The sequence below is a fragment of the Pusillimonas minor genome (assembly GCF_014237865.1).
In the GTDB taxonomy this organism is placed as follows: Bacteria; Pseudomonadota; Gammaproteobacteria; order Burkholderiales; family Burkholderiaceae_B; genus Neopusillimonas; species Neopusillimonas minor.
This window is the reverse complement of the sequence record NZ_JACJUU010000011.1, coordinates 1-55,764: the sequence shown is the minus strand read 5'-3', so window position 1 is coordinate 55,764 and position 55,764 is coordinate 1. Positions and strand designations below refer to the sequence as shown.

General features: G+C 59.1%; 59 protein-coding genes (1 of these 59 only partly in view). 31 read left to right on the top strand and 28 right to left on the bottom strand.

The annotated features are described in order from the left end of the window. The 4 genes from GTU67_RS12430 to GTU67_RS12415 all read left to right on the top strand — a co-directional run. Positions 1-570, top strand: partial view of a thiazole synthase gene (locus GTU67_RS12430; RefSeq protein WP_185780385.1) — the 3' portion only. 234 nt of this gene lie to the left of the window's left edge; the window shows 570 of its 804 coding nt (coding positions 235-804); the start codon falls outside the window, past its left edge; it ends in the stop codon at positions 568-570. After that, the gene (gene thiD / locus GTU67_RS12425; RefSeq protein ID WP_185780384.1) at positions 567-1,376 is read left to right on the top strand and encodes a bifunctional hydroxymethylpyrimidine kinase/phosphomethylpyrimidine kinase; all 810 of its coding nucleotides are present in this window, start codon (positions 567-569) and stop codon (positions 1,374-1,376) included. Before GTU67_RS12430 ends, thiD begins: the two co-directional genes overlap by 4 nt. 70 nt (positions 1,377-1,446) lie before the next feature. Next, positions 1,447-2,127, top strand: a complete 681-nt coding sequence (locus GTU67_RS12420; RefSeq protein WP_185780383.1) for a protein-L-isoaspartate O-methyltransferase family protein — start codon at positions 1,447-1,449, stop codon at positions 2,125-2,127. Beyond that, entirely contained in the window at positions 2,128-3,465 is a 1,338-nt protein-coding gene (locus GTU67_RS12415) for a TolC family outer membrane protein (protein ID WP_185780382.1), read from the top strand. Positions 3,466-3,494: 29 nt separating this feature from the next. Here the strand turns inward: GTU67_RS12415 and rfaE2 are convergent, their stop codons facing one another. From rfaE2 to ubiE, 6 genes are all read right to left on the bottom strand, one after another. After that, on the bottom strand, positions 3,495-3,980 hold the full coding sequence (gene rfaE2 / locus GTU67_RS12410; protein ID WP_185780381.1) for a D-glycero-beta-D-manno-heptose 1-phosphate adenylyltransferase: 486 nt from the start codon (positions 3,978-3,980) through the stop codon (positions 3,495-3,497). A gap of 17 nt (positions 3,981-3,997) precedes the next feature. Beyond that, entirely contained in the window at positions 3,998-4,852 is an 855-nt protein-coding gene (locus GTU67_RS12405) for a ferritin family protein (RefSeq protein WP_185780380.1), read from the bottom strand. 120 nt (positions 4,853-4,972) lie between these two features. Next, positions 4,973-6,529 (bottom strand): ubiquinone biosynthesis regulatory protein kinase UbiB, encoded by a 1,557-nt coding sequence (gene ubiB / locus GTU67_RS12400; RefSeq protein WP_185780379.1) that lies wholly within the window; start codon positions 6,527-6,529, stop codon positions 4,973-4,975. Beyond that, positions 6,529-7,164, bottom strand: a complete 636-nt coding sequence (locus tag GTU67_RS12395; protein WP_185780378.1) for a ubiquinone biosynthesis accessory factor UbiJ — start codon at positions 7,162-7,164, stop codon at positions 6,529-6,531. Before GTU67_RS12395 ends, ubiB begins: the two co-directional genes overlap by 1 nt. Positions 7,165-7,329: 165 nt before the next feature. Beyond that, entirely contained in the window at positions 7,330-8,295 is a 966-nt protein-coding gene (locus tag GTU67_RS12390) for a Tim44 domain-containing protein (protein WP_185780377.1), read from the bottom strand. A gap of 79 nt (positions 8,296-8,374) precedes the next feature. Next, on the bottom strand, positions 8,375-9,151 hold the full coding sequence (gene ubiE / locus GTU67_RS12385) for a bifunctional demethylmenaquinone methyltransferase/2-methoxy-6-polyprenyl-1,4-benzoquinol methylase UbiE (protein WP_185780376.1): 777 nt from the start codon (positions 9,149-9,151) through the stop codon (positions 8,375-8,377). A gap of 135 nt (positions 9,152-9,286) precedes the next feature. Here ubiE and phoB point away from each other — a divergent pair, with 135 nt between their 5' ends. Together phoB and phoR are read left to right on the top strand one after the other, a co-directional pair. Further along, positions 9,287-10,006 carry a phosphate regulon transcriptional regulator PhoB gene (gene phoB / locus GTU67_RS12380; protein ID WP_185780375.1) on the top strand — a complete coding sequence of 240 codons (720 nt, stop codon included), beginning with the start codon at positions 9,287-9,289 and terminating at the stop codon, positions 10,004-10,006. Between the two features lie 2 nt (positions 10,007-10,008). Continuing rightward, positions 10,009-11,313: a phosphate regulon sensor histidine kinase PhoR gene (gene phoR, locus GTU67_RS12375; RefSeq protein ID WP_185780374.1), complete on the top strand. Its 1,305-nt coding sequence runs from the start codon at positions 10,009-10,011 to the stop codon at positions 11,311-11,313. A gap of 25 nt (positions 11,314-11,338) precedes the next feature. Here the strand turns inward: phoR and GTU67_RS12370 are convergent, their stop codons facing one another. Both GTU67_RS12370 and GTU67_RS12365 read right to left on the bottom strand, forming a co-directional pair. Continuing rightward, positions 11,339-15,283 carry a DUF3683 domain-containing protein gene (locus GTU67_RS12370; protein WP_185780373.1) on the bottom strand — a complete coding sequence of 1,315 codons (3,945 nt, stop codon included), beginning with the start codon at positions 15,281-15,283 and terminating at the stop codon, positions 11,339-11,341. A 71-nt stretch (positions 15,284-15,354) separates the two neighbouring features. Beyond that, positions 15,355-15,837 (bottom strand): YqaA family protein, encoded by a 483-nt coding sequence (locus GTU67_RS12365; RefSeq protein WP_249417706.1) that lies wholly within the window; start codon positions 15,835-15,837, stop codon positions 15,355-15,357. A gap of 92 nt (positions 15,838-15,929) precedes the next feature. Between GTU67_RS12365 and ilvA the strand changes: the two genes are divergently transcribed. Then, positions 15,930-17,438, top strand: a complete 1,509-nt coding sequence (gene ilvA / locus GTU67_RS12360; RefSeq protein WP_185780371.1) for a threonine ammonia-lyase, biosynthetic — start codon at positions 15,930-15,932, stop codon at positions 17,436-17,438. A gap of 97 nt (positions 17,439-17,535) precedes the next feature. Here ilvA and GTU67_RS12355 read toward each other — a convergent pair whose 3' ends face one another. Further along, entirely contained in the window at positions 17,536-18,072 is a 537-nt protein-coding gene (locus tag GTU67_RS12355; protein ID WP_093969507.1) for an adenine phosphoribosyltransferase, read from the bottom strand. A gap of 65 nt (positions 18,073-18,137) precedes the next feature. On the opposite strand from GTU67_RS12355, the gene GTU67_RS12350 reads away from it, so the two are divergent. From GTU67_RS12350 to GTU67_RS12305, 10 genes are all read left to right on the top strand, one after another. Then, a complete protein-coding gene (locus GTU67_RS12350) occupies positions 18,138-19,124 on the top strand; it encodes a KpsF/GutQ family sugar-phosphate isomerase (RefSeq protein ID WP_185780370.1) in 987 nt (328 codons plus the stop codon). Positions 19,125-19,127: 3 nt separating this feature from the next. Then, positions 19,128-19,727 (top strand): KdsC family phosphatase, encoded by a 600-nt coding sequence (locus GTU67_RS12345; protein WP_185780369.1) that lies wholly within the window; start codon positions 19,128-19,130, stop codon positions 19,725-19,727. Continuing rightward, positions 19,727-20,356: an LPS export ABC transporter periplasmic protein LptC gene (gene lptC, locus GTU67_RS12340; protein WP_185780368.1), complete on the top strand. Its 630-nt coding sequence runs from the start codon at positions 19,727-19,729 to the stop codon at positions 20,354-20,356. Before GTU67_RS12345 ends, lptC begins: the two co-directional genes overlap by 1 nt. Next, a complete protein-coding gene (gene lptA, locus GTU67_RS12335) occupies positions 20,353-20,952 on the top strand; it encodes a lipopolysaccharide transport periplasmic protein LptA (protein ID WP_185780367.1) in 600 nt (199 codons plus the stop codon). The genes lptC and lptA overlap by 4 nt, the downstream gene beginning before the upstream one ends. Before the next feature lie 10 nt (positions 20,953-20,962). Continuing rightward, a complete protein-coding gene (gene lptB, locus GTU67_RS12330; protein ID WP_093969512.1) occupies positions 20,963-21,754 on the top strand; it encodes an LPS export ABC transporter ATP-binding protein in 792 nt (263 codons plus the stop codon). 186 nt (positions 21,755-21,940) lie between these two features. Beyond that, positions 21,941-22,267, top strand: a complete 327-nt coding sequence (gene hpf / locus GTU67_RS12325; RefSeq protein ID WP_185780366.1) for a ribosome hibernation-promoting factor, HPF/YfiA family — start codon at positions 21,941-21,943, stop codon at positions 22,265-22,267. 159 nt (positions 22,268-22,426) lie between these two features. Further along, positions 22,427-22,882 carry a PTS sugar transporter subunit IIA gene (locus tag GTU67_RS12320; RefSeq protein WP_185780365.1) on the top strand — a complete coding sequence of 152 codons (456 nt, stop codon included), beginning with the start codon at positions 22,427-22,429 and terminating at the stop codon, positions 22,880-22,882. 7 nt (positions 22,883-22,889) lie between these two features. Continuing rightward, a complete protein-coding gene (gene hprK / locus GTU67_RS12315; RefSeq protein ID WP_185780364.1) occupies positions 22,890-23,819 on the top strand; it encodes an HPr(Ser) kinase/phosphatase in 930 nt (309 codons plus the stop codon). Between the two features lie 2 nt (positions 23,820-23,821). Next, positions 23,822-24,685, top strand: a complete 864-nt coding sequence (gene rapZ / locus GTU67_RS12310; RefSeq protein ID WP_185780363.1) for an RNase adapter RapZ — start codon at positions 23,822-23,824, stop codon at positions 24,683-24,685. 10 nt (positions 24,686-24,695) lie between these two features. Further along, positions 24,696-25,724, top strand: coding sequence for a septal ring lytic transglycosylase RlpA family protein (locus GTU67_RS12305; RefSeq protein ID WP_185780362.1), 1,029 nt, complete (start codon positions 24,696-24,698; stop codon positions 25,722-25,724). Here the strand turns inward: GTU67_RS12305 and rsmI are convergent. Beyond that, positions 25,721-26,650 carry a 16S rRNA (cytidine(1402)-2'-O)-methyltransferase gene (gene rsmI, locus GTU67_RS12300; RefSeq protein ID WP_185780361.1) on the bottom strand — a complete coding sequence of 310 codons (930 nt, stop codon included), beginning with the start codon at positions 26,648-26,650 and terminating at the stop codon, positions 25,721-25,723. The two genes, GTU67_RS12305 and rsmI, sit on opposite strands and share 4 nt — an antisense overlap. Positions 26,651-26,690: 40 nt before the next feature. Between rsmI and GTU67_RS12295 the strand changes: the two genes are divergently transcribed. The 6 genes from GTU67_RS12295 (at position 26,691) to GTU67_RS12270 (ending at position 30,714) form a co-directional block, all read left to right on the top strand. Next, positions 26,691-27,170 (top strand): YraN family protein, encoded by a 480-nt coding sequence (locus GTU67_RS12295; RefSeq protein ID WP_185780360.1) that lies wholly within the window; start codon positions 26,691-26,693, stop codon positions 27,168-27,170. 81 nt (positions 27,171-27,251) lie between these two features. Next, a complete protein-coding gene (locus GTU67_RS12290; protein WP_173862499.1) occupies positions 27,252-27,845 on the top strand; it encodes a phosphoheptose isomerase in 594 nt (197 codons plus the stop codon). Between the two features lie 11 nt (positions 27,846-27,856). Beyond that, on the top strand, positions 27,857-28,558 hold the full coding sequence (locus GTU67_RS12285) for a BON domain-containing protein (RefSeq protein WP_249417705.1): 702 nt from the start codon (positions 27,857-27,859) through the stop codon (positions 28,556-28,558). Further along, positions 28,555-29,049 (top strand): TlpA disulfide reductase family protein, encoded by a 495-nt coding sequence (locus GTU67_RS12280; RefSeq protein WP_185780359.1) that lies wholly within the window; start codon positions 28,555-28,557, stop codon positions 29,047-29,049. Before GTU67_RS12285 ends, GTU67_RS12280 begins: the two co-directional genes overlap by 4 nt. Positions 29,050-29,076: 27 nt before the next feature. After that, a complete protein-coding gene (gene argB, locus GTU67_RS12275; RefSeq protein WP_093969520.1) occupies positions 29,077-29,979 on the top strand; it encodes an acetylglutamate kinase in 903 nt (300 codons plus the stop codon). 3 nt (positions 29,980-29,982) lie between these two features. Beyond that, a complete protein-coding gene (locus GTU67_RS12270) occupies positions 29,983-30,714 on the top strand; it encodes a pyrimidine 5'-nucleotidase (protein WP_185780358.1) in 732 nt (243 codons plus the stop codon). A 94-nt stretch (positions 30,715-30,808) separates the two neighbouring features. On the opposite strand, the gene GTU67_RS12265 is transcribed toward GTU67_RS12270, so the two are convergent. Genes GTU67_RS12265 through gpmA form a run of 4 tightly spaced genes read right to left on the bottom strand, consistent with a single transcriptional unit; the run spans position 30,809 to position 35,335 of the window. Then, positions 30,809-31,561: a HesA/MoeB/ThiF family protein gene (locus GTU67_RS12265; RefSeq protein ID WP_185780357.1), complete on the bottom strand. Its 753-nt coding sequence runs from the start codon at positions 31,559-31,561 to the stop codon at positions 30,809-30,811. Beyond that, positions 31,561-33,075, bottom strand: a complete 1,515-nt coding sequence (locus GTU67_RS12260; RefSeq protein WP_185780356.1) for a S41 family peptidase — start codon at positions 33,073-33,075, stop codon at positions 31,561-31,563. Before GTU67_RS12260 ends, GTU67_RS12265 begins: the two co-directional genes overlap by 1 nt. A 23-nt stretch (positions 33,076-33,098) precedes the next feature. After that, positions 33,099-34,577 carry a murein hydrolase activator EnvC family protein gene (locus GTU67_RS12255; protein ID WP_185780355.1) on the bottom strand — a complete coding sequence of 493 codons (1,479 nt, stop codon included), beginning with the start codon at positions 34,575-34,577 and terminating at the stop codon, positions 33,099-33,101. A gap of 5 nt (positions 34,578-34,582) precedes the next feature. Then, positions 34,583-35,335 carry a 2,3-diphosphoglycerate-dependent phosphoglycerate mutase gene (gpmA, locus tag GTU67_RS12250; RefSeq protein ID WP_185780354.1) on the bottom strand — a complete coding sequence of 251 codons (753 nt, stop codon included), beginning with the start codon at positions 35,333-35,335 and terminating at the stop codon, positions 34,583-34,585. An 89-nt stretch (positions 35,336-35,424) separates the two neighbouring features. Here gpmA and GTU67_RS12245 point away from each other — a divergent pair, with 89 nt between their 5' ends. Genes GTU67_RS12245 through GTU67_RS12230 form a run of 4 tightly spaced genes read left to right on the top strand, consistent with a single transcriptional unit; the run spans position 35,425 to position 37,746 of the window. Beyond that, complete coding sequence (locus tag GTU67_RS12245) at positions 35,425-35,838, top strand: rhodanese-like domain-containing protein (RefSeq protein WP_346727023.1); 414 nt, start codon at positions 35,425-35,427, stop codon at positions 35,836-35,838. Positions 35,839-35,868: 30 nt separating this feature from the next. Continuing rightward, positions 35,869-36,126 (top strand): glutaredoxin 3, encoded by a 258-nt coding sequence (gene grxC / locus GTU67_RS12240; RefSeq protein WP_185780353.1) that lies wholly within the window; start codon positions 35,869-35,871, stop codon positions 36,124-36,126. Positions 36,127-36,179: 53 nt separating this feature from the next. Then, complete coding sequence (secB, locus tag GTU67_RS12235) at positions 36,180-36,683, top strand: protein-export chaperone SecB (protein ID WP_185780352.1); 504 nt, start codon at positions 36,180-36,182, stop codon at positions 36,681-36,683. Between the two features lies 1 nt (position 36,684). Further along, positions 36,685-37,746 carry an NAD(P)H-dependent glycerol-3-phosphate dehydrogenase gene (locus GTU67_RS12230; RefSeq protein ID WP_185780351.1) on the top strand — a complete coding sequence of 354 codons (1,062 nt, stop codon included), beginning with the start codon at positions 36,685-36,687 and terminating at the stop codon, positions 37,744-37,746. Here the strand turns inward: GTU67_RS12230 and GTU67_RS12225 are convergent. Then, positions 37,743-38,213 (bottom strand): tRNA (cytidine(34)-2'-O)-methyltransferase, encoded by a 471-nt coding sequence (locus tag GTU67_RS12225; RefSeq protein WP_185780350.1) that lies wholly within the window; start codon positions 38,211-38,213, stop codon positions 37,743-37,745. The two genes, GTU67_RS12230 and GTU67_RS12225, sit on opposite strands and share 4 nt — an antisense overlap. A 2-nt stretch (positions 38,214-38,215) precedes the next feature. Beyond that, the gene (locus GTU67_RS12220) at positions 38,216-38,971 is read right to left on the bottom strand and encodes a ComFC family protein (RefSeq protein ID WP_185780349.1); all 756 of its coding nucleotides are present in this window, start codon (positions 38,969-38,971) and stop codon (positions 38,216-38,218) included. Positions 38,972-39,045: 74 nt separating this feature from the next. Between GTU67_RS12220 and GTU67_RS12215 the strand changes: the two genes are divergently transcribed. Continuing rightward, positions 39,046-39,954, top strand: a complete 909-nt coding sequence (locus tag GTU67_RS12215; protein ID WP_185780348.1) for a methyltransferase domain-containing protein — start codon at positions 39,046-39,048, stop codon at positions 39,952-39,954. Positions 39,955-39,971: 17 nt separating this feature from the next. Here GTU67_RS12215 and GTU67_RS12210 read toward each other — a convergent pair whose 3' ends face one another. The 4 genes from GTU67_RS12210 to rsmB are packed head-to-tail and all read right to left on the bottom strand — an operon-like array spanning position 39,972 to position 45,010. After that, entirely contained in the window at positions 39,972-40,679 is a 708-nt protein-coding gene (locus GTU67_RS12210) for a response regulator (protein ID WP_185780347.1), read from the bottom strand. A 10-nt stretch (positions 40,680-40,689) separates the two neighbouring features. Continuing rightward, complete coding sequence (locus tag GTU67_RS12205; protein WP_185780412.1) at positions 40,690-43,029, bottom strand: sensor histidine kinase; 2,340 nt, start codon at positions 43,027-43,029, stop codon at positions 40,690-40,692. Continuing rightward, positions 43,026-43,613 (bottom strand): DUF4390 domain-containing protein, encoded by a 588-nt coding sequence (locus tag GTU67_RS12200; RefSeq protein ID WP_185780346.1) that lies wholly within the window; start codon positions 43,611-43,613, stop codon positions 43,026-43,028. Before GTU67_RS12200 ends, GTU67_RS12205 begins: the two co-directional genes overlap by 4 nt. Continuing rightward, positions 43,610-45,010 carry a 16S rRNA (cytosine(967)-C(5))-methyltransferase RsmB gene (gene rsmB, locus GTU67_RS12195; protein ID WP_346727022.1) on the bottom strand — a complete coding sequence of 467 codons (1,401 nt, stop codon included), beginning with the start codon at positions 45,008-45,010 and terminating at the stop codon, positions 43,610-43,612. The genes GTU67_RS12200 and rsmB overlap by 4 nt, the downstream gene beginning before the upstream one ends. Positions 45,011-45,144: 134 nt before the next feature. Between rsmB and rimO the strand changes: the two genes are divergently transcribed. Beyond that, positions 45,145-46,461: a 30S ribosomal protein S12 methylthiotransferase RimO gene (gene rimO / locus GTU67_RS12190; protein ID WP_185780345.1), complete on the top strand. Its 1,317-nt coding sequence runs from the start codon at positions 45,145-45,147 to the stop codon at positions 46,459-46,461. Here rimO and fmt read toward each other — a convergent pair. Together fmt and def are read right to left on the bottom strand one after the other, a co-directional pair. Then, positions 46,443-47,393 (bottom strand): methionyl-tRNA formyltransferase, encoded by a 951-nt coding sequence (gene fmt / locus GTU67_RS12185; RefSeq protein ID WP_185780344.1) that lies wholly within the window; start codon positions 47,391-47,393, stop codon positions 46,443-46,445. The two genes, rimO and fmt, sit on opposite strands and share 19 nt — an antisense overlap. A 6-nt stretch (positions 47,394-47,399) precedes the next feature. After that, entirely contained in the window at positions 47,400-47,912 is a 513-nt protein-coding gene (def, locus tag GTU67_RS12180) for a peptide deformylase (RefSeq protein ID WP_185780343.1), read from the bottom strand. 121 nt (positions 47,913-48,033) lie between these two features. On the opposite strand from def, the gene dprA reads away from it, so the two are divergent. Together dprA and GTU67_RS12170 are read left to right on the top strand one after the other, a co-directional pair. Next, on the top strand, positions 48,034-49,206 hold the full coding sequence (gene dprA / locus GTU67_RS12175; protein ID WP_185780342.1) for a DNA-processing protein DprA: 1,173 nt from the start codon (positions 48,034-48,036) through the stop codon (positions 49,204-49,206). Between the two features lie 27 nt (positions 49,207-49,233). After that, positions 49,234-49,704 (top strand): hypothetical protein, encoded by a 471-nt coding sequence (locus GTU67_RS12170; protein WP_185780341.1) that lies wholly within the window; start codon positions 49,234-49,236, stop codon positions 49,702-49,704. A gap of 32 nt (positions 49,705-49,736) precedes the next feature. On the opposite strand, the gene GTU67_RS12165 is transcribed toward GTU67_RS12170, so the two are convergent. From GTU67_RS12165 to GTU67_RS12140, 6 genes are all read right to left on the bottom strand, one after another. After that, the gene (locus GTU67_RS12165; protein WP_185780340.1) at positions 49,737-50,753 is read right to left on the bottom strand and encodes an amino acid ABC transporter substrate-binding protein; all 1,017 of its coding nucleotides are present in this window, start codon (positions 50,751-50,753) and stop codon (positions 49,737-49,739) included. A gap of 20 nt (positions 50,754-50,773) precedes the next feature. Next, complete coding sequence (locus GTU67_RS12160) at positions 50,774-51,475, bottom strand: YggS family pyridoxal phosphate-dependent enzyme (RefSeq protein WP_185780339.1); 702 nt, start codon at positions 51,473-51,475, stop codon at positions 50,774-50,776. 43 nt (positions 51,476-51,518) lie between these two features. Then, positions 51,519-52,817, bottom strand: a complete 1,299-nt coding sequence (locus GTU67_RS12155; protein WP_185780338.1) for a sulfate adenylyltransferase subunit 1 — start codon at positions 52,815-52,817, stop codon at positions 51,519-51,521. Further along, positions 52,817-53,725, bottom strand: a complete 909-nt coding sequence (cysD, locus tag GTU67_RS12150) for a sulfate adenylyltransferase subunit CysD (RefSeq protein ID WP_185780337.1) — start codon at positions 53,723-53,725, stop codon at positions 52,817-52,819. The genes GTU67_RS12155 and cysD overlap by 1 nt, the downstream gene beginning before the upstream one ends. Then, on the bottom strand, positions 53,722-54,456 hold the full coding sequence (locus GTU67_RS12145; protein ID WP_185780410.1) for a phosphoadenylyl-sulfate reductase: 735 nt from the start codon (positions 54,454-54,456) through the stop codon (positions 53,722-53,724). Before GTU67_RS12145 ends, cysD begins: the two co-directional genes overlap by 4 nt. A gap of 128 nt (positions 54,457-54,584) precedes the next feature. Continuing rightward, the gene (locus tag GTU67_RS12140) at positions 54,585-55,523 is read right to left on the bottom strand and encodes a pseudouridine synthase (RefSeq protein ID WP_185780336.1); all 939 of its coding nucleotides are present in this window, start codon (positions 55,521-55,523) and stop codon (positions 54,585-54,587) included. Positions 55,524-55,764: the final 241 nt, after the last annotated feature.

Below are 55,764 nucleotides of genomic sequence, written 5' to 3'. Positions count from 1 at the left end.
TGCTTTACCGCCGACGACGCGGTGCGCACGTTGCGGCTGGCTCGCGAGCTGCTCGACGGCCATGCCCTCGTCAAACTCGAGGTATTGGGTAGCGCCGACAACCTCTTCCCCAACATGCCCGAAACCCTGAAGGCGGCCAAAACCCTGGTCGACGACGGCTTTGACGTCATGGTTTATTGCACCGACGACCCGATCCAGTGCCGCATGCTCGAAGATATCGGTTGTGTGGCCGTCATGCCACTGGCCTCGCTTATCGGGTCTGGCATGGGCATTCTTAACCCCTGGAACCTGCGCCTCATCATCGACCAGGCCAGCGTCCCCGTGCTGGTCGACGCCGGCGTGGGCACGGCCTCCGACGCGGCCATCGCCATGGAACTGGGCTGCGACGGGGTACTGATGAACACAGCCATTGCCGGTGCCCAAAACCCCGTCCTCATGGCCAGCGCCATGAAAAAAGCCGTTGAGGCTGGCCGTGAAGCGTTTCTTGCCGGTCGCATGCCGCGCAAATTTTATGCGGCCAGCCCCAGCTCGCCCACCGAAGGTTTAATTCAGTCCAAAACCAAGTCATGACCCCCAATACGCTCACCATCGCAAGCGTCGACCCCTCCGGCGGCGCCGGTATTCTTGCCGACATCAAAGCCATGAGTGCACTGGGCGCCTATGGCACCGCGGTCGTGGCAGCGCTTACTGCGCAAAACACCCTGGGCGTCACCGGCATCGCGCCGGTACCGCCCGACTTTGTCGCGCAACAAATCGACACCTTGTTCAGCGATGTACGCATTGACGCTGTAAAAATCGGCATGCTGGGCCAACAGCCGGTAACGCGCACCGTGGCCGAACGTCTTGCCCACTGGAAGCCGGCGCACATTGTGCTTGACCCGGTCATGATCGCGAAAAGCGGCGATGCCTTGCTCGAAAAACCAGCGATTGCCGAGCTGCGGGAAAGCTTGCTGCCTCTGGCAACAGTCATGACACCCAATTTGCCCGAAGCGGGGGTATTGCTCGAAACCAGCCCGGTCGAGACCCTGAAAGAAATGCGCCGCATGGCCGAACGCCTGCGCCGGCTCATGAACGACAATGGTCACCGATGGGTGTTCCTGAAAGGGGGCCATCTGCCCGGCAACGACACCATCGATGTCCTGTACGATGGCGACAAGCTCATCGAGTTACCGGGTCAGCGCATTGCCACGCGCAACACGCACGGCACGGGCTGCACGTTGTCTGCTGCACTGGCTGCACTGCTGCCGCAAACCGACAGCTTCCCCGAAGCAGCACAGCGCGCCAAAGACTATCTGGTGTCGGCCATCTTGCGTGCCGACGATCTTGCCGTTGGGCATGGCCACGGCCCGGTCCATCATTTCCACCAATGGTGGTGAACGGCTCGGGGCGCCGCCGGCGCCCACGAATGGGTACAATAGGTTCATCTTTATTTTTGCATCGAATGTTATGAACGCCACCGGTCTCTCCGACACCGAACAAGCCCGTTTCAATATGGTCGAACAGCAAATTCGACCCTGGAACGTCTTCGACAAAAAAGTGCTCCAGGCCCTTTTCGACGTCCCTCGCGAGCGCTTTGTGCCGCAAGGCATGCAAGCCATGGCGTTCTCCGATGTCGAGCTGCCGCTCATCATCAATGCCATCGATTCGCACGAAACCATGCTGACGCCCAAAGTCGAGGCCCGGCTGGCGCAAGATCTCTTGCTCGAACCCACCGACTGCGTCCTCGAAATCGGCACCGGTTCGGGTTACCAGGCCGCCTTGCTCGGTCGTCTGGCCCAACAAGTCACCACCGTCGAAATCGACAGCCGTATCGCGGCCTTTGCTACCGAACACCTGCAGCGCGAGCACATCAATAATGTCAACGTCGAGGTGGGCGACGGCCATGCAGGCTGGGGAACCGCCGAATACGACGCCATTTTGCTGACCGGCTCGGTACCCGTCATTCCCGATGCACTCAAGTACCAATTGTGTGTGGGCGGTCGTATGGTGGTGGTGGTGGGCAACCAGCCCGTAATGACGGCCTACCGCATTACACGCACCAGCGCCGCCAGCTTCGAAACCCAGTCGCTATTCGACACCGTCATCAAGCCGCTGCGTGGCACGGCGCAACCTCAGTTCAAATTCTGAATGCGCGGGCGTCGGTGGCATCTCTTTGCAAGCGCCACACTGGCGCTGTGGGCAGGGTCGGTATCGGCCCAAACACAAAACCTGCTCGACATCTGGGGCAAGGCGCTTGAGCGCGACCCGGTATTTGCCTCGGCCAAAGCCAACCGCAACGCCATCCTCGAGAAAGTCCCTCAGGCGCGCGCCCAGCTACTGCCCTTTTTAACCGGCAGCACAGGCGCCGAACTCGACGACGTCCGCCGCACCAACCTCGACCGCGACAGCACCGAAAAAAGAGGCCTCTGGGCCGTCACCCTGACCCAGCCCATTATCGACATCGCCGCCTGGGAACAGCTCAAGCAATCACAGCTCGAAGCCGAATCAGCCGACCTGGCCGTACAACAGGCCTGGCAAGACCTGCTGCTACGCGTTGCCCAGGCCTATTTCGGGGTACTGGCCGCGCAAGACACCCTGGTCACACTCGATGCGCAAAAGCAGGCGATTACCAACCAGCTTGAAGCCGCAAAAAAAGGGTTCGAGCTGGGCAGCGCCACCATCGCCGACACCTACGAAGCCCAGGCCCGTCTCGACCTGATCAACGCCAGCGAAATCGAAGCCCGGAACGCGCTACAGGTCAGCCAAGACCAGCTTCAGAAAATCATCAACGAACGGCCACAAGCGTTGGCCGGGCTGTCGGGCAATATCAACCTGCCCCCGCCGCAGCCGGCGCGCATTACCGACTGGACATCACAAGCCGGGCAAGCCAGCCTTGAAGTTGCCCGGGCCGTATTGTCTACCCGCATTGCCGAAAAACAAATCAACATCGCAAAAAGCGGCCATTACCCCACACTCGACTTCTACGCGCAGTCGGGTAGCGCCTCCGATCGCGGCATATATGGCCCGCAGGCCGGCCCACGATCGGTCGACAGCACCGTCGGGGTGCAATTGTCTATCCCTATTTTTGCAGGTGGCGGCATTTCGTCGCGGGTCCGCGAGCAAACATCGGTGTTGCAACGCACCCGCTACGACCTCGAATCCACACGCCGTCAGGCCGTGCAACTCACACAGCAGTATTTTTCGGGTGTCGTTTCGGGTCTGGCTCAGGTCAGTGCGCTGCAGGCGGCCGAGAAATCAAGCAAAGCCTCGCTCGATGCCAACCAAACCGGCTACGAGGTGGGCGTGCGGGTTAATATCGACGTCTTGAATGCGCAGCAACAGCTGTACGAAACCCAACGCGCTCTGGCCAATGCGCGCTATAACACGTTGCTTAATGGGCTGCGCCTCAAAGCCGTCGCCGGCACCCTCACCGAAGCCGACCTGCGCGCCGTAAACGCCCTGTTAACAAGCCAAAATAACAATTAAGGCGGGTGCTACGGGTCAACCAGGGCCTGCTACGGCTGCCTGACTTTTTTCAGTAACGATGTCGTCGATCGATTAAACCGGAACGGTATCGCCACGGCATCGCCGCCCCATTGCCTGACCGCTGCGGTCTCGGGCAGTGTTTCCATGTTGTAATCGCCGCCCTTCACAATCAGGTCGGGCTTTAACGCCTCGATCAGGGCCTGGGGCGTGTCTTCGTCAAAAACGGTCACGGCACTGACGCATTCGAGTGCAGCCAGCAAGGCCTGGCGATCTTCTTGCGTGTTGATGGGGCGGTCGTCGCCCTTGCCCAGGCGCTTGACCGAGGCATCGGTGTTGACAGCAACGATCAGACTGGCCCCCAGCTGAGCGGCCTCGTCGAGATAGCTGACATGGCCCCGATGCAAGATGTCGAACACCCCGTTGGTAAACACCAGCGGCCGGGGAAATTGACCTTCTCGTACTGCGGCCTCGCACTCGGCGCGCGAAAGGATTTTTTTTTCGAAACGAACAGCCATTACGATGCTGCCCCGCCTTAAACGGCCGGAGAGGTTTCGCGTGTGAGGCTCTTTCGGTAGCGATTGAGGTCTTGTACGGTTTTAAAACTGCTGTCGAGCAGCAACGACAGATTATGCAAAATACGCGAACTGACCTTGCCTTCCCAGTCTTTGTCGAAATGGATTTGCTGATCAAGCCAGGTTTCGAGCCAACCGGGTGAAGGCAGTTTCGATTGCACGGTGTCGTCGGGGAACATGTTTTTATTGACGTGCAAATTGGTGGGGTGCAGCGCCTGCGGCGTACGGTGCGCCGAGGCCATGAGCACGCCAATTTTAGAAAACGCCATGCGGGCCTGCTGACCGATGAGGTCGCCACGCTGGGCCAACGCACGCTTCATGTAACGCAAATAGGCGCCGGCATGACGGGCTTCGTCGTGGGCAATGGTTTGATAAATAGCCTTGATGACAGGCTCGGTGTGCCATTCGGCAGCCCGGCGGTACCAGTGGTTAAGACGAATCTCGCCGCAGAAATGCAGCATCAGGGTCTCGAGCGCCGGTGCCGGGTCGAACTCGAAGCGCACCTTGTGCAATTCTTCTTCGGTGGGCACGAGTTCGGGGCGGAAGCGACGCAGGTACTCGATAAGGACCAGCGAGTGCTTTTGCTCTTCGAAAAACCACACCGACATGAAGGCCGAAAAGTCGCTGTCGTCTTGATTGTCTCGAAGAAACATTTCGGTTGCCGGCAACGCCGCCCACTCGGTGATCGCATTCATCTTGATCGTGTAGGCTTGCTCATCGGAGAGTTTGCTGCCATCAAAATCATCCCATGGAATATCAGTCGCCATATTCCAGCGTACTGCCTCCATTGATTTGAACAATTCAGGGTAAAGCATATTAAATCTCTCTTTAAACGACACTTGACGAACAAAAAACCGCATATTTGCCAAACATACTACGCGAAGAACATCGCAATAATATGTCAGCGGAAAAACGGGCTAACAACAACACAAATTTTAGCGACCGGCAATGACCCAAATGGCTACCCCGATTGCGACTGCAACAACGGCTGCAAACACCATGACCAAACGGTTATTAAACTCTTGCGCCTTGCGCAAGCGGTGCAGCTCTTGCTGCATGCCCGGCAAGGTATCGGGGCGCGACAAGCTGGCGTGAACCAGGCGCGGCAATTGCGGGAGCATCTGCGCCCATTGCCCGGCCTCCTGGTCAAGGCGCTTTTTCAAGCCCTTAAGGCCAATCCGTTCGTGCATCCAGTTTTCCAGATACGGCTTGGCGGTTTTCCATAAGTCGAGGTCGGGGTCGAGATCGCGACCCATGCCCTCGACGTTAAGCAAGGTTTTTTGCAACAACACCAGCTGCGGCTGAATCTCTACATTAAAACGACGCGACGTCTGGAACAAGCGCAGCAATACCTGCCCCAGCGATATTTGCGCCAGCGGCCGGTCGAAATAGGGTTCGCACACAGCGCGCACAGCGCCCTCAAGGGCCTCTTCGCGCGTGGTGGACGGCACCCACCCGGACTCGATGTGAAGCTGGGCCACCCGGCGGTAATCGCGGCGGAAAAAAGCCAGAAAATTCTGCGCCAGATAATTTTTGTCGTGCTCGGACAGCGACCCCACAATGCCAAAATCGAGGGCAATATAGCGCCCCAATGTTTCGGGCGCATCAGATACATAAATATTACCCGGATGCATGTCGGCATGGAAGAACCCGTCGGTGAAGACCTGGGTAAAGAAAATTTCGACCCCCATGCGGGCAAGGTCTTTAATATTGACACCGGCATCTTGCAGACGTTCAATCTGGCTGACGGGTATACCTCGCATCCGCTCCATGGTGAATACCGTGGTTGTGGTGTATTCCCATATCACTTCGGGCACCATCAGCAGGTTTTGCCGACCGGTTTCGGGGCCAAAGTTACGACGCAACTGACTGCAGTTTGCGGCCTCGCGCACCAGGTCAAGTTCGTCGTGCAGGTAAATGTCGAACTCGGCCACGACCTCGCGCGGTTTGAGGCGACGGCTGTCGGGCACCAGACGCTCGATCACACCGGCCAAAATACGCATCAGGGCCAGGTCTTTTTCGATAATCGACAACATGCCCGGCCGCAGCACCTTGACTGCAACGTCGCGCCCGTCGTGCATAACGGCAAAGTGCACTTGCGCAATAGACGCCGACGCCACCGGGTCTTTGTCGAAATGGCGAAACAGCGTCGAGGGCGGCGCGCCCAAGGCCGCTTCAACGCATTGGGCGGCCTTGTCGGACGGAAACGGCGGCACGCGGTCTTGCAACTTGGCCAGTTCAAGGGCCAGATCGGGCGGAATCAGGTCGCGACGTGTTGACAACACTTGCCCAAACTTTACAAATATGGGGCCTAAAGACTCGAGGGCCAGGCGCAACCGGACACCCCGATCGTCGCGCGGCGGGCGACCGAAACGAACAATGCGCAGCAACGAATACGCCACCGGGTGCTTGATGCTGGACAATACCAGCTCGTCGAGCCGGTAACGCAGGGCAATAAAAACAATGCCGACCAGGCGGAAAAGTGTCAGCATCAGTGCCCCCTGCCCGACGCAGCGCGCTGTTCAAGCTGCGCCACGCGACGATCGATTTGATCAAGCTGTTGCAACAGCCGGGCCGTGCGTTCTTGATGAGCCGGCAGATGGGCTTTTGCCATAAGTGTTGGAGACTCTTCGGTAAGGTATTCGGCAACATTACCCGCAAAACGCTGGCTGGCCGCCGCAAAGCCGCGCGAAATGGCACGCGCTCCGGCCATAATGCGTGTCGCGGGGATATCACCGACCACGCGCGCCAGGTCATCCTCAACATCCCATCGCAAGTGGCGCGCCAGGTCAGCCACCACATTAGCCAGGCCGGCATCGCCCTGGATGTGCAAGGCATCAACAATGTGCTCAGGGTCTTGATGACGAATGACGTCGAACAAACGTCCGGTTTGCGTTTCGGGCAATGTCAGCGTGACATCGGGCACGACAGCCGCATCGGCCAGTTGCAATGTGCCTTGACTGCCAATGACCAGCGACACTTCGGCACGCCCCAGGACAAACCTGACGGTTTTACCGGCATGACGTGACAACCGTTCGGCTGCCCAGGGCTCGCGGCGCAGCAGCCGGTTGAAGGCGCTGATGCCTGCCGAGGCAACAAAAGGTGGCGGTGGAAAAAAAGGCAGCATGAATCAATACGCGCGGGCCGCGCGCACTATGACAAGAAAAATGACAGGCCCAAGTTTAACGGTTTTAGCCGCACAACGGTCTACAGACAAAGGGCCGGTGGCCGCACGTGGTGCGACACCGGCCCAAACCACGCCCAGGGGGGCAGGCGCGGACTCACGGGGATTTTAGTTACCGTCGACAGGAATTTGCTGGATACCGGCCAACAACCAGCCCTGGCCATCGGCTTTGTAAAGATTCCAGACCTCTTCAAAGCGGAAGGCTTCGGCACCAGGTGCTTCGCGCAGCATGCCCGAGTACCGGACGCTGGCCAGGTGACCGCCGCTGACGGTTTCAATGCCCAACAGTTCGGCGGTAAGCAACACAATTTCGGTGTGCTCGGCCTTGCCGCCCCGCGCTTCGATTTGCGGCTTGATTTCGGCGATCAGGTCGTCGGTAAGGTAGTCGGACAATTGCGATACGTCGCCGCTGTCCCAGATACGCTGAATTTGGGCAAACTGCTTTTTGGCATTAGCCAGGAAGGCGGGGGTATCGAAGTCGCCGGGGATGAACCAGGACTCGTCAACAGGTGAAGCCACGTCAGCTTCGGGAGCCGCCGATGCACCCTGTGCAGCCACAGGTTGCGCTGATGCACCCGAAGCCGGCTGCCAGACCTCGGCGCTACGCTGCATACCGCCGGCACCCGCTGCCTGGGCGGCCGGGCGCGCTGCACCACCGCGCAAACGACGAACAATGAACAACACGGCAAAAACCAGCAACCCGATCAGCAAGAGGCTGGACATCATTTCGAGGAAAGCGCCCGAGAGCCCCATGTGCGACAACAGGGCCGCAATACCCAGACCCGCAGCTATACCAGCGATAGGCCCCAGAAAACGGGACATGCCGGTTTTAGCCGCTGTACCTGCCGCCGCAGCGCCTGCGGCAGGCGCTGCCGATGTCGCACTGCGCTGCGTGGTGGTTGCCGCCGGCGGTGTAGTTGCCTGACGCTGCTGGGTAACGTTGGTAGACTGACGGCCAAAACTTGAGCCACCGCCCATGCGGCGCGCTTCGGCGTCGAAAGAGACCGCCACCATACCGACAGTGGAAACTGCCAGCAATGCTACGGCCAGAAAACGGGTGATGCGTCGAGACATGTGTTGGCTCCGAACCAAAAAAGGGCAAAAAACTTGTGAATGCACAAGAATCTTACTGGAACCTGAATAATATCTCAAGTCACCCTAAATTAACACCCTCGTGCAGCGCCACCAGGCCAGCCGTAAGATTGAAATAGCGCACACGATCAAGGCCCGCTTCTTTCATCATTGCAGCCAGGGTATCCTGGTCGGGGTGCATGCGAATGGATTCAGCCAGATAACGATAGCTTTCTTCGTCGCCCGCTACTTTTTTACCCAACCAGGGCAAAATATTGAAGGAATACCAGTCGTAGGCTGGCGCCAGCGGTTTGGCCACATGCGAAAATTCGAGCACCAGCAGCTTGCCGCCTGGTTTAAGGACCCGGCGCATTTCAGCCAAGGCAACGTCTTTATGCGTCATGTTGCGCAACCCGAAGGCAACACTAACACGGTCGAAGTAGTGGTCGGGGAACGGCAGCTTTTCGGCATCGCAAACGGCCGTGGGCACCACGAGCCCTTTGTCGATCAGGCGATCGCGGCCCACCCGCAACATAGAATCGTTGATATCGGTTAGCCACACCTGCCCGCTGGGCCCGGCCTTGCGTGCAAACGCCTTGGCCAGGTCGCCGGTGCCGCCCGCAATATCCAGCACCTTCATGCCAGGGCGAACATCGGCGCGCGCAATGGTAAACGCCTTCCAGGCACGGTGCAGGCCCGCCGACATCAGGTCGTTCATCAGGTCGTAGCGCTGTGCAACAGAATGAAAAACCTCGGCAACCTTGGCGGCCTTTTCGGCCTCGGCAACGGTTTTATAACCAAAGTGTGTTGTTGGCCCGGCGTTAGTTTCGTTCTGGCCCGAAGAGGATGTATTTTGCATAGCGCGTATGGTATCCCAAGTATGGCGGGTTCGCGGCTTTTGAACCGCGCCTGACCCGAACATGACAGTTTTCACAAACCTGAAACATTCAAGCCATAATATTGAAGCTTCTTCGGTTATTTTATCCTGCACACCATGAGCACAACCATACTGGTCATTGAAGACGAACCCGCCATCCAGGAGCTGATCTCCGTCAACCTGTCATTTGCGGGGCACAAAGTATTGCGGGCCTTCGACGCCGAGCAGGCGCAAACCCTGATACGCGCCGAGCTTCCCGACCTGATCTTGCTTGACTGGATGCTGCCCGGCGCATCGGGCATTACGCTGGCCAAAAAGCTGCGCGCCGACGAGCGCACCCGGCAGGTGCCCGTCATTATGCTGACGGCCAAGGGCGCCGAAAGCGACAAAATCGAAGGCCTGGAAGCCGGCGCCGATGACTACATCACCAAGCCGTTTTCGCCCAAAGAACTGATGGCCCGCATCAAGGCCGTGCTGCGCCGCCGCGCGCCGCAACTAACCGACGACCTGATTCAAATTGGCACGCTCAAGCTCGACCCGGCCACGCACCGCGTTACCGGTAATGGCCTGTCGCTAACGGTCGGTCCCACCGAATTTCGCCTGCTGCACTTTTTCATGACCCACACCGAACGCGTTTTTTCGCGCGCACAGTTGCTTGATCAGGTCTGGGGCGACCACGTTTTTGTCGAAGAGCGTACAGTCGACGTACATATCCGGCGCCTGCGCAAAGCCCTTGAACCCAGCGGACACGAAAACCACATTGAAACCGTCCGGGGTGCGGGTTACCGCTTTGCCGTGCAGCTACCACAAACACCAGCCAGCGCCGCCGGCGCCTGAACATGCGCAAAACCCTCGCCTCTATCACAACATGGATGGTGCTTGCCTGGGCGGTGGGCTACTGGACAACCCCCACCGCAGGGTGGGTTCTGCTGGCCATCGGGCTGTCGGCCATGGTGCTGATCAGCGGGATGCAGTTAACGCAAATTCGCAGATGGGTGGGCGACCTGTCGTCCCCCCCGCCCCCATCGGTTGGCCCCTGGGACGAAATCATTGCCCCCATTTACCGCGAAATTCGCCGCAACAACTTGCTGGTCAAAGAACTTAACCAGCACATCGACAGCATCATGCTGGCCGCCGAGGCCCTGCCCGATGGCGCCATTACGCTGAACGAAGAAATGATGGTGACCTGGTGCAACCAGACGGCCCGCACACATACCGGGCTTGACCTGCACAAAGACCGCGGTCACAGCATTTTCAATATTTTGCGCTCGCCAGAGTTCAACAAATATGCCCGTCAGTCGACCTGGCCCGAACCCATGCTGTTGCATCACACGGCACAAGACAATGTCGACAGGTCGCTGCTGATCCAGTTAACGCGATACGGCATTGACCAGTACCTGGTGGTCACGCGCGATGTTACCCAGGTCGAAAGGCTCGAAACCACGCGCAAAGACTTCGTGGCCAACGTATCCCACGAACTGCGCACGCCGCTCACGGTGCTGTCCGGGTTTCTGGAAACCCTGCACGACATCCCCCGCGAAGAAATTTCGGACGAGCAACGCATGCATTATCTTGACCTGATGATGCAACAAGCCAGCCGCATGCAGGCCATTGTGGCCGACTTGCTGACGCTGTCCACGCTAGAATCGTCGCCCACCCAGGCGGGTGAGCCGGTTCACATGAAAGAAGTCATTGACCGGGCCCTGGAGCAAGCCAAACTGCTGTCAGCCGGCCAACACGTTTTTGTTGAAAACATCGCCGACAATCTGTACATAAAAGGCATTGAAACCGAACTGGCATCGGCGGTCAGCAATTTGCTGACCAATGCCATCAGGTATACGCCCAAAGACGGCACCATCACCACCAGCTGGTACCTGACCGAATCGGGGCAGGCGTGCTATTCGGTGCAAGACACCGGTATAGGCATTGCCGCACAAGATATCCCTCGTCTGACCGAGCGCTTTTACCGGGTAGACCGCGGCCGGTCACGCGCCACGGGCGGCACCGGCCTGGGCCTGGCCATTACCAAACACGTTGCCATGCGCCACAATGCCGAGCTGCACATACAGAGCCGTGTCGGCGCCGGCAGTATATTTTCGCTGGAATTTGCAGCGTCACGCGTGGTGACGCCGCCCAGCCCATAACAACTTACCCGCCCGGGTGGGTGCCTTAAACCAGCACCCGCTCGATGCCGCCTGCGTTGGCCGACTTCACGTAGTCTTCCATCCACGACTCGCCCAAAACATGACGGGCCATTTCAACCACGATGTAGTCAGCCTGCATGCCGGTATCGCCCTCGTAGCGCGATAAGCCCTGCAAACACGACGGGCACGAGGTCAGGATTTTGACCTGGCCGTCGTAACCATCGGCCCGAACTTGCGCCGTATTCTTGACCAGCTCTTCTTGCTTGCGGAAACGCACCTGGGTTGAGACGTCGGGGCGGCTGACGGCCAACGTACCCGACTCGCCGCAGCAGCGGTCTGTTTTGACCGCACTGTCGCCCACCAGCGCCTTGACCGTTTTCATCGGGTCTTGCAGCTTCATGGGGGTATGGCAAGGGTCGTGGTACATGTACCGGCTACCCGTTACGCCCTCAAGCTTCATCCCCTTTTCAAGCAGGTACTCATGAATATCAATAAGGCGGCAGCCGGGGAAAATCTTTTCAAACTCGTAGCCGGCCAACTGGTCGTAACAGGTACCGCAACTGACCACGACGGTTTTGATGTCGAGGTAATTTAACGTGTTGGCCACCCGATGGAACAGCACCCGGTTGTCGGTGATGATTTTCTCGGCCTTGTCGGTCATGCCATTGCCGCGCTGCGGGTAACCACAACACAAATAGCCCGGCGGCAATACCGTTTGTACCCCGGCATGCCACAACATGGCCTGTGTCGCCAACCCCACTTGCGAGAACAGGCGCTCGGACCCACAGCCCGGGAAATAGAAGACGGCTTCGGTGTCGGCTGTCGTCGAGGACGGATTACGGATGATGGGCACGTAATTGGCGTCTTCGATGTCGAGCAACTTGCGCGCCGTTTGCTTGGGCAAGCCCCCCGGCATTTTCTTATTGATGAAATGCACGACCTGTTCGCGGATAGGCGCTTTGCCTATCGTGGCCGGCGGCTGCTCGACCTGCTTGCGCGCAGGCGCCGCCAACAAATCGTGGGCAAACCTTTGTGCCTTGTAGCCCAGGTCGACCATGGCCGTGCGGGTTGCCTTGATAACGCGCGGATCTTTGGCATTAAGGAAGAACATGGCGGCCGTCGTGCCCGGGTTGAACGATTTTTTACCCATGCGGCGCAACAAAGCACGCATTTCCATGGAGACATCGCCAAAGTCGATATCGACAGGACAGGGGTTATAGCACTTGTGACACACCGTACAGTGATCGGCCACATCTTCAAACTCGGACCAATGCTGCAAACTGATGCCGCGCCGGGTCTGCTCTTCGTACAAGAAGGCTTCGATAAGCAGTGACGTTGCCAGAATTTTATTGCGTGGCGAATACAGCAAATTGGCACGTGGCACATGCGTTGCGCAAACCGGCTTGCACTTGCCGCAACGCAAGCAGTCTTTGATGGCCGTGGAAATGGCGCCGATTTCGCTTTGCTGCATGATGAGCGACTCGTGCCCCAGCAAGTTGAAGCTGGGCGTCCAGGCATGGCGCAAGTCGGCGCCGGGCATCAGTTTGCCGGCGTTAAACCGGCCCTGCGGGTCGATGCGACGCTTGTAGTCCTGGAAGGGTTGCAGCTCTTCCTGGGTCAGAAACTCGAACTTGGTCAAACCAATGCCGTGCTCGCCCGAAATGACGCCATCAAGGTCGCGGGCGATTTGCATGATGCGGGCCACGGCCTCGTTGGCCTCGCGCAGCATCTCGTAGTTGTCGGAATTGACGGGAATATTGGTGTGAACGTTGCCATCGCCGGCGTGCATGTGCAACGCCACAAAAACCCGGCCTTTAAGCACCCGGTCGTGGATAGCCTGGATTTCGGCCAGAACCGCCGCACAGGCCGCCCCTGCAAAGTAGCGCTCCATCAGGGCACGGACTTCGGTCTTCCAGGAAATTCGGAGGGTATGATCTTGCACTACATCGAAAACACGCACACCCGGCTGTTGCGTGACGCGCTCGGCAAGCACCTGCACGGCATCAGACATGCCAATGGACGGCAGCACGGCAAGCGCCTGGTCAAGCGGCATATCGAGATTCTCGAGCAGCCATGTCCAGCGCTTGCGTACATCGCGCAGGGTATCGAGCGCGTCTTGTGTGCGGTCATGCAGGATGTCGGCGCGAGTTTGCTCGGCGTCGTCGGCATCTTCCGATTTGCCCACTGGCAAATCGCCACTGCCCAAAAAGATTTCAAGGGCATCGAGCAGGCGCAACTTGTTGCGGGTAGACAGTTCGATGTTGATCCGTTCGATGGCGTCGGTGTATTCGCCCATACGGTCCAGCGGAATCACGACGTCTTCGTTGATTTTGAACGCGTTGGTATGACGCGCGATGGCTGCGGTACGTGCGCGATCGAGCCAGAATTTTTTACGGGCCTCGGCACTGACGGCCACGAACCCTTCGCCGTGGCGGGTATTGGACAAGCGCACCACTTCGCTGGCAGCCGTGGCAACAGCATCGGCATCGTCACCGACGATATCGCCGATAAGCACCATTTTGGGCAAGCCGCCGCGCTTGCTTTTTGTGGCGTAACCCACGGCACGCAGATAGCGTTCGTCGAGGTGTTCGAGCCCGGCCAGAATGGCCCCTTTTTGGCGTCCGGTGCTGTCGAGGTAGTCTTTAATTTCGACAATCGACGGAATGGCATCGCGCGCCTGGCCGAAGAACTCGAGACAGACCGTGCGCGTATGGGCCGGCATGCGATGCAACACCCAGCGCGCCGAGGTAATCAGGCCATCGCAGCCCTCTTTCTGGATACCCGGCAAGCCCGCCAGGAATTTGTCGGTCACGTCTTTGCCCAACCCGGCTTTGCGGAACCGGCGACCCTCGATCACCAGGGTTTCGGTGCGCAACAAACGCTCGCCCGGTGCAGCGCTGCCATCAAACCACTTGACCTCGAATGTCGCTTCGGCAACGTCGTGAATCTTGCCCATATTGTGACCAATACGGGTTACCTCGAGCCAGTTGCCGTCGGGGTCGACCATACGCCACCAGGCCAGGTTGTCGAGCGCCGTACCCCACAGCACGGCTTTCTTGCCCCCGGCGTTCATGGCCACGTTACCGCCCACACACGACGCCTCGGCCGAGGTGGGGTCGACGGCGAACACAAAGCCTGCTGCTTCGGCCGCTTCGGTAACCCGCTTGGTTACCACACCTGCGCCCGACCACACGGTGGCCACAGGCTGCTCGACCCCGGGCAGGGTTGTCGTTTCAACCGCCCCCAACTGGTCGAGCTTTTCGGTGTTGATGACGACTGAGCGCCAGGTAAGCGGGATAGCGCCCCCGGTGTACCCGGTGCCGCCGCCCCGTGGAATGATTGTGAGTTCGAGCTCGATACAGGCGCGCACCAAGGCAGCCATTTCGCGCTCGGTGTCGGGCGTTAAAACAACAAAGGGGTACTCAACACGCCAGTCGGTCGCGTCGGTAACGTGCGATACCCGCGACAAACCGTCAAATTTGATGTTGTCTTTGGCCGTGACCTTGGCCAGACGACGCTGCACTTTCTTGCGCAGCTCGCGGGTTTGCTCGAACTCGTATTCAAACGCGCTGAGCGCCCCACGGGCTGCTTGCAGCAGCAATACGACCTTGTTATCTCGATCGGGATCGCTGGGGTCGCGACGACGATCGATTTCCGAGAGTCGGTGCTGCAGCGCCTCGATCAGCATGGCCAGGCGCTTCGGGTTCTCGAGGAGATCGTCTTGCAAGTATGGGTTGCGACGCACCACCCAGATATCGCCCAGCACCTCGAACAGCATGCGAGCCGAACGCCCCGTACGCCGCTCTGTACGCAAATCGGAAAGCCAATGCCAGGCTTCTTCGCCCAACAACCGGGACACGATCTCGCGATCGGAGAACGATGTGTAGTTGTAGGGGATCTCGCGCAAACGCGGCACGTCTGGCGAAGGCGATTTAGAGGCAAGCAGCTGACTGGCTAGAGGGGCGTTCATGAAGTCGCATTCAAAAGGGTGACATGGTTAACCCTCAGTTTACTTCATCAGTCAAGCCGGCGACGAGACCATCACGACCCAAAAAACCATGAAACCGAGAGGGCCAAAGCCACGTAACGCAAGCATTTGCCCACGGCAATGTAAAAGACCGATGTCCAAAATGGCAGCTTCAGCCAGCCGGCCACGGCGCATAACGGGTCACCAATGACGGGCAGCCACGACAACAAAAGCACCGGAGCACCCCAGCGGCGTGTCCAGGCGTGCGCTTTCAGCGTCCAGCGGCCGGCTTGCGACGGGTTTGCATAGTGCTCGTAGACTGCTTCGGCGCCCCGGCCCATGCCATAGGTGATCACGCCCCCCAGCGTATTGCCCAACGTTGCGACAGCAATCGCCGCCCACAACATATCCGGGGCAACATTCAAATACGCCAGCAACACGGCCTCTGACCCCATGGGCAACAGCGTGGCCGAAACCAGACTGGCCAGAAAAATGGCCGTCAACCCGGCCTGCGGCAGCGCCAGGGCCCGGAAAAGCCCGTCAAACAAGTCCATCATTGCAATTTCCATGGCGTGCAGTGTAGCGTCAAGCCGCCATTTTGCTGTGGTAATCTAGTTCTTTACGTGCACCCTTTGCGCCCCAACCCATCATGTCCACCGACTACCTCAAACGCATCCTTACCTCAAAAGTCTACGACGTCGCCATCGAATCCCCGCTCGAGTTTGCACCGCAAATTTCTGCACGTACCAACAACAATTTTTTCCTCAAGCGCGAAGACACGCAAGCCGTCTTCAGCTTCAAACTGCGCGGTGCCTACAACAAAATGGCCAACCTCAGCCAGGCCGAGCTCAAGCGCGGGGTCATTGCCGCCTCGGCCGGCAACCATGCGCAGGGCGTTGCCCTGTCGGCGCGCAAGCTGGGCTGCCGGGCGGTTATCGTCATGCCCACCACCACCCCCAAGGTCAAGGTCAATGCCGTACAGGCCCTGGGCGGCGAAACAGTTCTGGTGGGCAACAGCTATTCCGACGCCTACCTGCACGCCAAAGAGCTCGAGAAAAAAGAAAAACTCACCTTTGTTCACCCATTCGATGACCCCGACGTTATCGCCGGGCAAGGCACCATCGGCATGGAAATCCTGCGTCAGCACCCCGGCCCTATCGACGCGGTTTTCGCGGCAATCGGCGGTGGCGGGCTAATTGCCGGCGTCGCCAGCTACATTAAGCAACTGCGCCCCGACATCAAAATCATCGGTGTACAAACCGAAGACTCCAACGCCATGATTCGCAGCGTCAAGGCAGGCCGTCGCATCGAACTGCACGACGTGGGGCTGTTTTCCGACGGCACGGCCGTCAAGCAGGTCGGCCTCGAAACGTTCCGGCTCACCCGCGAGTACGTCGACGACTTCATTACCGTCGATACCGACGCCATCTGCGGCGCTATCAAAGACGTCTTCCAAGACACCCGCAGCGTGCTCGAACCCTCGGGCGCCCTGGCCATTGCCGGCGCCAAACGCTATGCCGCGCTGCACAAGCTAAAAAACAAAAACCTGGTCGCCATCGCCAGTGGCGCCAACATGAACTTCGACCGGCTGCGCTTTGTGGCCGATCGGGCCGACGTGGGCGAAGCCCGCGAAGCGCTGTTTGCACTCACCATCCCCGAACAACGCGGCAGCTTTCTCAAGTTGTGCGAAACCATCGGCTCACGCAGCGTCACCGAATTCAATTACCGTATTTCCGACGCATCCAGTGCGCATGTGTTTGTCGGCGTACAAATCAGCGCCGCGAGCGAGCCCGAAAAAATTGCTGCTTCCCTGCGTAAAAAAGGCTTCGAAACCCTCGACCTGACGCATAACGAGATGGCAAAAACGCATTTGCGTTTTATGGTGGGGGGTCGGTCGTCGCTGGCCGAACACGAAATGCTGTTCCGCTTCGAGTTTCCCGAGCGCCCCGGCGCCCTGATGAAGTTTTTAAGCGCCATGAGCCCCGACTGGAACATCAGCCTGTTCCACTATCGCAATCAGGGCGACGACTACGGCCGGATTCTGGTCGGCTTGCAGGTCCCCCCGTCCGACAAAAAAGACTTCAAGGCCTTTTTAGACGGCTTGGGCTACCCCTACTGGAACGAAACCGAAAACCCGGCGTACCGGCTGTTTCTTTAAGCCGCTCATCACTCCGCACGGCACGCGCGGCCGTATGGCAAAAAAAATGCCGGCCCTGACAAGGCCGGCAATTTTTTATACAAAACCGCTAAAACGTTTAAAAGCTGCAAACGGTATAAATAGGCAAACCGGTTTCTTTCAAGATGTCGGACCCGCCCAGTTCGGGCAAATCGATAATTGCGGCGGCCTCGACCACATTGGCCCCCAAACGCTGCAACAGCTTTGCAGCCGCCACCATGGTGCCGCCCGTGGCGATCAGGTCGTCGATCAGCAAAACCCGCTGACCCGGCTTGACCGCATCGGTATGCATTTCGACTGTCGCGTTACCGTACTCAAGGGTGTACTCTTCGGCCAGCGTCTGGTATGGCAGCTTGCCCTTTTTGCGCACCGGCACAAAACCCAGGTTAAGTTCGTAGGCCAGCACCGAGCCCAAAATAAAACCACGGGCATCGACCCCGGCAACCAGATCGAGGCGCTGACGCATGTACCGGTAAACGAACAGGTCGACCAAAACGCGGAACGAACGGGGATCTTGTAATATCGGGGTAATGTCTCGAAACGTTACACCCGGGCTTGGCCAGTCGGGGACGCTGCGAATGGCATTGCGAATGTACTCTGCTGGGTCGGTATGCATTTAAATTGCCGTAAGACATAAAGTTGGACTTAGGGTTAACTATAACCTTAATTTAAAATGACAAGATGACTTCATCACCGCTTTCCCCCACCGAAACACTGGCTTCGGCGCGCCGTACGCTGCGCACCGAAATCAGTGCGCTGCAAGCGCTTGACGACCGCCTCGACGCGTCGTTTCACTCGGCCGTTCAAAAGATACTGTCGTGCCAGGGCAAAGTCGTTGTGACGGGCATCGGCAAGTCGGGGCATATCGGCCGAAAAATCGCGGCCACCCTCGCCTCTACCGGTACCCCGGCTTTTTTCATGCACGGCGTCGAAGCCATACACGGCGACCTGGGCATGCTCACGGCACAAGACGTCGTCATGGCCATCTCGTATTCGGGTGCCGCCCAGGAACTCATGACCGTCCTGTCGGTCTGTAAACGTATGGCCATTCCCATCATTGCCATCACAGGCCACCCCGGCTCCGAACTTGCCGCCAACGCCGACATCCACCTTAACGTGCATGTCGACCACGAAGCCTGCCCGCTTAACCTGGCCCCCACCGCCAGCACAACGGCCACCATGGCGCTGGGCGACGCCATTGCCGTCGCCTGCCTCGAGGCCCGTGGTTTTCAGGCCGAAGACTTCGCCTTGTCGCACCCCGGCGGCGCGCTGGGGCGCCGGCTGCTTACCCACGTGCGCGATGTCATGCGTTCGGGCGAGGCCCTGCCCGTCGTGCGCGAATCCACGCCAATACCCCAGGCGCTGCAAGAAATGTCGCGCAAGGGCATGGGCATGACCATCGTCATCAACGAAACGCGCGCTCCGGTCGGCATTTTCACCGACGGCGACCTGCGCCGCCTGATCAGCCGCGAAGGCGATATCCGCCAGCTCACGGTTGCCGACGGCATGTCGCACAACCCCAAACACGTATCGGCCAACGCTCTGGCCGTCGAAGCCGCCACCCTGATGGACACCAACCATCTGACCCAGGTCGTCGTTGTTGACGACCACGGCTTGCTTATCGGCGCCCTGCACATGCACGACCTGATGGCCGCAAAGGTAATTTAATTCATGAAACCCATTTCAATTCCTCACCCCGCCGAAGCCCTTATTCTGGCCAAGGTTAACAGCGCTGTCGTCGACCGCGCCCGCGAGGTTCGCCTGATGGCCTTCGACATCGACGGCATCCTCACCGACGGCGGCCTGTGGTACGGCGAGAACGGCGAGCTGGTCAAGCGATTCAACTCGCTCGACGGCTACGGTTTGCGCATGCTGCGCGAAAGCGGCATTGCCGTCTCGTTTATTACCGGGCGCAAAGGCCCCATCGTGGCCCGTCGTGCGGCCGAGCTGGGCATCGAAATGGTGCAACAAGGCGTACGCGACAAGGTCCAGGGGCTGACAGCCATGGCTCAAGAACTGGGCTGTACGCTTGACCAGGTCGGCTTCATGGGCGACGACATCATGGATCTGGCCGCACTCCAGCGCGTCGGGTTTTCTGCCAGTGTCCCCAATGCACCAGCCTATATTTCGCAAGCCGTGCATTGGGTGTCGTCGGTAAACGGCGGGCACGGTGCGGCGCGCGAATGCTGCGACCTCATCCTTGCCGCGCAAGGCCGGCTTAGCGCCTTCTTGCAACCCAACACCGTCATTTTGGGCGACGTCACCCAATAATGAAAGAACGCCTTCCTTCACTCGTAGCGCTCCTGCTGCTCGTTTCACTGGTTTTTTTAAGCTGGTGGGCTGCCGACTACACCTTGCGTTCGGTCTTGCTCGACGAACCCCGCCGTCTTACGCACGAACCCGACGCCTGGTCGCAAAAGTTCGTCATGATCCGCACCAACGAGGCCGGCGTTGCCATCAACCGCCTCGAAGGCGACTACATGTTGCACTACCCCGACGACGACTCTTACGAAGTCGACGAGGCCCGGGCCGTGGGGCAGCGCGTAGGCTCTCCGGTAACCGTTGCCACCGGCAACAAGGCCATCATGGACAACGACGGCAGCCGTATCACCCTGACCGGCGATGCGCATTTGCATCGCGTCCCCTACGACGACCGGCCGGCCCTTGACGTCACCAGCGAACAGCTTATTTTGCTGCCCGACGAAGATGTCGCGTACACCGACCTCCCCGCTTTGGTGGTCAATGGCAAATCGCGCATCAACGGAAAAGGCATGCGCTACGACAACGACTCTCGTACACTTGAGGTTTTCTCCGCCAGCGACGTAAAAATTTCCGGCGAAGAATCCCGTAAACGCTCCGATAGCCAGAACAGCAACGGGCCCGACACGCAAACACCATGACTTCAAACCGCCCCTCTCTTTTTACGTCTTTACTGGCCTGTACATTGCTGTGTTTCGGCTTTACAGCCAATGCACAGCAGGCGCAGGGCAACACCCCCGCCGAAGAGCCCGACACCCTCATTTTGTCTGACACGCTCAACTACGACGATGCCAAAAAAGAAAGTACCTTCACCGGCAATGTCGTCATGACGCGCGGTCAAATGACGCTCAACTCCGACGTTCTCGTCATGCGCGAAGATGCCGAAGGCTTCCAGTACGGTACCGCCACGGCCGACAAGGGCAAGCTGGTCTTCATTCGCCAAGAAACCCCTGAAAAATTCGAGGTTGTCGAAGCTCGAGGGCTTCGTGCCGAATACGACGGCAAAACCGAAACCATCGAAATGATCGGACAGGCCATCGTGACCAAATTTGTGTGCGGCAAAGCCTTTGACACCATCAGCGGCGAACGCGTCAAGTACAACCAGTCAACCAGCGTTTACCAGGCGTTCGGCGGCCCCAACTCGGCGGCACGTGGCGGGCGGGTTCGCTCGCTGGCCACGCCCAGCGCCAAGGCCGACGCCGCTGCGGCTGCTTGCCAGCAAAAGTCCAAACCTTAAGGCAGTACGCATGGCTTCTACAGCACCACATCGCGCGCCGCTGCGCGCGGCCAGCGATCAACCGGGCAGCCTGACGGCTACCGGCCTGAAGAAAACCTACGGTAAACGCACCGTTGTGCAAGACGTCTCGCTGTCGGTCGACAGCGGCGAAGTCGTGGGGCTGCTTGGCCCCAACGGGGCCGGCAAGACCACCAGTTTCTACATGATTGTCGGCATTGTCCCCACCGACTCGGGCCGCATCGAAATCGACGGTGTGCCTATTACTGCCATGCCCATGCACAAGCGGGCGCGGCTGGGTCTGTCGTACCTGCCACAAGACGCCTCGGTGTTTCGTCGGCTCACGGTCGAACAGAACATTCAGGCCGTCCTCGAGCTGCAAGTCGATGAAGCGGGTCAACCCCTGACCCGCAATGAAATCAACAACCGGCTGGAATCATTGCTCGACGAACTGCAAATCCAGCATATTCGCAGCAACACAGCCATCTCGCTTTCGGGCGGCGAACGCCGCCGCGTCGAAATCGCACGCGCCCTGGCGACTCACCCCCGTTTCATTTTGCTCGATGAACCTTTCGCAGGCGTCGACCCTATCGCCGTCATCGAAATCCAGCGCATTGTGCACTTTCTCAAGTCGCGCAACATCGGCGTGCTCATCACCGACCACAACGTACGCGAAACGCTAGGCATTTGCGACCGCGCCTACATCATCAGCGAAGGCAAGGTACTTACCAACGGCCACCCCGACGAAATCATCGACAACGAAGCGGTTCGCCAGGTTTACCTGGGCAAAAACTTCCGGATGTAAATTCGGCCCGGTCAAATACCCGGGTCGTCAGGCACAGGTTTTTTGATTTTCGACAAACCCTGTGTTTACCCCACTTGATTTCGGCGCCGCAGGCGATACACTGAAAACGTTGACATTACCAAGGAGGCCCCTAAGTATCCGTAAACGGCGCCATGCGCCAAGTGTTGTTTTTAATAGGAGCTCAACATGAACCTGAGTATTACCGGTCGTCACCTCGAAGTAACCCCCGCCATCGATGAATACGTCAAAACGAAACTGGCACGGGTTGCCCGACATTTTGATCATGTTATCGACACCCAGGTCATGCTCTCTGTAGAGCGTCTGAAGCATACGGCCGAGGTCACCATGCGCTTGCGCGGCAAAGACTTGCACTGCGAAGCCTCCAACGAAAACCTCTACGCCGCCATCGATCTGCTGGCAGACAAAATCGATCGTCAGGTCATTAAATACAAAGACAAAGTCCAAGACCATACCCACGATCCGCTAAAACGGCAAGAAATCCCCGCCGAATAGCATCATCAGGCCCGTAGACTGCCCCAGCGCCCGAAGGCGCACCGGTGACGCAAACCACAGGCCTCATGAGTCAGCCCCAATCACTTAATTGTGTTGGGGCTTTCGTGCATTATGGCCTGCACTTTCTGTAAACACCATTACCCTCATATAATGCTCGGTATGAACTTAATGTCGCGTATTTTGCCTCTGCAGAACATCGTGCTTGACCTCGAAGCCACCAGCAAGAAACGTGCCTTCGAGCAAGCCGCACTGCTGTTTGAAAACCACCACGGCATCGCACGTACGGCCGTATTCCAAAGTCTTATCGGGCGCGAACGGCTCGGGTCTACGGCGCTGGGCCACCTTGTCGCCGTGCCGCATGGTCGCATCAAAGGCCTGAAAGAGCCGGTTGCCGCGTTTTATCGTTTGGCCGAACCTGTACGGTTCGACCCGAACGACGGTCGCCAGGCCAGCATGTTGTTTTTCTTGCTGGTCCCCGAAGCAGCCACGCAAATACACCTCGACCTGTTAGCCGAAATTGCCCGTCTTGCCGCCGACGAAGTCCTGAGGCAAAAGCTGGCCACGGCCACCGACCCGGCCGAGGTCCACCAGTTACTGACCACCAGTTCTTCATAACGCCGCCATGCTGACCGTTCAAGAGCTCGTAAGCGACAACACCGAAAAAATCGCCTTTACCTGGGTCGCAGGGCTGAGCGCAGCACACCGGATCATCCCCGACGTTGGCATGGCTGGCGCCGACCTGGTCGGCCACCTCAACCTTATTCACCCATCCCGCATCCAGGTATTCGGCAAAGCCGAACTGCTTTACTACACGCGCTTCGAACCCAAGCGTCGTCTGCATCACCTCGAAGACCTCGTCGCAGGCGGCGTGCCGGCCATTCTTATGGCCGAAAGCCTCGAAGCCCCCGAAGACCTGCGCGACTTCTGCAACGCCCAGCAAGTACCGCTGCTTTCCACCCCCATCGAAGCCGCCAAGCTTATCGACCTGCTGCGTATTTACCTGGGCAAGCGGCTGGCGCCCAAAACCATCGTCCACGGCGTCTTCATGGACGTCCTTGGTCTGGGCGTGCTTATTACGGGCGAATCCGGCCTGGGCAAAAGCGAGCTGGCGCTCGAGCTGATTTCTCGCGGCCATGGCCTGGTAGCCGACGACGCCGTCGAATTCTCGCGCACCGCACCCGGCATCATCGAAGGTCATTGCCCGCCGTTGCTGCAAAACCTCCTCGAAGTACGCGGCCTGGGCCTGCTCGATATCCGCACCATTTTCGGCGAAACATCCGTACGCCGAAAAATGCGACTGAAACTTATTGTGCAACTCATGCGCTCCAATGCCGACGCCTTCGAACGCCTGCCTGTCCAAGACCTGACCCAAGACATTCTCGACACCCCCATTCGCCGCGTCATGCTGCAAGTCGCAGCGGGGCGCAATCTGGCTGTGCTGGTCGAAGCGGCCGTACGCAACACCATTTTGTCGCTCCGCGGCATCGACACCATGGGCGAGTTCATCGAACGACAAGCGCTGGCCATCATGGAAAGCAGTCGCCCCGAATAGCCATGAAAATCGTACTGATCACAGGCATTTCAGGTTCGGGCAAGTCAGTTGCCCTAAGGCTGCTCGAAGATTCCGGCTACACCTGCGTCGACAACCTGCCCGTCAAGTTCTTGCACGAATTCATCGCCACGGTCCGCGAAGAAAACCTCGATCGCGTCGCCGTTGCCATCGATATCCGCTCGCCGGGTGAACTGGCCGGGCTGCCCGACATCATCACGGGCTTACGCGCCCAAGGCACCGAGCTCAAAGTTATTTTTCTCGATGCCAGCGACCATGCGCTTATGCAGCGCTATTCCGAATCCCGGCGGCGACACCCGTTAACCGATCGTTTGCAGCGCAAAGGCGACTCCCCCTCGCTGTTAGAGTGCATTCACACCGAACGCGAACTGCTCGCGCCGCTGCGCGACCAAGAACACGTTATCGACACCTCCGACCTGACCCCTGGCCAACTGCGCGCCTGGATGCGCGACCTCATTCAGGCCGGCCGGGCCGAAGTCGTACTGACCTTTGCATCGTTTGCCTACAAACGCGGCGTGCCGGCCGACGCCGACCTGGTCTTCGATGTTCGCTGCCTGCCCAACCCGCACTACGACCGCGAGCTCAGGCCGCTGACGGGCCGCGACGAACCCGTCGCGGCATGGCTGGCCCAGTTCGGCAGCGTCGAAACCATGATCGAAGACATCGGTGGCTTCATCCGCCGTTGGCTGCCCCTGTATTTACAAGACACCCGCAACTACCTGACAATAGCCATTGGTTGTACTGGCGGGCAACACCGCTCGGTCTATGTCGTCGAGCAGCTTGCACGCCGGTTTGCCGACCACGCCCCGCTGCTCGTCAGACACCGTAACTTGCCTGTTCGCCCGTAAGTAAATTGCCATGGCCTTTTACCGCTTACGCTATTTCTGCCTAATTGTGCTCCTGGCCATTTTGGCCGGGTGCTCGTCATCGGGCAAACGCTCGGGCGGCTACTATCAAAACGACGGCCCGGGCAGCTCGCCCCCGGCCAACATCGAGGCCATCCCCGACGCCGTACCTCGCATCGAGGCCTATGCCCCCGCAAACTTGCGCCCCTATTCAGTATTCGGCAGGCGCTATATACCCATTAGTGGCAATGCCCCCTATCGCGAAGAAGGGATCGCTTCCTGGTACGGGCGCCAGTTTCATGGCAACAAAACCGCCAACGGCGAAATCTACGACATGTATGCCATGACAGCAGCGCACCCCACACTGCCTATTCCCAGCTATGCCCGGGTCACCCGGCCCGCCACAGGCCGCTCCGTTATCGTGCGCATCAACGACCGCGGCCCGTTCCACCCCGGCCGCATCATCGACTTGTCTTACGTAGCCGCAGCAAAGCTGGGCTTAATTGGCCCGGGTAGCGGCAAGGTTGTGGTCGAAGCCATCACGCAAACAGACATCAGCCGCGGTACCTGGAAAACACCCGGGCAAAATGTAGTTGCGGTTGCCCCCCAAAATGCCGACAACCAGGTACAAACCTTTAGCGCCAGCGAGCCCGCCATAGCCCCCCTCATGCCAGATGCCTTGTCGGCTATCGCACTGACAGACAGCAACGGGGAGGCATCACCAGAAAATGCCGGCAGCGTCAGTACGCCACCCGACAATACCGCCACGGCACCTCAAGACCAGACGCAAGGTGTGGCACCCGTAGCCAGCGGCTTTTACCTTCAGTTCGGTGCCTTTGGCAGCGCCGAAAACGCCCAGGCCCTGGCCCAAAAACTAAATACACAAATAGCCGGCGTCGAGTCGCAAACCGTGCACGTCGCCCAGGGCGGCGACCTGTTTCGCGTTCAGTTGGGCCCGTATCCCGACCGTACCCAGGCCGTCAATGCCGCCGTACGTGTCTACGATGCTGTAGGCGCCCAACCCACCATCGCCCTACGCTAGTTTTTTTGCTGCCGCTCAAGCGCCAGTTTGTACAGTACATCGCGCGGCATTCCACTAACTTTGGCTGCAATCTTGGCGGCATCGCGCACACTGACCGACTCAAGCAAAGCATTCAGCAGCGCATCGGTTGCCGGGTCTAACACGGGGGTATCCAATGCTGGCGGTGCATGCACAATCAGGGCAAACTCGCCCTGCTCGTGGTGGCTGTCACTCTCTACCCAGGCTTGCGCCTGAGCCAGCGACAACGTATGCACCTGCTCGAACCGCTTGGTCAGCTCGCGCGCAATCGTAAGCAAGCGATCGGGCCCGCATACCGTCAGCAAATCGGCCAAAGCGGCACGCAAGCGATGCGGTGACTCGAACATAACCACCGGCGCCGGCGTTGCGCACCATTGCTGCAACCACTTGCGCCGTGCAACCGGCCGCGAGGGCGTAAAGCCGGCGAACACAAACGCCGGGTTTTCGTCGGACGTGGCGCCGCTGGCCATCAGTGCCGTAATGACGGCACTTGCCCCCGGGATAGGCACGACACGATACCCGGCGTCGCGCACCGCACGCACCACACGGGCGCCCGGGTCGCTGACGCCGGGTGCGCCGGCATCGGACACCAGCGCCACACGTTGCCCCTGCGAGAGCCGTTCGACAATCGATTGCGCCGCTTGGGCTTCGTTATGCCGATGCGCCGCCAGCAAAGGGGTTTGAACGCCCCAGGCATCCAGCAACTGGCGACTGGCGCGGGTATCTTCGGCGGCGACGACGTCGCAGAGCGTTAAGGCATGCAAGGCGCGTAAGGAAAAATCGGCCAAATTGCCAATAGGGGTCGCCACCACATACAAGGTCGACGCGGGCCAGTCTTGCCCTGCCACGCGATCGGTGAGACGTTTCCATGACCCCTCAAGGGCGCCGACATCGATATTTTCAAGCATACTCAACCCATTAAAACCTGGACAAGGCGGCCCGCCATACATGCCCGAACATGACAACCTGGCGTTCGAACTTGCGCGTATGGCCCAAAACAAGGCCATCAGGCGTCGGCGCGCCGCACCTCGCGCAGCGCCGACGCATCAGCCCGAAACGACCTACGGGTCGCCCACCCAGCGCATCGGCTTCGAGGCCGAACAACAGGCCTGCGAGTTTCTGGCGCAACGCGGCCTTAACGTCGTCGACAAAAACCTGCGCTGTAAAGCCGGGGAAATCGATGTTGTTGCCATCGACCGGGAGCAGCTGGTGTTTATTGAGGTCAAGCTGCGCACGGGGCAAGGCTTTGGTGGCCCAGCCGCCAGTGTAAACCGTGACAAGCAAGACAAACTGCGCCGCACGGCTTTGTTTTTCTTGCCCCGTCTTGCGCAGGCCCATTTCCGGGGCGTCGTACCGCCTTGTCGTTTCGATGTCATCACCATCGACAATGCCGGGCTGACCTGGATACCCAATGCCTTTGACACCTGACAATACGTCATACCGGGCTTGTGCCAAAAAACGTTACATTACCTGACCTCGATTTACAACGCTCATGAGATAATACCGGGCATGGATATGACCTCTCGCATGTCGTCCCACTTCGACGACGCCATCGATACCTTCAAGGCCAGCGCACAGGCTTTGGCCGAACCCCTTGCGGCATCTGTCGACGTTTTGTTCGCTGCACTGGCCAATAACAACAAAATTCTTGCCTGCGGCAACGGTGGCTCTGCAGCCGACGCCCAGCACTTCATCGCCGAACTTGTCGGCCGCTTCGAACGCGACCGCCTGCCATTGGCCGGCATTGCCCTGAATACCGATACATCCATTCTTACCGCCGTTGGCAACGACTATGGCTACGACCATATCTTCGAGCGCCAGGTTACCGCGCTAGGCCAGCCCGGCGATATCCTGGTCGCCATCAGCACCAGCGGGAACTCGCCCAACGTATTGCGGTCTATCGAAGCAGCCCACGACCGCGAAATGATGGTGATCGCCCTGTCGGGCAAAGGCGGCGGAAAAATGAACGACGTCCTGCTCGACACCGACATCCACCTATGCGTGCCGCACGATCGCACCATGCGCATCCAGGAAGTCCACATTATCTTGCTGCATGCTTTGTGCGATGGTATCGATGCACTGCTCCTCGGAGACGCCCTGTAATGACCATGTCAATGTCCACCCTGTTTAAAAAAGGCCTTCTTGCCCCACTGCTCGCGCTCACCACGCTCTTGTCGGGGTGCGGCGTCATGCTGGTCGGCGGGGCCGCAACCACCGCCATGGTCGCGGCCGATCGCCGCACCACCGGCGAGCAGGTCGAAGACCAGACCATCGAAATGAAAATCGGCGCCGAAATGCGGCGCCTGTTTGGCGACCGTGCACGCGTCATCAGCGTGTCTTATGCGGGCCGCGTCCTGTTGGTGGGCGATGTCCCCAACGCACAAGACAAAGCCCAGGCCGAAACCGCCGCTGCGGGCGTCGAAAATGTCAAAGAAGTCATTAACCGCATACGGATTGGCGATATCACCCCGCTTAGCGTACGCACCAACGACACCTGGATCAGCACCAAGGTCAGAACCGCCCTGATCGACGCCAAAGAAGTCCCGGCACGCACCATTGTGGTCACCACCGAACGCGGCATCGTCTACCTGCAAGGCAAAGTCACCGAAACCGAGGGCATCCTGGCCGCCAAGGTCACTGCCAATATCTCGGGGGTCAACGAAGTCGTCAAGCTGTTCACCATTGTTTCCCGCGAAAGCCTGGTGCCGCCCGCAGCGCCTGTTTCCGACGCCTCGCGCAGCACAACTACGCAACCCGCCGGCACAACCCCCGGCAGCAGCGGCGCCCCCGACACCCAAACCATGCCTGTCCAATGAGCAAACTTAAAATCATTATTGTGGCCGCAGTTGCTGCCGTAGGCCTGCTGGCCTGGCAGCTGTCCTCGCCTGCGCGTACGGCTCCCCAGGTGTCGTTCACCAACCTGCAAGGCAAAACTTTCACCACCCAAGACCTCCGCGACAAAGTCGTCATGGTCAAGTTCTGGGCCACCAGTTGCGTTACCTGCATCCAGCAAATGCCCGACACCGCAGCCACCTACACTGCGCTGGCCGACCAGGGCTACGACGTCATCGCCGTCGCGATGGACTACGACCCCATCGACTACGTCCGTAATTACGCCGAAACCCGTGAGCTGCCGTTTAATGTTGTGCACGATGCCGACGGCAAAATCGCCGCAGCCTTTGGCAATGTTCAGCTCACGCCCACGGCATTCCTTATCGACAAAGACGGCAACATCGTCAAGCGTTATCTTGGCAACTACAATAAAGAAGAATTCGTCAAAACCGTACAGCGCGCGCTGGCCGGTTAAGTTTGCAAACTCTCTGCTTCTGTGCCCATGACCACACCCTCTTCCGATCCCACCACCTACACCTCCGAGATCAAGGCAGCCGTTCTCTCCGAAGCACTGCCCTATATCCGGCGCTTTCACGGTAAAACCGTCGTCGTCAAGTACGGCGGCAATGCCATGACCGAAGAGGCGCTTCAACGCAGCTTCGCCCACGACGTCGTGTTGCTTAAGCTGGTGGGGTTAAACCCGGTTGTTGTCCACGGCGGTGGTCCGCAAATCAACGAAGCGCTCAAGCGCGTCGGCAAAGAAGGCGAGTTCATCCAAGGAATGCGCGTCACCGACGCCGAGACCATGGAGGTCGTCGAATGGGTCCTGGGGGGCCAGGTTCAGCAAGACATCGTCATGATGATTAACGAAGCGGGCGGCAAAGCCGTCGGCCTGACAGGCAAAGACGGCTGCCTCATCCAGGCCACCAAAAAGCTGGTACCCAACAAAGAACGCCCCGGCGAAATGATCGACATCGGCTTTGTCGGCGACATCTCCCGCATCGAGCCCGCAGTCGTCAAGGCACTTCAAGATGACCAGTTCATCCCTGTTATTTCGTCGATTGGTTACGGCGAAGACGGCCGCGCCTACAACATCAACGCCGACCTGGTCGCCGGGAAAATGGCCGAAGTCCTGGGCGCCGAAAAGTTGGTCATGCTTACCAACACACCCGGCGTTCTCGACAAGCAGGGCAAATTGCTACGCAGCCTGTCGGCCCGCACCATCGACGAGCTCTTCGAAGACGGCACGATTTCGGGCGGCATGCTGCCCAAAATTTCTTCGGCACTCGACGCCGCGCGTAACGGCGTCAACTCGGTCCACGTGGTCGACGGCCGTGTCCCTCACTGCCTGTTGCTCGAAATTCTTACCGACCGCGGCGTCGGCACCATGATCAGCGCCCACTAGCGCATGCGATCAATCCATACCCGTTTGCCCACGCAACGGGCACGACGGGCGTATGCACAGCATGCGCCCGTTTGGTTATTCGATCTCGACAACACGCTGCACGACAGCTCCCGCGCCATTTTTAAAGTCATTGACGGCAAAATGACAGACGCCGTTGCGCAATGTCTCGATGTTGATATCGACCTGGCAAACGAGCTTCGGGCGCGCTACTGGAAACGCTACGGCGCAACCGTCATCGGGCTGGTCAAACACCATGGCGTGAACGCCCGCGAATTTCTGCGCATCAGCCACGATTTCGATGCCGAGCCACTGGTGCACTCCGAGCCCGGCCTGGCGCGCAAGTTTTCGCGCTTGCCAGGCCGCAAAGTGTTGCTGACCAACGCCCCGCACGACTACGCGCGTTCAGTGCTGAAAACGCTGGGTCTGCTCCCTTACTTCGACATGATCTGGTCGATCGACCATATGCGGCTGCAGGGGCACATCCGCCCCAAACCTTCACGCGCCCTCATGCAACAAGTCGTGGCGCGGTTGGGCACGCGCCCCGACCAAGTCATTTTGGTTGAAGACACCCTGAAAAACCTGAAAAGCGCACGTCAACTGGGCTTGCGCACAGTACATATCTTTCATCCGGGCACACCGTTTTCGGCCATGCACAGCGGGCGCAATAGCTACGTTAACCTGCGTATCAGTACCTTGGGTACATTGCTGACGGCCAAACGGCCATTACGGCGATAGGGCTACGGCCGCACCTGGCAGGCCGGGGCAGCATCCGTGGCGGCTGCCCAAACCGGTCGGGGCCACGGCAACGGCAAAAGACCAACCCCGGCGCCTAGCGGGCCGAAGCGCACACCGGGCAGCCCGGATCTTGCCGGTATTTAATTTGATGCCATTGCATGGTCAAGGCATCGAGGCACTGCAACCGCCCTACCAAGGGCTCGCCAATGCCGGCAATAACCTTGATGGCCTCGGCCGCCTGCATACTGCCCACAATGCCCACCAACGGCCCCAACACGCCAGTCGTCGCGCAATTCAGTTCGTCTACCTCGTCGGCTTCAGGAAACAGACAGTGGTAGCAGGGCGCATCGGCGCGGCGAAGGTCGAACACGCTGACCTGCCCAGAAAACCGTATGGCTGCGCCCGACACCAGGGGTTTGCGGTGCGCCACGCACGCCCGATTCACCGCATGACGCGTGGCGAAGTTATCGCAGCAGTCAAGGACGACATCAACATCGGCAACGGCCTGTGACAGCGCCGCGCCGTCAAGCCGTTCGACTCTTGGCACCACAGTAATAAAAGGGTTGATCGCGTTCAGCGTCTGGCGCCCCGATTCGGCTTTGGGGACATCGAGCCGGGCGGTATCGTGCATGATCTGGCGCTGCAAATTGCCAATGTCGACAACGTCGTCGTCGGCCAGCACAATATGCCCCACACCTGCGGCAGCCAAATACATGGCCGCCGGCGACCCCAAACCGCCGGCGCCCACAATAAGCACCCGTGCGGCCAGCAGCTTTTCTTGCCCCTCTATACCCAGCTCATCGAGCAGGATATGACGCGCATACCGCAGAAGCTGCGCGTCATCCATCAGTCGACCTTGATCATGCCTTCGGGGGTGAACCGGTAACGCTCGACGCCCGACGTACTGGCGCCATCAGAGGCGCGTGCGGGGACTTCGACCGTTTTTACGGCGCCGCTGTCATTTTTTTTTTCGGCCCCGGCATCGGCCTTGGCGACAATTTCGTTCTTCTTGACCTGTTTACCCTCAAGCAAATTAATGGCCTGCTGCAGCTGAAAATCGTCTTTACCGCCGAACTCGAACATCTTGGCATCGGGCGGCGCCATGTCTTGCTCGTCTTCTTGCGGCGTCACGACCTCGGGGGCCGACGAGCCGTTGGCCAGATGATGCTGAAGATCGGCTTCGCGGGGGATGCGGAACAAATTGCCCTGCGGCGTATCGTCGACGACAACGTCGGGTTCAACACCCGTTGCCTGGATGGAACGCCCGCTTGGCGTGTAATACAACGCTGTCGTCAGCTTGATGCCGGAGTCTTCTGTGAGCGGCAGCACGCTTTGCACCGAGCCCTTGCCAAACGAGCGATTGCCCAGCACCTTGGCGCGCTTGTGATCTTGCAGCGCGCCCGCAACGATCTCGGAGGCCGATGCAGAACCGACGTTGATCAACACCACCATGGGCACCGTTTTAGCCCACTCGGGGAAGACGACATCGCTGTTGGACACCCCGCCGAAACTACGCACGTAGTTAACCGGCTTGGCGTGATATTCGCGGTTTGACGAAGGAATACGGCCTTTGGTTGACACCACCAGGACATCGGGTTTCAGGAAGGCCGACGACACACCAATGGCTGCATCGAGCAGACCACCCGGGTCGTTACGTAAATCGAGGACCAGCCCTTTGGGTGCCTTGCCGCCCCCGAGCTCGCGCAACTGGCGAGCCAGATCGGACACGGTGCGTTCTTGGAACTGGGCAATACGGACATAACCGACGTCGTCGGGCAGCATTTTACTGCGCACGCTACGCACCTTGATCATGTCGCGGATGATTTTCACCATCAGGGGCTTGTCTTGGCCGGCACGCTGAATGGTAAGCACAATAGGCGTTTGAGGCTCGCCACGCATGAGCTTGATGGCTTCGCTGAGGGTCATGCCTTTGGTGGGCTTGCCGTCGATATGCGTGATCAGGTCGCCCGACAAAATACCGGCGCGGGCAGCCGGGGTGTCTTCGATAGGCGCGATGACTTTGGGCATACCGTCTTCGCTGCCAATTTCAATACCCAGCCCGCCAAACCCGCCCTGGGTAATGGCTTCCATTTCTTTGAAGGCTTCGGGGTCGAGATAAGCCGAATGCGGATCAAGGTCGTTGAACAAGCCCTTGATGGCATCATTCATGAGCTTTTGATCGGTGAGGGGCTCGACGTAGCTGGCCTTGATGGCGGAAAACACATTGGCAAACTGCTGCAGTTCGCGTAGCGGCAAGGGCTCGCCGCGCTGCGCAACGGCAGAAATACCCAGGCTGACCAGCACACCGCCAACAGCGCCCATCATGACCAAACCAAAACGACCAAACTTGCGAGTGCTCATGCACATTCCTGTATGTAAACGAATTAACGCCCCAACCAAAGTTGCGGGTTGACGGGCTTGCCGTTATGCCGAATCTCGAAGTATAGACCGGACTCGACCTGCCCACCGGTTGCCCCAACCGTGGCGATGGCGTCGGATACCTTCACGGTATCGCCCACCTGCCGCAACAAACTCTGATTGTAAGCATAGACAGAGAGATAGCCCTGCCCATGATCGACAATGAGAAGGTTACCAAAACCATTGAACCAGCCGGCATAGGCCACTCTGCCGGGCGCCACAGGGCGAACACGAGTGCCTTCGCGGGCCCGAAGCACAATACCCCGCCAAACCCCGCCGTCGGGGCGCTCCATGCCAAAACGGCCCTGGATCTCGCCTTTTACCGGCAACGGCAGGTTTTTACTCAGACCCTTCAAAACCGCAACAGGTTCCACGGATTCCGGTTCAGCCGGCGCCGTGTCATTTTCATCGGCCGAAGACGCCGACATACGTGCTGCCGGACGCTCTGCGACCTGCGACGCCGCTGACGATTCCTCGGTCTTTACCGCTTCGGCATCGCTATCTTCTATGGCATCAACAGTCACCACGTCGGTTTGGGGTTCGACACGCACTTGCTCGAGCGCCTTGGCCTGACGCGCAGCCTCGGCCGCTTTGGCCCGCGCTTCTGCGGCCAACCGTTCGCGCTCGGCTTTCGCCTTTGCCTCTGCGGCCCTGCGTGCAGCCTCTTCGGCCGCGCGTTTCTCGCGTGCGATACGCTCGGCTTCGCGCTGACGGGCGATTTCAACCTGAAGACCATCGACCAGGGACTCAAGGCGAGTTTCGTTGCGGGCCAGGGTTTTGGCCTGCTGCCGCTGCGCCTTGAGCTCGGACTCGATCCGGGCCAATACCTTCAGGCGCTCGGCCTTCTGCGCTTCAAGTTCAACTTTCTTTTGACTGGTTTCTTTCGTGAGCGCCGCCAGTTCGGTCTGCCGGGCGACCTGAGTGGTTTGAAGGCGCGACAGGCGTTTGACACTGGCATCGAGTGCGCGCACCGAATCGGCCTGGGCTTGCGAGACATACCCCAAATAACCGAGTTCGCGTCCGATTTCTTGTGGGTTGTCGCCGGACAGCAGCGCGGCCCAGGGTGATAAACCGCCCGCATACTGGGCCCGCAACTGATCGGCCAGTTCTGCCTGGTGACGCTCGACGTCGGCCTTGCCCTGGGCGATTTGCGTTTCAAGTGTCGCCAGTTGCGCACGCACGGCCTTGTCTTGACGTTCAAGTTCGTCGAGACGCCGGTTGATGCCGGAAATGGCCGACTCGGACTCGCGCAAGGCAGACGCGACATCGTCACGTGAAGACGTTTGTTTGTCGATGTCTTTTTGCAGCGCGGCAATACGCTCGCGCAATTCGGTTTGCTGGCGGCGTGCCTCGGCATGCCGGGCCTCGAGGGCCTGGGAGGACTGATTGCCCGACGCAACACCCGCCCACAGGACCAACATTGCGCAACCGAGCACACGCCGCATGACGCTTATTCCTTTTTGGCTTTACCCTGGGCTGCAACCGCCGCCATGGCCGCCTCGATTTCGGCGGCGTCACCCAGATAATAATGACGAATGGGCTTGAGGTCGTCGTCGAGTTCGTAAACCAGGGGCTGGCCGGTAGGAATATTCAAAGACACGATGTCGTCGTCGGAAATACCGTCGAGGTGCTTGATGAGCGCGCGCAGACTGTTGCCATGCGCGGCGACCAATACGCTGCGGCCAGAACGCAAAGCCGGTGCTATCGAGTCGTTCCAGAACGGCACCACACGCGTAACGGTGTCTTGCAGGCATTCGGTTGCCGGGAGCTGGTCGGCGGGAATTTTGGCGTAACGCTTGTCGAAACGCGGGTGACGCGGGTCGTCGAGCTCGAGCGGGTTAGGCGCAATGGCGTAAGCACGGCGCCATACCAGCACTTGCTCTTCGCCATACCTGGCGGCCGTTTCAGCCTTGTTAAGGCCTTGCAAAGCGCCGTAATGGCGCTCGTTCAGGCGCCAGCTTAACCCTACCGGCGTATGCATGGCGTCCATGGCATCCAGGGCGATCCAGAGCGTACGAATGGCGCGCTTGAGGACAGACGAAAAAGCAATGTCGAACTCAAAGCCTTCATTCTTGAGCAGCTCGCCGGCTTTGCGGGCCTGTTCGCGACCGGTTTCGGTCAGGTCGACGTCCGTCCAGCCGGTAAAACGGTTTTCGAGGTTCCATTGGCTTTCGCCGTGGCGCATGAGTACGAGTTTATGCATGACAAAAAAGACCTAAAAGTTGAATTATCGCGTCCATTTTATAATCCCGGTAAACCTTGACCATTTCAAGCATCAACCTGGGACACATCGTGGATTTCATTCTTAGTGAGAACAACCTTTACATTTTACTGATTGCCGTCGTTTCCGGCCTTATGTTGTTGTGGCCAACGCTCATGCGCGGCGGTCGCGCGTCCAGCGTAAGCGTATCCGAGGCTGTCCAGCTGGCCAACCAGAAGCAAGGCGTTTTCATCGACGTGCGCCCGCACGAGCGCTTCAAGGCCGGCAGCATTGCACAAGCCCGCAATATCCCCTTGGCCGACATCGACGCCAAAATGTCCAGCCTGCCCAAAGACAAACCGCTTATCGTGTTTTGTGATCAGGGCCGTATTTCAGGCTCGGCGGCCGGCAAATTGCGCAAAAACGGTTTCGCCGAAGTCGTCAGTCTTGAGGGCGGCCTGAACAAATGGACCGAAGCCGGCATGCCCACATCGGCAAAGCACTAATTTCCAATCGCATTACCCAAAGGAACACACATGGCCGTCGTTACGATGTATAGCACCGCCGTCTGCCCGTTCTGCGTGCGCGCAGAAATGCTACTTAAACAGCGCGGCGTGACCGAAATCCAGAAAATCCGCATTGACACCGATCCGGCGCAACGCGACGCCATGATGGCGCGCACCAATCGCCGCACCGTACCGCAAATCTTTATCGACGACACCCATGTCGGCGGATACGATGACCTGACCGCGCTAGACCGCGCCGGCGGTCTGATGCCCTTGCTGAACAAATAATTCGTAAACTGCGGCATGGCAATAGTGCCGTGCACAAACTCATAGGAAGACAAATGGCCGAACAGGACCAAGCCGCTCAAGGCAATAACAACCCCGACCCCAGCTTCAATCTGCAGCGCACCTACGTTAAAGACCTGTCGCTCGAAATGCCCAATGCGCCCCAGATTTTTCTGGAACAGGAAGGCCCGAGCGTCGAAGTCACCATTAATGTCGGCGGCCAGCAACTGGCTGAAAGCGTCTACGAATCCACCGTCACGGTGACCGTCACCACCAAAATCCAGGACAAAACCCTGTACCTGATCGAAGCAACACAAGCGGGTATTTTCGAAGCGGCCAATATCCCCGCCGAACAACTCGACCCGCTGTTGGGCATTGTCTGCCCCACCATGCTGTACCCCTACTTGCGCGCCACGGTTGCCGACGCCATCACGCGTACAACCCTGCCCGCATTGCACCTGGCCGAAGTCAACTTCCAGGCGCTCTACGAGCAACGCCTGGCACAAATGGCCGAACAGCAATCGGGCATCGAACTGCCGCCCGGCGCAACCCGCCAGTAACATGCCTCAGTCTGCATCAGCGCCGTTACGCGTCAGTGTGTTGGGTGCCGGCAGTTGGGGCACCGCACTTGCGGCACTGGCCTGCGCCAATGCCCAGGTTACGCTTTGGGCGCGCGACGCCGCGCTGGCAGACGCCATCAACGCCACACACCAAAATGCCAGGTACTTGCCGGGCATCACATTGCCATCGGCGCTTGTTGCCACCAGCAGCCTGTCTCACGCTGTCGCTCACGCCTGTGACAATCAAGGCGTTCCCGGGCTCGTTATTCTTGGGGTGCCGGTTGCCGGCCTCGAAAGCACCTGCGCCGCCCTCGCTAACGAACTGGCCAAGCTGAACCACCCGGCGGTTTCGGCGGTCTGGACGTGCAAAGGTTTCGAACAAACCTCGGCGCAATTACCGCACGCCATTGCCCAAAAAGCCCTGGCCTCTACCCCCGGCGTCGGGCTGGGCGTTGTGTCGGGGCCATCGTTTGCCAAAGAAGTTGCTCAAGGCTTGCCCGTTGCGCTAACTGTTGCCAGCAACAACCCGCAAGTCATCGCAGCCACCACGCAAGCGCTGCATGGCAGCAATGCGCGCATTTACAACAGCACCGACGTCATCGGCGTCGAAGTGGGTGGCGCCATGAAAAACGTCATGGCCATCGCCTGCGGCATTTCTGACGGCCTGGCGTTGGGCACCAATGCCCGCGCCGCACTTATTACCCGCGGTCTGGCCGAAATGCAACGCCTAGGCGTCGCGCTGGGCGGGTCGGCCGACACCTTCGCCGGGCTCACCGGCCTGGGCGACCTGGTCCTGACCGCCACCGGCCCGCTGTCGCGCAACCGGCAAGTGGGCCTGGCCATTGGCGAAGGCCAAACCCTCGACACCATTTTGGCTAACGGCATGACGGCCGAAGGCGTACGATGCGCGCGTGCGGCCCTGGCTCTGGGCAAGCAGTTGGGCGTCGACCTGCCCATTACCCAAGCGGTATGCGATGTCTTGTTCAATGGGCTATCGGCCCGGCAGGCGGTCTCCGACCTGCTCTCTCGCGAAGCCAAGCCCGAAACACCCAAGCCAGCCTAAACGCTGCCTTCGTACCCCTGCTGCCGCCAGGCTTCGTATACCGTCACGGCCACCGCATTCGACAAGTTCAAGCTGCGCTGCCCGGCGCGCATGGGTAAGCGCAAACGTTGCTCGGGCCCAAACAGCGCCAGCTGGTCGGCCGACAACCCCGCCGTTTCACAACCAAAAACAAAAACATCATTGGGCTGGAACATAAACGTCCCCAGCCGGCTTGACCCTTTGGTCGTGAGCGCAAACCGACGCATCGGATCACCGCCGATGGCGGCCAGTGCGCCCGGCAAATCGTCGTGCACTCGCACGTCTGCCCACTCGTGGTAATCGAGCCCGGCCCGGCGCAAACGCTTGTCGTCAAGCTCGAACCCCAACGGCCGAACCAGATGCAAAGCCGCGCCGGTATTGGCGACCAACCGAATAACGTTGCCCGTATTCGGCGGAATTTCAGGTGAAACCAGAACAATATGAAACATGATTATCTTGATAAGGCGTCGTTAAGTCGCTCGCGCACGGGTGTACGCGCCAGCACCACCCCTGTCACCGCCGTTGCGCCAGCGGCCAGCAACACCCCGGAGACCGCATTCAAGGTGCTGCCTGTCGTCATGACATCGTCGATGACGGCAAAGCGATGGCCGGCTACCTTCGACGAGCATCCAAACAGCCCGGCTGTGCCGGCCAGGCGTTGCTGACGACTCAGGAATTTTTGCGGCCCCGTCTCGTGATGCCGGTACAACCAATGGTGATGACAACCCAGCCCCAATTGACGCGCCAGTTGCCCCGCCAGCTCGGCAGCGGGATTAAAGCCGCGGCGCTGCAGTGAGGCTTTGGTCGCCGGGACAGGAACCAGGATTGTATCGTCGGGCAGGACATAGCGCGTGTCGCGCATGCGATCAGCCATGAACGCGGCCAATGTTTTAGCCAACACAAACCGCCGCTGCTGCTTGAACTGCAACAACAGCAAATTAGCGGGAAAGGCGTAATCGACCGCCGCAAAGACCTGACCAAACACAGGTGCAAGGGCAGCACAGTCGTGGCAATGCCCCCGCGCATCAAGCCGCAGGCAGCATCGGGGGCAGCGCCTTGCCGGTGTTGCCATGCTGTGACTGGCTTCACCCGCGCAAACATCGCACAACAACCCGCCCCGAACCACCGAGCGGCACAAAGCGCATTCGCCGGGCAGCCAACGGGTCAGGCTGCCCACCCATTCGCGCAGCCGCAGACTATAGGCCATAATAGCCAGTGCAAATCAACATATCGCCATCTGACCATGGCATCGGCCACGTGCCAAGCGCCGCATACACAAATATGTCATCACACCCCTCGCTGCCCATCCTGGCCGACCACGTCGTCAAACAGTTTGCCCGTCGTGCACCGCTAGACAACGCCCAGTTTCTGTACGGGGAAGTCGCTCAGCGTATGCTGCAACGGCTTAGTTATATCCGCGTCACGCCCGAAACCCTGATCGACGCAGGCTGTGGCGCCGGGCATGCCATCGAACCGCTACGCGCACGCTATCCCATGGTCAATTACATGGGTGTCGACAACTGCGCCGCACTGCTTAACGTGGCACGCGAACGCCATGCCGGCAAACGCGGGCTCTGGAACCGTCTGCGCAACAAGCCCACGCCCAACACAGACTTCACTTGTGCAGACCTGGCACACACCACCCTGCCGCCCGAATCCGCAGGGCTGGTCTGGTCGAATATGGCATTGCACTGGCACCCCCGCCCGCACGACGTCCTCCTCGAATGGCGACGCGTTCTGAAGCCCGAAGGGGTCGTGATGTTTTCTTGCCTGGGGCCGGGCACGTTTAAAGAACTGCGCGCGGCACTGCAGGCCGCCGGGCTGCACACCGCTACGCCCGCTTTCGTTGATATGCACGATTTTGGCGACTTGCTCATCGAGTCTGGGTTCAGCGACCCGGTGATGGATCAGGAAACCCTGACGCTTACCTACCGTAGCGCCGAAAAACTGCTTGAAGACCTGGCCAGTTTGGGCGGCAACCCGGCACAAAGCCGCCGCAGCGGGCTGGTAGGCCGCGAATGGCGCGACCGCCTGCTGGCTGCGCTCGAAAAACAGCGCACCATGGACGGCACCATTCATTTAAGCCTTGAAGTGGCCTACGGCCATGCCTGGCGTGCCCGCACCTTCAACACCGCCCCCGGCGAAACACGCGTTTCGGTCAGCGCGATTACACGACGACCAAAACCCTGAAAACGCCTTGATGCCGCCTAGCGCGACTCTTGGCGACGACGGGAGGCGTCGATACCCAGCTGCTTGAGCTTGCGGTACAAGTGCGTGCGTTCCAGGCCGGTGCGCTCGGAAACCCGCGTCATGCTGTGATTTTCTCGGGCCAGATGGTATTCGAAATAAATGCGTTCGAATTCGTCGCGGGCATCGCGTAGCGGCTGGTCGAGCGGGATATTACTAAGCTGCAAGGCATGCGGCTCGAGCGCCACCGAGGCCTCGGCCGCAACAACAGCAGGTGCCACGGCCGACGGCTGCATGACCGGGGCCGGTGCCAAAGCGGCATTTGCCGGGGCTGCCGCGGGGGCCGACGCACCACGGCTGACCACCGGGCGCGCCAACGCGGCAGAAATGGTTTTCAGCAACTTTTGCAGCGTAATGGGCTTTTCGAGGAAGTCGACCGCACCAATACGCGTGGCCTCGACGGCCGTATCGACGGTGGCATGGCCACTCATCATGATGACAGGCATATCGAGCAGGCCTTGTGACCCCCATTCGCGCAGCAAACTGACGCCGTCGGTATCGGGCATCCAGATATCGAGCAACACCAGATCGGGGCGCGCACGCTGACGGGCCGCACGCGCCTGAGCGGCGTTTTCAGCCAACTCAACGGTATGCCCTTCGTCGTAGAGGATTTCAGACAACAACTCTCGAATGCCGATTTCGTCGTCTACCACCAGTATTCTGGCCATAAAGCATCACCTATATTTTTTTCGCATTATCGTACCCCTGCCCGGCTTCGTCCAGCGCAGCGGCAGAATTAACCAGCCGCGTGAACAAAATAGACACCCGGGCACCCCCTTCCCGACGGTTCGAGACATCAATGCGACCGCCGTGCTCTTCGATAATTTTCTTGACGATCGCCAACCCAAGGCCGGTTCCTGCCGATTTGGTGGTGACGTAGGGTTCGAAGACCCGGGTCAGCACCTGCGGCTCGAACCCCGGCCCGCCGTCGGAAACCGTCAGCCGGACCGCCTGGATTTCTGGACCCTCGTCGTTGATACGCGAGAACGTCAGTTTGGTCTGCACATAGATTTTAGCCTCTGTCGCACCGGCCAACGAAACGGCATCGCGCGCATTGGCCAAAAGGTTATGAATCACCTGACGCAACTGGGTCGGGTCACCTTCGATGTGAGGCAGATCGGCTTGCAGGTCGGCGTCGATCCGAAGACCGGTGCGTTCGTCGCGCACGACGGCGCCGGACGGATCCCAACCGTATAACGTCATAATCTCGGACACCAGCACATTCAGGTCGAGTGACTGCATCTGGGCCGGTGGTGTGCGGGCATACTCGCGAAAATCATCGACCATTTTCTTGAGTGACGCCACCTGATTCACAATAGTATTGGTTGAGCGCATCAGCATGGCCGCGTCGGTTTCGTCCAGGCGCGACGCCAGCTTCATGGCCAGGCGTTCGGCCGACAACTGAATAGGCGTGAGCGGGTTTTTAATTTCGTGCGCCAGGCGCCGTGCCACTTCGCCCCACGCCACGGTGCGGTTGGCCGAAATGACTTCGCTGATGTCGTCAAAAACGACCAGATAACCATTCGCCCGGCCATCAACCGTCAGGTGCGTGCCGCGCGCCAGCAAAGTCACGACATTTTTCTTGGCTTCGTTGTCGCTGGCTGCCTCCAGCTCAAGCTCGAACTGCTGCTGCCAGTAAGCGCGTTCTGATTCAACCGCGGCATGGGCCGCAAACGCATGGCGAATTAGTTGAGACAACGTAAATGCGCCGTCAACGGTTTCAAGCGGGCGGCCTTTGACCGAGCGCAAATCGACACGCAAGATGGATTGCGCCCCCTGGTTGAACATACTGACCCGAAAACCTTCGTCGAAAACCAGCACCCCCGAAGACAGGTTGCTGAGCACCGACTCAAGGTAAACATTGGTGCGCTCGAGTTGTTGCCGGTTACGCTCGACCATCTGACGCGCCTCATCGAGCTGACGCGTCATGGCATTGAAAGAGCGCGTCAGCTGGCCAACTTCATCTTTCTCGGGGGGTTCGGGCAAGGGCCGGTAATCGCCAACACCCACGGCCTGGGTACCGGCGGCCAGCGTTAACAACGGCCGAACCAGGCGACGAGATACACTTAGGGCGACCACCACCGACGCGAACACCGCCAGAATTAACGCCAATGTCAGCGTTATCCCGTAAAGCTTGCGCAGCCCCTGACGCGAAAGTGCCAGCTCTTGATAGTCGCGAAAGCCTTGCTCGACCTGGCTGGCATTACGCGCAATTTGTTCGGCCACCGGCTGGATGACCTGCAGCCAGCGCACCTCCGGCGTGACGCCCAATGCCGTCGTAGACCGGTCAAGACGCTGAATAGGAACCACAACCCGCAAGAACAAACCCGTATGCAGATCGCCTTCAGGACGCAACCCCTGCCCGACATCGTCGGCCTCGGCCGCCGCGTAGCTGCGCGACACCCGCAGTTGATTCATGACATGCTGCGGCGGCATGTCGGGTATGAGCTTGCCGTAATCGGCGGTTGAAAAAGCGACAGTGCGGCCGCTTCCGGAAAAAACCATGGCTTCGGCGACGCTGCCCTCTTCGCGCACGCGCGAAATCAACACGCCCATGTCTGCGTCGGGCTTGTCGCCAAGTTGTTCGGCCATAGACTTGGCGCGAACGGTCAGGTCGGCCAGTTGAAGGTCGAGCACGGCCCGCCCCAGGCTCAAGCCCGACTCAAGCGCACTGTCGACGCGCACGTTGAACCAGGACTCGATGGAGCGCGACATGAACTGAACCGACAGCACATAAATCAGGGCGCCGGGCAGCACGCCGATGAGGGCGAATGACAGCGCAAAACGAGCGGTTAAACGGGCCCCGAACTGTCGCCGGCGAATCTGGCGCACCAACCGGACGGCCAGCACCACAACCCAGAACACCAACGTAACGGCAAACACCGCATTCAGGGCCAGCAAGGTGTCGTAGTGCTGGGCAAACCGCGACGCATTACCCGTGGACCAGACCAGCAGGCTCAGCAATGCCAGCGCACTGATCACCGCAATGACCAGCGTCAGCCGGATCGCCCATTTCAGGACGGGTCGGGTGTTTGCGGAGAAATTGAAAATAAGAAATCTTTCCATGGGGTCACAATTGACCAGGCGCTACTGTTGAAAGAATCGATGCGAAACGGGCGCGGCAAGCGAGACGTATCGAGACGAAGACGAAGACGACCGCGATACTCTTTGCCAGTGTCGAACGCGTCGGCAGGCGCCACGGCCCAACCCCGGATATGCTTTACATAAGCCAGTGCATCTTCGAATGTGGCTTCGGGCAAGGTCAGGTCGCCCGCCCCCACCCGCCACTGCCGGGTAAGCACGTTATAAGACAGCCGAAAAGTCTGGTGCTCGTTGGCCAGCACCTTGTCAAACCACCACCAGCGGTCGGCCACGATTTCCAGATCGGCCGTGAAGTACAAGGGCATGCCTTTTTCGGCCGCCTGACGCAGCTCCGGGTCAACGTAAATGTCGACGTCGGCATCGATGTACAGCTGGCCGTTGCGTACCACCGGCTCAACGCTGACGATCTGATCGGCGCGCGCAACCGACCAGCCCGTTTGCATTACAACAAACAGGCCGACAACACACCAGACGGAAAAAAGGCGTCGGAAAAAGGTCATGACGCATTATTGTTGTCGACGCTGGCCTGCTTTGCAAACAAGGCAAAAAAGAATCCGTCGTGCGCGGCAGCCTGACCACCGACGGGCAAAGGCAATAATTGGCCAGGCGCGTCCAGACGAACGGCATCTGGGTGCTGCTCAAGCAGCCATTGCGCCTGGGCCTCGCCTTCTTGAGGAAACACAGCGCACGTTACGTACAAAAACCGCCCGCCCGGCTTCAAAGTCTTCCATAACGCTTTCACGATTTTCCGCTGCAGCGCGGCCGTGCGCGCGATATCGGTCTCGCGACGCAACCACAGAATGTCTGGGTGACGCCGAACGACCCCCGATGCCGTACACGGTACATCGGCCAAAATGGCATCAAAGACACGGCCATCCCACCAGGTATCGGGTCGCGACGCGTCGGCAGCCGTGAGTGTGACATGGTCTGTCGCCAGCCCCAGCCGCTCAAGGTTTTGCCCCACGCGCGCCAGCCTTGATGCATCGGCATCAAGTGCCACCAGGTCGATATCGGCCAATTCAAGCAAATGCGCAGTTTTACCCCCGGGCGCCGCACACGCATCAAGCACGCGCATGCCGGGCTGAACCCCTAGCAACGGGGCGGCCAGCTGGGCAGCGGCATCTTGCACCGACCACCACCCTTCGGCAAAGCCCGGAATATCTTGTACGGGCCGGGGTTGCTCAAGCACGACCGCCGATTCGACCCCCGGCGAAACGCCTTCGAGCCGGACGGTTTGCGCAGCTATACCGGCCGCGTTCAGGTCGGCCAGTAACTGTGAAACACTGCGTTTTCGGGTATTTACGCGCAGCGTCATGGGTGGCGGCAGCTGCGCCGCCAGCAGAATGGCTTTCCAGTGGTCGGGATAGGCCTGCCGCAGTCGTCGCACCCACCAGTTCGGGTGATTCCATCGGGCCTCGGGGTTGCCGTGGGCTCGCGTTAAAATGGTGTCGCGCTCGCGCGTAAAGCGGCGCAGCACACCATTAACCAACGCCTTGAAGCTTTGCATGCGCCGGTGCCCGGCAACGGCGCTAACGGCCTGGTCGACCACCGTATGTACGGCATAAACCGGCCAGTCGGGGCGCACCGGCTTGCCCTCGCGGGTTAATTGTTCGGCAACCATGGCGGTATCGAGCAAACACAACGACACCTGCAACACCGCGTCGAGCAACGGCACCGGCGGCGTCTTTGTGACCAGCATATGCTTGACTTCAAGGGCCTGGCCCAGATGGCGCATAACGTGAAAGCTGACGGCTTGCGTTGCCCCCTTCAGCGATGAAGGCGTTTGGGCCAGCACATCGGATAGCGACCGCCCCTCGTGCACCGCTGTAAGGCACTGCGCACTGGCAAGAATAATGTCGGAAAGCGCGTGGCGGGAAGGGGTTGTTGCGTCGGTCACGTTGTCAAATTGCCGTAAAAATTCATTCCACGGGAATGTAGCATTAATTTACCCGTGCCCCGCCGCTGTGCACAGCAGCACAACGCAGTAAAATTCTTTTTTCTTTCAAGCCTTAAGGCTCAAGAGGTTAACGCATGAGTTCCCCAAAAGTTGGTTTTGTCAGTCTGGGATGCCCCAAAGCGCTGGTCGACTCCGAACGTATTCTGACCCAGCTGCGCACCGAGGGTTATGCCATTACCCCCGACTACGACAACGCCGACGTTGTGGTCGTCAATACCTGTGGTTTTATCGACAGCGCCAAAGCCGAGTCGCTTGATGCCATTGGCGAAGCCATTGCCGAAAACGGCCGGGTCATTGTGACCGGCTGCATGGGGGTCGACGAATCGGTCATCCGCGATGTGCACCCCGCTGTATTGGCCGTCACAGGCCCACAGCAATACGAACAAGTGGTTCGCGCCGTGCACGAAGCCGCGCCACCCAACCTTCAGCACGACCCCTACACTGACCTGGTCCCGCCGCAAGGGGTCAAACTTACACCCCGCCACTATGCCTACCTGAAGATCTCCGAAGGCTGTAACCATCGCTGCAGCTTCTGTATTATTCCGTCGCTGCGCGGCGACCTGGTCAGTCGCCCCATTGGCGACGTCATGAGCGAGGCCGAACGCCTGGTGAACGCCGGGGTCAAAGAACTGCTGGTTATTTCGCAAGATACCAGCGCCTACGGGGCCGATATCAAGTTCCGCAGCGGCTTCTGGAATGGCCGCCCCATCAAGACGCACATGACGCAGTTGTCCGAGGCCCTTGCAGAGTTCGGCGTCTGGACCCGGCTGCACTATGTCTATCCTTACCCGCATGTCGATCAGGTGATCCCGTTAATGGCCGAGGGCAAAATCCTGCCGTATCTCGACATCCCGTTTCAGCATGCCAGCCCTCGCGTGCTCAAACTCATGAAACGCCCGGCATTCGAAGACAAAACCCTGGCGCGTATCAAGCAATGGCGTGAAACCTGCCCCGACCTGACGCTACGTTCGACATTCATTGTGGGTTTCCCGGGCGAAACCGACGACGACTTCGAGTACTTGCTCGACTGGATGTCCGAGGCCCAGCTTGATCGCGTCGGTTGTTTTCAGTACTCACCTGTCGACGGCGCGAAAGCCAACGAACTGCCCGACCCGGTGCCCGACGAAGTCAAGCAAGAACGTTGGGAACGCTTTATGGCTCACCAGCAGGCCATTTCGGCCGAGCGCCTGGCGCAAAAAGTGGGCCGGGAAATCGATGTCTTGATTGACGAAATTGACGAAGATGGCCCTATTGGCCGATCGAGCGCCGATGCGCCCGAAATTGACGGCAATGTCTTTGTAACGACCGACCGCACCCTGAAGCCGGGCGACCTGGTGCGAGTGAAGGTCACCGACTCTGACGAGTACGACCTTTACGGCGACACGATCTGAGGTGAACCGCGCAAGAAGGCGCCGATGTCCTGGCGCTTTCCGCCCGGCTTTTGCACCTGCAAAATGCGCAACACGCCATCGCTAGTAGCCACATCAAGACCTGCCTCGGAAGCTGCCACGATGGTGCCAGGTTCCAGGGCATTTACGGCCGGCATGGCTTGAGCGGCCCAGACCTTAATGGGCGCCTCCCAACCCGGTAGCTGCAAGGTTGCCCCCGGTACAGGGTCGAATGCTCTTACACGGCGCGCCAAAACGACGGCGGGTTGCGCCAGGTCTAGTGCGGCCTCGGCCTTGTTAAGTTTGGCGGCATAACACACACCTGCCTCGGGCTGCGGTGCCGGGGCCAGCGATTGTTGCGACAGCGCGTGCAAAGCCTCGACAATACATTGACCACCCAATTCGGCCAAGGCATCGTGCAGTTGCGCTGCCGTATGCGTTGCGCTAATGGGTAGGGACTTCACCAGCAGCATATCGCCAGTGTCCAGGCCTTCGTCCATTTGCATGATGGTAATGCCAGTTTCGGCGTCACCCGCCTCGATGGCCCGCTGAATTGGGGCCGCGCCGCGCCAACGCGGCAATAAACTGGCATGGATATTTAAACAACCCGCTGGCGGGAGGGTCAGCGTCCATTGGGGCAAAATCAACCCATAGGCCGCAACCACCATGACATCGGGCCGGGCCTCAAGCAAAGCTGCACGGGCCGCCTGGGCATCTTCCGGATACTTGCCGTCGAGCCGAAGGCTACGCGGCTGCTGAACCGGAATGCCCGCCTGCAACGCCGCCTGCTTGACCGGGCTTGGTGTAAGTTTCAGCCCCCGGCCCGAAGGCCGATCGGGCTGCGTCAGTACCAATGGCACCTCGTGCCCGGCAGCAAGAATGGCATCGAGGGCGATACGGGCGAACTCGGGGGTACCAGCAAAAACAACGCGCATTGCCGGTTATACCTTGTCGAGTTCGCGTTCTTGCTTGCGCAATTTGGTTTTGATGCGGTTCAGTTTCAGCGACGAGAGGTACTCGACAAAAACCTTACCTTCGAGGTGGTCGAGCTCGTGTTGCACGCAAACTGCCAGCAGGCCGTCGGCATCGAATTCGTAGGTCTCGCCCTTTTCGTTCAGGGCGCGCACACGAATGCGCGCCGCGCGCTCGACGCGGTCGTAGATACCGGGCACCGAAAGGCAGCCCTCTTCGTAAACCTGGCGCTCTTCGCTTTTTTCGATGATTTCGGGGTTGATGAGAACCCGTAAATCGTTGCCCTCTTCAGAGACGTCGATGACAACAATGCGCTCGTGAACATCGACCTGCGTTGCTGCAAGCCCCACACCGGGCGCGTCGTACATGGTCTCGGCCATATCGCGCACCAACTGACGGATGCGATCGTCGACCGCCTCGACCGGTTTGGCCACCTTGTGCAGGCGTGGATCTGGATAGCGAAGAATGGGAAGCAAAGCCATGGCATCATCAGTTAAAAAGGTGACCTTCCATTATACCAACCGCCCCTTGATCCAGGCCGACAGACGTTTATGTCGCATACAGCCACACGCCGCCCATGACTCTGTGGCAAACTGCTGCGCTATGCCTGTATCTCTTGATCACGACGAATTGGCGGCCTGGGTGCGCCTGACGCTTGAGCCTGGTTTGGGGCCTGCACAGGCTCGCAACCTGCTGGCGGCCGTCGGCCTGCCGCAAGCCATTTTTGCGCAATCAGTGGCGCAACTCATGAAGTTTCTGCCACAGAACCTCGCGCTACAGCTTGCGCAACCGCCATCCACAGACATTGCCCAGGCCATCTTGCAAACGCAGCGCTGGCTAGAGCACCCCAGCCATCATCTTTTAACGCTGGCCGACCCCGACTACCCGGCCAGTTTGCTTGAAATCCATGACCCGCCCCTGGCCATTTATGTGAATGGGCAGCTAGGCACCCTGAACCGCCAAAGCATTGCCATTGTGGGCGCACGCAGCGCCACCCCGGGCGGCCTTGAAAACGCCAAGGCGTTTGCTCGCCATTTGGCCGAACGCGGGTGGTGTGTTGTCAGTGGCCTGGCGTCGGGCATCGACGCCGCCGCGCACCAGGGGGCCCTGGACGCCGGCCCCGACGGTGGCGGCACCCTGGCCGTCATGGGAACGGGCATTGATATCGTCTACCCTGCCCGCAACCGGGCGCTGGCCCACAAAATTGTTGAAAACGGCACGCTGATTTCGGAATTCCCCATGGGTCAACGCGCCATGCCCTACCAGTTTCCAAAACGAAACCGGATTGTTGCGGGCTTGAGCCGGGGGGTACTGGTCGTAGAAGCCGCCTTGCAAAGCGGCTCGCTGATTACCGCGCGCCAGGCTGGCGACATGGGTCGCGAGATATTCGCCATCCCGGGCTCCATTCACTCGCCGTTGTCCAAAGGTTGTCATCAACTCATCAGGCAAGGGGCAAAACTGGTCGAGTCGGGGCAAGATATCGTGGAAGAGCTATCGGGTGTTTTGCCCGGCGTGGCCCCCCCATTGCGGTTCACCGGTACGTCAACCAAAACGCGCAGTGCCACCCCTGCCGCATCGGGCGCCACCGGCCACAGCGAGCTTGAGCCTATATTGCAGGCCATGGGTTTTGACCCCATTGATATTGATACGCTCTTGCAGCGCACCGGGTTAGACATTACCCTGCTTAACAGCCGCTTAACCCTGCTTGAACTTGATAACCTGGTGGCCCGGCTACCCGACGGCCGCCTGCAAAGAACAGCAGGCCACACCCCTTAACTTCTTAACGCTAACTACTGAATACTTATGCTGCGCAGTCAACGCCCCTCTGCTGAAGAACACGCCGAACTCTTGCAAAAGCTGGGCCCGCTACCCATCGAAGGGGCCTCATGGCCACGTTGGATAAAAATCGCGGCGTGGGTCATGCTCGGCCTGATTGCCTTCCAGTTTGTGATTACCGCCACCGGGCCCAATGGGCAAAACGTCAACCCTTACGTTGCCGCCAGCCTGGTCGCCTGCTATGTCGCCCTGGTTGTTGTGGCCCGCTATATGACCACGTCGGTCACCCGCATTACCGCCGAGGGCATCCAGCAAAGCTGGCTTAGCCGGCGTCTTATAACCTGGGACGACATCCAGTTCACCAAGTTCATCCCGCTGATTTCATCCAAAAAACTGATTTGCTTTGTCAGCAAGGGCCGGCCGGTTGTGTTTCAGGGCGGCACCCGCGAACTGCAAACCGCCTTTGCCCAGATTTCTTTGGTTTACCGCCGGCGTTAAAACGGGTTTGCCGGTATGTAGCGCGCGGTTTACTACCGAATGGGCAACGGGTACATCAACCCACCCTGGCTCCACAAGGCATTCAACCCCCGCTCAATTTTCAGGGGGCTGCCCTGCCCAACATTGCGTTCAAAGCTTTCAGCGTAATTGCCAACCTGCTTAATGATCTGGTAGGCCCAACGCGCGTCAAGCCCGAGGTTTTCGCCGGCATTACCCGAGCCGCCCAGAAGGCGCTGTATAGCGGGCGTAGACTGTTGCGCGTGGGTATCCACATTGCCCGAATCGACCCCCAGCTCTTCAGCCAGAAGCATCGCCATCAACGACCATTTCACAATGTTCAGCCAGGCGTCATCGCCCTGCCTGACAAACGGCCCCAAGGGCTCTTTGGAAATGAGCTCGGGCAAAACAATGTAGTCGTCGGGATTACCTAAACGCGAAGCCCGAATCGCCGCCAGCCCAGACGCGTCTGTTGAAAACACATCGCAACGCCCCGCCGCAAACGCACTGACAGCCTCGTTGTATTGCTCGATGACCACCGGCTTGTACCGGATGTTATTGGCGCGCGCCCAATCGGCCAGCGTGTTTTCATTCGACGTGCCCGTCTGCAGGCAAATGGTTGCGCCATCAAGCCCTTTAGCGCTTTTAACGCCCAGCGCCTTCAACATCAGAAAGCCCTGGCCATCGTAAAAATTGATACCGGCATGAATCACACCCAGCGCCGTGTCGCGCTGCTGCGTTACCGACGTATTGCGTGCCAGCACATCGATTTCACCAGATTGCAAAGCCGTAAAACGCTGCTGGGCGTTAAGCGGTACCGCCTTGTATTTTTCGGCATCGCCTAAAACAGCGGCGGCAACGGCGCGACACAGGTCGATATCGAGACCGCGCCAATGCCCTTTGTCGTCGGGGGCAGAGAACCCGGCAAAACCGGTGGTAACGCCACACTGCAGGTAACCACGCTGCTTGACGACATCGAGTGTTTGCGCCTGCGCTACCCCGCCAGCCAAACCCAGCCACAAACCGGCCAGCCATAATTTCCAGAGCTTCATAGTAAGTTTCCTGTGTGGATTCAATGCGGCGCGTAGTCGCGCACACCAAACAAGGCCGACCCGATACGGATATCGGTCGCGCCCTCTTCAATGGCCCACTCGAAATCGCCCGTCATCCCCATCGACAAGCGCCTGACGTCATCATGCCCCGCCGCCTGCGCCTCGTCGCGCAACTGACGCAAGCGGCGAAAACATCCACGTACGGCCTGCTCGTCGTCAGCATTGATGGCCAACGTCATTAGCCCTTTAACCCGGAGTGCAGGGAACCCCTTGAGGGCATCAAGAAAGTCGGGCAGATCGGCAGGATCGAGCCCGAATTTGGACGGTTCTGGCGAGGTTTTAACCTGGACCAGCACGTCGATGCTGCGCCCCTCGTCTTGCAACCGACGATGCAGCACTTCGGCCAGTGCCAGACGATCGAGCGACTGGACTTCGTGAACCCAGCGCGCCGCGTCTTTTGCCTTGTTCGTTTGTAAATGGCCTATCAGCACCCAGCGCAGGTCAAGGTCGGCCAGCTGCGGCAGTTTGTCGCGCAGTTCTTGCAAACGGCTTTCACCAAAGGCATTCAAACCCAACGCGGCCGCTTCGCGGATGGCATTGGCGTCGAACGTTTTGCTGACCGCCAACAAATGCACATCGGCGGCGTCGCGGCCGACACGTGCGCAGACCTGGGCCATGCGCATACGGATAGCATCGAGCCGCTGTTTCATTGAATCAGACATATCGAAACCCGGTTACATCAGAGGGTTTCGATTGTAGTGCAAGCTACTGGATCATCCCTGCGGCTGCGGTTTGATGGGTGGCGGCATCGATCAGAATGAACGCGCCCGTACCGGGCAAGTCACGATAGCGATCAAGCACCAGCGCATCTCGAGCCGTCAACGTCACCTTGCCAATATCGTTCATCTGCAAGGCCTGTTGTTCGACCTGAGCCTCGCCAAGTGTATGAATATCGCGCCGGGAATGAACAGCTTTCAGCTTGACCTGCGTCAGGCGTGTGCCCAGCTTAAGCCAGTACGTGCGGGCCTGACTGAGCGGCTGCTGATCCAGCCAGCACAGCTCGGCATCAAACGTCTTGTCGACATGTACGGGGTGCTGTCCCGTCACAAAGACATCGCCCCGAGAAACATCGATATCCTGGTCCAGTTCGACAACGACGCTATCACCCGCCACGGCATGCTCCACAGGCTCCCCACCGCGGTATAGCCGGGCAATATGAGCCGTAGCCCCAGATGGCAATACCTTGACCTGTGTAGCAACGGACAATTGGCCGCTGGACACCTGCCCGGCATAGCCCCGAAAATCGTTGATCGAGCTGCCCCCATGACGAATCACCCATTGCACATAAAGTCGAGTCGCGCTATCGGCGACAGGCGCCTCAAGCGGCAATTGCTCGAGTAAAGTCAGCAACGGCGGCCCCTCGTACCAAGGGGTAAACGCCGACGCTTTGACGACGTTATCACCCTTTAACGCCGACACCGGCAGGATATGAAACTTGGCAATGCCTAATTGGGCAGCAAGCGCGCCATATGAATCGCGAATGCGCTCAAATACAGCCTGATCCCAGCCCGTCAGATCCATTTTATTGACGGCCACCACGATATGCTTGATACCCAACAAAGCGGCCAACGCGCTATGGCGCTTGGTTTGCACCAGCAGTTCGCCATCGTTCACACGGGTCGCGTCAATCAAGATAATAGCGGCCTGGGCCGTTGACGCACCAGTAACCATATTGCGCGTGTACTGCTCGTGGCCGGGCGCGTCGGCAACAATAAATTTTCGTAATGGCGTTGCAAAGTAGCGGTACGCTACGTCAATCGTAATCCCCTGTTCACGCTCTGCCTCAAGGCCGTCTGTCAGCAAAGACAGGTCCAGCTCATTGGCTTCGGTTCGCTTGTATTTCGACCGGGCAATGGCATCGAGCTGGTCGGCAAATACGCCCTTGCTATCAAACAGCAACCGCCCAATCAGGGTCGACTTGCCGTCATCTACCGAGCCTGCCGTAATGAAGCGCAGCACACTGGTCTCGGTTTGCGTAAAAGGTTGTTCAACCAATGCATTCATCAGAAATACCCCTGTTTTTTTCTTTGTTCCATCGACGCCTCAGACGTTTGATCGTCCATACGAGTCGCGCCGCGTTCAGTAATTGTGGTCAGCGCCGTTTCGGCAATAATCGCCTCGGGTGTCGAGGCGTCTGAAGCCACTGGGCAGGTGCAGGAAATATCGCCCACGGTACGGAACCGCACGCGCACGGTTTCGGCGGCTTCACCTTCGCGAGGCGGTGTGAGCGGAGTGACGGGTACAAGCAAACCATTACGTTTGATGACGCTGCGGTCATGCGCGTAGTAAATGGGGGGCAAGGCGAGGTTTTCGCGGGCAATGTATTGCCAGACATCCAGCTCGGTCCAGTTCGAGATAGGAAACACCCGCATGTTTTCACCCTTGGCCACCCGGGTGTTGTACAAGTTCCAGAGCTCAGGACGCTGCGCTTTGGGGTCCCATTGGCCAAAGGCATCCCTGAACGAAAACACCCGCTCTTTTGCGCGTGCCTTTTCCTCATCCCGACGGGCCCCGCCTATACACGCATCAAAACCAAACTCGTCAATGGCCTCCAGCAATGTGGTCGCCTGAGCGGCGTTGCGTGAGTCATTCTCAGAGCGCAGCACGACGCTGCCGCGACGAATCGAGTCTTCAACCGAACGGACAATCAAGGTTTCCCCAAGTTCTGCAGCGCGCTGGTCACGAAACTCGATCACTTCGTCGAAGTTATGGCCTGTGTCGATATGCATGAGCGGGAAAGGAAACTTGCCGGGCCGGAAGGCCTTCTCGGCCAGGCGCAGCAAGACCACCGAGTCTTTGCCCCCCGAGAACAGCAGCACCGGGCGTTCGCACTCGGCGGCCACCTCGCGCATAATGAATATGGCCTCGGACTCGAGCCAGTCAAGATGGGTACGATCTGCGGGGTGACTCATGAGACTTCCTTTGTGCTTGTGCTTTTACTTGTCGCTACGTAATTCAAATTGTGTTCGTGCAGGCCGCATTCCTTCGAATCGCTGTTTTCCCACCACCAGCGGCCGGCACGAACGTCCTCGCCTGGCTTGATGGCCCGCGTACAAGGCTCGCAGCCTATCGACGGATAGCCCTGGTCGTGCAAGGCGTTATACGGAATATTCAAGGCGCGAATAACTGCCCAGATTTCTTCATCGCGCCAGGCTGCAACCGGGTTGTACTTTTGAAGCCCAAATGTCGTGTCGTGCTCCTGCTCAGGCAGTTGCGTCCGGGTGATCGACTGATCACGCGTTTGGCCCGTCAGCCATGCTGAACGACCCTGCAACATGGCCTTCAATGGGTCGACCTTACGCAAGTTGCAGCATGCCTTGCGCAGTGCTACCGATTCGTAAAACGGGAACAAGCCATGTGTTGCCGTGAATTCCCGTACCGCATGCGCGTCGGGACGACAAACGGTTATGTCGATACTCAACCGGCGGCGTGTTTCGTCGAGCAACGCCAGCGTCTCTTTATGCAGGCGACCGGTATCAAGGGTAAAGACTTGTATGGGCAACGCAGACTGAGCAATGGCGTATGTCAGCAACATGTCGGACGGCGCCAACGAGGTTGCAAAGACGGCATCGGGGTGACGCGCCGCAATCAAGGCCAGACGGGCCTGAAGCTCACGCCATTGTGCATCCAGCTCAGGAGGCATGGCCGTTGCGGCCAAGGTAAGCGATTCGATCGTCGACACAAAAAACACCTGTTAGATAAGAACAGGGTTAGTGTGCCCGCGCACAGCATCGAACGGAACTACGAAATCGTTAAGTGCATATAACCAGCCTAACTGGCCATGGCCAGCACCCTGCTGCTGGTGAACGTACGTGTCTTGCCGGTGTACGGATCGCAAAAAGAGACCTGTCGGGCCAGCAACTGCAGTGGCCTGGAGAAGTCATCAAACATCGACGATGGCTGTAACTCCGGATAGAACAGATCGTTGCATATGGGGATACCCAGACTGCTCATATGAACACGCAACTGATGCTTGCGGCCGGTATGCGGTGTCAAGCGATAAAGCCCGTGGGTACCTGCAGGACGAATCAGCTCCACAAGCGTGCTGCTGTTCGGCTGGCCATCGACCTCCTGCATGGTGAAATGCGTGGCTTTTGCGTCCAGCCGTGTTTCGCGACGTAGCGGAAACGTTAATGCAGGATTCAGCGGTGCGACGGCTTCATACACTTTTGCGACGTCGCGGCTTTGAAACAAGCTTTGGTACGCGCCACGGCACGATGGTTCTACAGTAAACATCATCACACCCGCAGTTTCACGGTCAAGCCGGTGTATTGGACTCAGGTCGGGCAGGCTCAGGCTTTCGCGTAATCGGGTCAGGGCCGTTTCTTTCAAGTAGCGTCCGCCCGGGATGCTCGCCAGAAAATGCGGCTTATCTATCACAAGCAATTGAGCGTCCCGATACAAAATATCGATTTCGAAAGGCACCTCCGGCTCGTCAGGGACTTCGCGGTAGTACCAGAGCCACTGATGTGGTGCGTAAGGCGTCTGGGGCGTGATCGGCACGCCTTCGGCGTTGACGATCTCGCCACGCACAAGACGCTCGTAAATGACGGAGGGTGCAGTAAACCTGAACCGCTGAACAAGGAAGTCGTAAACGGTGGCCCAGTTGCCGTTGGGCAGATGAACCCGACTGGGCGCGATACCGTCGCGCACTGGCAGCGGCGCCACAGCACTAACCACAGAGCGAGATCCGGATCGATTCAGCGACATAGCGGCATATTAATAGGGAATCAGGTGGTGCGAATGTATCGTGCCTCTCTTTCTCTGCGCTAAGTTAAGGCCGGGCCGTGTGCTCAAAGATGTAAGGTCAAGGCGCGTTAATGCATTGCCCAAAGAAAAACGCCCCGCAAAGTTATTGCGGGGCGTTTTGGAATAAAAGCCTGACGATGACCTACTTTCACAGACGTTAATCAACTATCATCGGCGCAGAGGTGTTTCACGGTCCTGTTCG

Coding starts and splice junctions, on each gene's coding strand:
- thiD (WP_185780384.1), top strand. CDS start 567: ATGACCCCCAATACGCTCACCATCGCAAGCGTCGACCCCTCCGGCGGC.
- GTU67_RS12420 (WP_185780383.1), top strand. CDS start 1,447: ATGAACGCCACCGGTCTCTCCGACACCGAACAAGCCCGTTTCAATATG.
- GTU67_RS12415 (WP_185780382.1), top strand. CDS start 2,128: ATGCGCGGGCGTCGGTGGCATCTCTTTGCAAGCGCCACACTGGCGCTG.
- rfaE2 (WP_185780381.1), bottom strand. CDS start 3,980: ATGGCTGTTCGTTTCGAAAAAAAAATCCTTTCGCGCGCCGAGTGCGAG.
- GTU67_RS12405 (WP_185780380.1), bottom strand. CDS start 4,852: ATGCTTTACCCTGAATTGTTCAAATCAATGGAGGCAGTACGCTGGAAT.
- ubiB (WP_185780379.1), bottom strand. CDS start 6,529: ATGCTGACACTTTTCCGCCTGGTCGGCATTGTTTTTATTGCCCTGCGT.
- GTU67_RS12395 (WP_185780378.1), bottom strand. CDS start 7,164: ATGCTGCCTTTTTTTCCACCGCCACCTTTTGTTGCCTCGGCAGGCATC.
- GTU67_RS12390 (WP_185780377.1), bottom strand. CDS start 8,295: ATGTCTCGACGCATCACCCGTTTTCTGGCCGTAGCATTGCTGGCAGTT.
- ubiE (WP_185780376.1), bottom strand. CDS start 9,151: ATGCAAAATACATCCTCTTCGGGCCAGAACGAAACTAACGCCGGGCCA.
- phoB (WP_185780375.1), top strand. CDS start 9,287: ATGAGCACAACCATACTGGTCATTGAAGACGAACCCGCCATCCAGGAG.
- phoR (WP_185780374.1), top strand. CDS start 10,009: ATGCGCAAAACCCTCGCCTCTATCACAACATGGATGGTGCTTGCCTGG.
- GTU67_RS12370 (WP_185780373.1), bottom strand. CDS start 15,283: ATGAACGCCCCTCTAGCCAGTCAGCTGCTTGCCTCTAAATCGCCTTCG.
- GTU67_RS12365 (WP_249417706.1), bottom strand. CDS start 15,837: ATGATGGACTTGTTTGACGGGCTTTTCCGGGCCCTGGCGCTGCCGCAG.
- ilvA (WP_185780371.1), top strand. CDS start 15,930: ATGTCCACCGACTACCTCAAACGCATCCTTACCTCAAAAGTCTACGAC.
- GTU67_RS12355 (WP_093969507.1), bottom strand. CDS start 18,072: ATGCATACCGACCCAGCAGAGTACATTCGCAATGCCATTCGCAGCGTC.
- GTU67_RS12350 (WP_185780370.1), top strand. CDS start 18,138: ATGACTTCATCACCGCTTTCCCCCACCGAAACACTGGCTTCGGCGCGC.
- GTU67_RS12345 (WP_185780369.1), top strand. CDS start 19,128: ATGAAACCCATTTCAATTCCTCACCCCGCCGAAGCCCTTATTCTGGCC.
- lptC (WP_185780368.1), top strand. CDS start 19,727: ATGAAAGAACGCCTTCCTTCACTCGTAGCGCTCCTGCTGCTCGTTTCA.
- lptA (WP_185780367.1), top strand. CDS start 20,353: ATGACTTCAAACCGCCCCTCTCTTTTTACGTCTTTACTGGCCTGTACA.
- lptB (WP_093969512.1), top strand. CDS start 20,963: ATGGCTTCTACAGCACCACATCGCGCGCCGCTGCGCGCGGCCAGCGAT.
- hpf (WP_185780366.1), top strand. CDS start 21,941: ATGAACCTGAGTATTACCGGTCGTCACCTCGAAGTAACCCCCGCCATC.
- GTU67_RS12320 (WP_185780365.1), top strand. CDS start 22,427: ATGAACTTAATGTCGCGTATTTTGCCTCTGCAGAACATCGTGCTTGAC.
- hprK (WP_185780364.1), top strand. CDS start 22,890: ATGCTGACCGTTCAAGAGCTCGTAAGCGACAACACCGAAAAAATCGCC.
- rapZ (WP_185780363.1), top strand. CDS start 23,822: ATGAAAATCGTACTGATCACAGGCATTTCAGGTTCGGGCAAGTCAGTT.
- GTU67_RS12305 (WP_185780362.1), top strand. CDS start 24,696: ATGGCCTTTTACCGCTTACGCTATTTCTGCCTAATTGTGCTCCTGGCC.
- rsmI (WP_185780361.1), bottom strand. CDS start 26,650: ATGCTTGAAAATATCGATGTCGGCGCCCTTGAGGGGTCATGGAAACGT.
- GTU67_RS12295 (WP_185780360.1), top strand. CDS start 26,691: ATGCCCGAACATGACAACCTGGCGTTCGAACTTGCGCGTATGGCCCAA.
- GTU67_RS12290 (WP_173862499.1), top strand. CDS start 27,252: ATGGATATGACCTCTCGCATGTCGTCCCACTTCGACGACGCCATCGAT.
- GTU67_RS12285 (WP_249417705.1), top strand. CDS start 27,857: ATGTCCACCCTGTTTAAAAAAGGCCTTCTTGCCCCACTGCTCGCGCTC.
- GTU67_RS12280 (WP_185780359.1), top strand. CDS start 28,555: ATGAGCAAACTTAAAATCATTATTGTGGCCGCAGTTGCTGCCGTAGGC.
- argB (WP_093969520.1), top strand. CDS start 29,077: ATGACCACACCCTCTTCCGATCCCACCACCTACACCTCCGAGATCAAG.
- GTU67_RS12270 (WP_185780358.1), top strand. CDS start 29,983: ATGCGATCAATCCATACCCGTTTGCCCACGCAACGGGCACGACGGGCG.
- GTU67_RS12265 (WP_185780357.1), bottom strand. CDS start 31,561: ATGGATGACGCGCAGCTTCTGCGGTATGCGCGTCATATCCTGCTCGAT.
- GTU67_RS12260 (WP_185780356.1), bottom strand. CDS start 33,075: ATGAGCACTCGCAAGTTTGGTCGTTTTGGTTTGGTCATGATGGGCGCT.
- GTU67_RS12255 (WP_185780355.1), bottom strand. CDS start 34,577: ATGCGGCGTGTGCTCGGTTGCGCAATGTTGGTCCTGTGGGCGGGTGTT.
- gpmA (WP_185780354.1), bottom strand. CDS start 35,335: ATGCATAAACTCGTACTCATGCGCCACGGCGAAAGCCAATGGAACCTC.
- grxC (WP_185780353.1), top strand. CDS start 35,869: ATGGCCGTCGTTACGATGTATAGCACCGCCGTCTGCCCGTTCTGCGTG.
- secB (WP_185780352.1), top strand. CDS start 36,180: ATGGCCGAACAGGACCAAGCCGCTCAAGGCAATAACAACCCCGACCCC.
- GTU67_RS12230 (WP_185780351.1), top strand. CDS start 36,685: ATGCCTCAGTCTGCATCAGCGCCGTTACGCGTCAGTGTGTTGGGTGCC.
- GTU67_RS12225 (WP_185780350.1), bottom strand. CDS start 38,213: ATGTTTCATATTGTTCTGGTTTCACCTGAAATTCCGCCGAATACGGGC.
- GTU67_RS12220 (WP_185780349.1), bottom strand. CDS start 38,971: ATGGCCTATAGTCTGCGGCTGCGCGAATGGGTGGGCAGCCTGACCCGT.
- GTU67_RS12215 (WP_185780348.1), top strand. CDS start 39,046: ATGTCATCACACCCCTCGCTGCCCATCCTGGCCGACCACGTCGTCAAA.
- GTU67_RS12210 (WP_185780347.1), bottom strand. CDS start 40,679: ATGGCCAGAATACTGGTGGTAGACGACGAAATCGGCATTCGAGAGTTG.
- GTU67_RS12200 (WP_185780346.1), bottom strand. CDS start 43,613: ATGACCTTTTTCCGACGCCTTTTTTCCGTCTGGTGTGTTGTCGGCCTG.
- rimO (WP_185780345.1), top strand. CDS start 45,145: ATGAGTTCCCCAAAAGTTGGTTTTGTCAGTCTGGGATGCCCCAAAGCG.
- fmt (WP_185780344.1), bottom strand. CDS start 47,393: ATGCGCGTTGTTTTTGCTGGTACCCCCGAGTTCGCCCGTATCGCCCTC.
- def (WP_185780343.1), bottom strand. CDS start 47,912: ATGGCTTTGCTTCCCATTCTTCGCTATCCAGATCCACGCCTGCACAAG.
- dprA (WP_185780342.1), top strand. CDS start 48,034: ATGCCTGTATCTCTTGATCACGACGAATTGGCGGCCTGGGTGCGCCTG.
- GTU67_RS12170 (WP_185780341.1), top strand. CDS start 49,234: ATGCTGCGCAGTCAACGCCCCTCTGCTGAAGAACACGCCGAACTCTTG.
- GTU67_RS12165 (WP_185780340.1), bottom strand. CDS start 50,753: ATGAAGCTCTGGAAATTATGGCTGGCCGGTTTGTGGCTGGGTTTGGCT.
- GTU67_RS12160 (WP_185780339.1), bottom strand. CDS start 51,475: ATGTCTGATTCAATGAAACAGCGGCTCGATGCTATCCGTATGCGCATG.
- GTU67_RS12155 (WP_185780338.1), bottom strand. CDS start 52,817: ATGAATGCATTGGTTGAACAACCTTTTACGCAAACCGAGACCAGTGTG.
- cysD (WP_185780337.1), bottom strand. CDS start 53,725: ATGAGTCACCCCGCAGATCGTACCCATCTTGACTGGCTCGAGTCCGAG.
- GTU67_RS12145 (WP_185780410.1), bottom strand. CDS start 54,456: ATGCCTCCTGAGCTGGATGCACAATGGCGTGAGCTTCAGGCCCGTCTG.
- GTU67_RS12140 (WP_185780336.1), bottom strand. CDS start 55,523: ATGTCGCTGAATCGATCCGGATCTCGCTCTGTGGTTAGTGCTGTGGCG.